Below are 56,901 nucleotides of genomic sequence, written 5' to 3' on the forward strand. Positions count from 1 at the left end.
CCTCAGTACCTCTACCCACAATCCGGCATCCCCTTCACAAACAAACTCATATTTCCCGGAGACACATACATAATATCCAAACCCATACCGCGGAGGATAAACAACGTTCCGATAAGGATTGTGGCAATCGGAATGACCTTCTGTAGTTTTGTCCTGAAGCTGGTGCTTAAAAAGCGGCCTGCATACGCCGCCACACTCAGCATAGGAATGGTTCCCAAGCCATACAAAGCCATATAGGCAATGCCCAAAGGAGCATGCTGCATGGCCAGCGCGCCGAACAAGGCCGCATAGACCAGTCCGCAGGGCAGGAACCCGTTAAGCAGGCCGATCAAAAACAAGGCGCTGCTGCTTTTTTTCTTGAACTGCCTTCCCAGTCCCGATTTTACTTTAGAAATGACGCTATAGACGGGCCGTGAAAAGTTATACCGCATAAAGACTTTTTCTGGAATGACAGCAATCAGTATCATAAAAACACCAACAATTACCGACAGCTGCTGCTGCATCCCAGCCAAGTAAAAGCCTTTTCCCAGCAGCCCAAAAACCAACCCGAGGCTGCTGTAGGCCGTGAGCCTTCCCAAATGATAGAGCAGGAGCTGGGCCGTCTTTCTAGCCTGGCTGCTGCGGTCAAGCGGCAGCATCATGGCAATAGGACCGCACATTCCCACGCAGTGGAGGCTGGAAATAAGCCCGAAGAAAAAAGCAGAGTATATCATTTGAGTCTAGTCTAGCGTAAGCTGTTCTTTGTTGAGGTAGCCGGTGCCCTCATACTTCCAGTCGATAATAATGTCCCAGCGGCCGCCAGCCAAATCACTTTTAGGTATGAGCAAATTAGAAGAAGACAGTGCGATCGGAATGGCAAAGTCTAATTTCTGGCTGGACGGCCTGTAGAGGGACACTTTTCCTGTAATATTCTTATAATCGAAGCCTTGAGGGAAACGTATGGTAATGCCGTTTTCTCCCGCTTCCAAGGCAACCTTGTGCTGTAATCTTGCGGCATTGTCTTCTTTGTCGAGCTGTGCCTGCAGTCCGGTTTCGTATTTGTAATAGTCTTCGATGACCAGCTCGTTGTCGTATTTGTGGTCTGATTGTACCAGAAAGACAAAGAACAGTATGAACGACATAAACAGTGCAAAAGCGATAAAGATTCCGGTTCCCCAGTTTAGTTTCTTCATGATTCCTATTTTTATGCATCCGCCTGCTTTAGGACAGGCGGCAGCGGTTGTATTAATTAAAGCTTCTTGGGCCTAGAAAATTAGTTCGTTCGGTCTCGATCAGCTGGTTTCCTTTATACACGCCGATCTCGATAGGCGTCTTGTCGCCTTCCAGAAAAGCCGGATTGATTTCCACAAACAGCGTTCCCTGAGCCATGCCTTCCTTGGCAATGCTAAACCGCGGCTTGCCTACGGTAGTGATGGTTCCTTTCGGACGCAGCAGCTCAAAATGAATGTCGTCAAAATCGTTTACGGTCTTGTTCACGACCTTGTAGGTATAGACATTGCTGATGTTTTCGCCCTTATGCTCGAACAACTGTCCAGGCAGCCGCAATATGGTGGCCTCGACATCGTTTCTCAAGAACAGCAGCCCGATAAAGATGCCTGTGAGGATGAACAGTACCGCCGTATAGCCTTTCATGCGCGCCGTAAACTCAAACGTTTTGTTTTTGGTAATCTCGTCTTCCGACGCATAGCGGATGAGTCCTTTCGGAAGGCTTACCTTTTCCATAATGGCATCGCATTCGTCGATACAGGCCGTACAGTTGATGCATTCCAGCTGCGTTCCGTTGCGGATGTCGATACCCGTAGGGCAGACGTTTACGCACTGCCTGCAATCGATACAGTCGCCTTTGCCGCTAAGCGTTCGATCTTCTCTTTTATCTATCTTGGCCCTGCCTTTTTCCTTTTCGCCTCGCACATGGTCATAGGCCACGATAATTGACTTGTTGTCCAACAGCACGCCCTGCAGCCTCCCGTAAGGACAGGCGATAATGCAGACCTGCTCGCGGAACCAGGCATAGACAAAATAAAAGACGCCTGTAAAAATCAATAAGGCGATAAAAGTACTGAGGTGGTTGGCCAAGGGCTCTTTTACCAGCCTGAACAGTTCGTCGCTGCCGATAAGGTAGGCGAGGAACACGTTGGCGATGCCGAAAGAAATGACGAAAAAGACCGTCCATTTCAAAACCCGCTTGCGGATTTTTTCGCTATCCCAGCGCTGCTTGTCCAATCGCAGCTGCGCCCCGCGGTCGCCATCAATCCAGAACTCGATCCTGCGGAAGACCATTTCCATAAAGATGGTCTGCGGGCAGATCCAGCCACAGAATATTCTTCCGAAGGCCACTGTAAACAGTGCCACGAATACGACGCCCACCAGCATCGAAATCACGAACAGGTAGAAATCCTGCGGCCAGAACGGAAACCCGAAGATGTTGAACTTGCGTTCTGTCACATTGAACAGCAAGAACTGATTGCCGTTTACCTTCACGAAAGGAGCCGCAAACAAGAACAGCAATAGAAAATAGCTGACGATCTTGCGCCTGTCGTACAGTTTTCCTGAAGGGATTTTTGGGAATACCCAGATTCTCTTTCCTTTATCATCTACGGTTCCTATCGCATCGCGAAAGGACTCATCCGGCATTTTTGGCATAACTCTTTATTTTTTCGGCACCCTAGTTTTGGGCTACCGTTTTAGCTTCTTCCGTTTTAGCGCCGGCTTCTTTAGGCGCGTTTTCGTCTACCCATACCTCGCCCTCGGCAGGCTTAGGGTCTTTGGGATTAGAGCCTTGCAACGACAATACATAGCTCGCTACCTGCTGTATTTCAGACGGTTTTAGCGTGCCTTTCCAAGCCACCATTCCTTTGCCGTCGCGTCCTCCTTCGGTAATCGTATGGAAGACGTTCTTGATGCCGCCGCCCAGAATCCAATGGTCGTCTGTCAGGTTAGGGCCTATGGCGCCTCCGGCATCCGGTCGGTGGCAGGCTATGCAGTTGGTTTGGAATACTGTCTTTCCTGCGGCAATATCGCCCGCATCCGTCAGCAGCGTTACCGTTTCGGCATCGATGAGGTCTTTGGCGGTCTTTTTATATTCTTCTACGGCCAGCTTGGCTTCGGCCATTTCGGTCTCGAATTCTTTGGTCTGGTCGTCGTGCCCGAAGATGTGGTACTTGGCCAGATAGATAAACGCAAAGACGATACAGGCATAGAACAATTTCGTCCACCACGGCGGCAGGTCGTTGTCAAGCTCCTTGATGCCGTCATAATCATGGCTGAGCAGCAGCTCGCCCTCTTCTTCAATCGGTCTGTCTTTTACCAGCCATTTTTTTATTTTTTTATACAGCTTGCTGTCCGTAATCTTTACTTCTTTAGCCTCTTCGAGCTGCCGGCGCTGTTCCTCGGTGAGCAGGTGATACGTCACGTTGTCTACCGCGGCCACGACCATTTCAATGGCAATCAGCAGGAACAGGAAGACGGCCAGAAATACAGAAATCATCGGATATTTCAAGAAAGCAGGCCGGTCGCCAGAGTCAATAAAATATTCCATTGCCAAGAATACGGCAAAGAAGATGATCGGTATCCTCAGGTATACCGGAAGTATTTTTTTCATGGCGTGTCGTTTTTGAGGTTATCGATTTCGTTCTCGCTCTCGAAAGGAATGTGGCTCAATTCTGCAATTTTTTCTTTCTTGTAGGTGTAGGTCCAGGCATATAGGACAACGAAGAACAAGAAGAAGATGAGCAGCGAAATGATCGGATAGATCTCGATGCCCGAGATGGTTTCCATATTGTGCTTGATAAACTTTAGCATGGCGTTAGTTTTTGGTTGTTGCTTCTTTGACTTTGATATCGGTTCCCATGCGCTGCAGGTAGGCAATCATCGGCACGATTTCTCTCTGGTACATCGGGATAAACGGATCGCCTTTGGCAGCAGCGGCCTTGCGGCTTTCCTCGTAGCTTTTCCTGAAATCAGGATCGGTATACAAGTTCTTTTCAATAGCCTGCGCCTGCTTGTTGATGGCGGCCTGCGCGTTGGCAATTTCCTCTTTGGTATACGGAACACCCAATTGCACCATCACTTCCATCTTTTTCTGGATGTCCGAATAGTCCATCGGCTTGTTGTCGAACAGCCATTTGTACGACGGCATGATCGATCCGGCCGAAGTGCTCCTCGGGTCCCACATATGGTTGAAGTGCCAGTTGTCGGAATATTTGCCTCCGATACGCATCAGGTCGGGTCCTGTTCTCTTAGAGCCCCACAGGAACGGATGGTCGTAGACGTATTCGCCCGACTTAGAATACTCGCCATAACGCTCGACTTCGGAACGGAACGGACGGATCATCTGCGAGTGGCAGCCCACGCAACCTTCGCGTATGTAGAGGTCGCGGCCTTCCAATTCCAAAGGCGTATACGGCTTGACCGCAGCAATGGTCGGGATGTTGGACTTGACCATGAGGGTCGGCACGATCTGTATGACACCGCCTATCAAGATGGCAATGGTGGCCAGGATGGTCAGCTGTATCGGTCTTCTTTCCAGCCATGGGTGGAACTTTTCGCCTTTCATCCTTTTGCTCGTGATTTTCTGCAAGGCTGGCGCTTCGGCCAATTCGTCTTCAATCGCCTTTCCTTGTTTTACGGTCTTCACGATGTTGTAGATCATCACAAAAAGCCCGATGATAAATAGCGTGCCGCCTATGGCTCTCATCCAGTACATCGGCATGATCTGTTTTACGGTTTCCAAGAAGTTGCCGTAGACCAAAGAACCGTCTGGATTGAACTGTTTCCACATCGAAGCCTGTGCAAATCCTGCCACATACATCGGCAGGGTATAGAGGATGATGCCCAGCGTACCGATCCAAAAGTGGACGTTGGCCAGTTTTTTAGAATATAAGGACGTTTTTGCCATGCGCGGAATCAGCCAGTAGATCATCCCGAAAGTCAGGAATCCGTTCCAAGCCAAGGCGCCAACGTGTACGTGGGCCACGATCCAGTCTGTAAAGTGAGCAATGGCGTTGACATTTTTAAGCGACAGCATCGGTCCTTCAAACGTGGCCATACCATAACCCGTAATCGCTACGACAAAGAATTTTAGTACCGGTTCCGTACGCACCTTGTCCCATACGCCTCTCAAGGTCAGCAGTCCGTTGATCATACCGCCCCAAGACGGAGCAATCAGCATGATAGAGAATACCACGCCCAAGTTCTGTGCCCAGTCGGGCAGGGCAGAATAGAGCAGGTGATGCGGACCCGCCCAGATATAGATAAAAATCAATGACCAGAAGTGGATGATAGAAAGCCTATACGAATAGACCGGGCGGTTGGCGGCCTTGGGCACAAAATAATACATGAGTCCCAAGAACGGCGTGGTCAGGAAGAAAGCCACGGCATTGTGGCCGTACCACCACTGTACGAGCGCATCCTGCACTCCGGCATAGACCGAATAGCTTTTTAGCGCGCCTACAGGCAGGGCAAGGCTGTTAAAGATGTGCAGCACGGCTACGGTCACAAAAGTGGCCAGATAGAACCAGATGGCTACATAGAGATGGCGTTCCCTTCTCTTGATAATTGTCCCGATCATGTTGATCCCGAACACCACCCATACTACGGCAATAGCAATATCTATCGGCCATTCCAGTTCGGCATATTCTTTAGAAGAGGTATAGCCTAATGGCAGGGTGATAGCGGCGGCCACAATGATAAACTGCCAGGCCCAAAAGTTGATGCTGCTCAGCAGGTCGCTGAACATCCTAGCCTTGAGCAGGCGCTGTAGCGAATAGTAGATACCCGCAAACGTAGCGTTCCCTACAAAAGCAAAGATAACGGCATTGGTATGCAGCGGTCGGAGCCTTCCGTAGCTCAGCCACGAAACGCCTTCTGTCAGGTTCGGGAAGAGGTACATGGAGGCAATCAAAAGCCCCACGAGCATCCCTACCGCACCCCAGATGATGGTCGCGTAAAGAAACTTCTTTACGATCTTGTTGTCATAATAAAACTGTTGTACTTCCATGCGTGATTTAAGATGTATTAGAGTATTAGAGGGTTAGTTATTTGTTGTGCTGCTATTTTGTATTGTAGGGTATAGGCGTATCGGGGAGGGGATTTTCCGTGTCCTTTTTCTTTTCTTTTTCTTCCTGTTTTTTCTTGACAATCTCATCGTCAAAAAGCATCCGGACCGACGGCGTATAGTCGTCGTCGTACTGCCCGTTGCGTACCGCTTTTACAAAGGCGATAAAGAAGCACACGGCTACGACGATGCTGATGGAGATTAATAAATAGATGACGCTCATACCTTGAGTTTATAGTGACAAAATTACTTTGGCGGGTGTTCTAAAAACATGATATTTATCATGCCCGTCCTTTTTTAGGGTTTAATTTTCGGGCGTAATAATTGCTCGCCAGCGTGACAAAGCTGATGATGGTCACGGTGCTCAGCGGCATGATGATGGCGGCTACCAGAGGCGACAGCCTGCCGCTCACCGCAAAGCCCAGTCCCACGACATTGTAGAGCAGCGACAGCGCAAAGCTCATCTTGATGGTTGCCAAGGCTTTTTTAGAGAGTTTCAGGAAATAGGCGAGCTGCGTGAACTCGGTCGCATCAAGTATGCCGTCGCAGGCCGGAGAGAACACATTGACGTTTTCGGAGATGGAAATTCCTACGCTGCTCTGCGCCAACGCGCCTGCATCATTAAGTCCGTCGCCCACCATCATTACGTTATGGCCCTGTTCCTGCCAGTTCTTGATGGCTTCCAGCTTCTGTTCGGGCTTCTGGTTAAAGAGCAGTTCCGTGCCCGGCAGCAGCATCTTTTCGAGCTGTGCCCGCTCGCCGTCGTTATCGCCCGATAGGATTTTTAGTTCGTAGCGCTGGCTCAGGCTGTCGAACAGCTGTTCAAGGCCCTTGCGGTATTGGTTGTCGAAAGTATAGCTTCCCTTGTAATCATTGTTGATGGCAATATGCACTTCCGTCTGTGCCGTGTTTGCAGCTTCGGTACATCCGACATACGAAGCCGCTCCCAGCTTGATGCAGTTTCCGTCAATAATGCCCTCGATGCCCTTTCCCGTACTTTCCTCAAAGCCGTGCACGGTACGCAATGTTGCGGCAGGCAACAACTCATACAGCCTGCGGCTTAGCGGATGGTTGGAGCCTCTGAGGAGATTTTTTATATACGACAGTTCAGTCGCCGATGGCAACACTCCCGTAAAGGCAATATCCGATGCCTTGCTGGTCGTTATCGTTCCCGTCTTGTCAAAGACAATCATGTCGGTCTTGGCAAGCTGCTCGATGACGCCCGCGTTCTTCAAATAAAGCTTCTGCCTTCCCATGATACGCAAGATATTGCCCATCGTAAAGGGAGCGGTCAGCGCCAAGGCACACGGACAGGCGACAATCAGCACCGCAGTGAATACATTAAAAGCCGTGTTGGCATCCCTAAAAATCCAGTAGCCGAATCCCGCAATGGCAATAAACAGCAGGGCAGGCGTGAAGTAGCGGCTGATGGCATCGGTGATGCTCCTGCGGTGCTGGGTGCTTTTCTTTTCAAAGACAGCGTTGCTCCACAGCTGGGTAAGGTAGCTATGGGAGACGGAGCTGAGCACTTGCATTTCTATAGGCTGCCCGAGCAGTCGGCCTCCGGCATAGATCTTGTCGCCTGATTCCTTGCGGATCGGGTCGGCCTCTCCGGTCACAAAACTATAGTCGATCTGGCAGCCCTTACTGATCACTATGCCATCTACGGGAATAAGCTCCTGATTGCGGATCAGCAGTCGGTCGCCTTTCTGGATGTCGTAGACAGGAACAGAAACTTCTTGCTGCTGCGTATTTACCTGCGTGACGGCTATCGGGAAATACGATTTAAAATCCCTTTCAAAAGAAAGGAAGCTATAGGTCTTCTGCTGGAACAGCCTGCCCACGAGCATAAAGAAGACCAAGGCGGTAAGGCTGTCGAAAAAGCCCTGCCCGTAGCCGAAGACGATGTCTACGGTACTCCTTACGAACATGACGATGATACCCAGCGCAATCGGAATGTCGATGTTGAACATGCCGTTGCGGATGCTCTTATAGGCCGAAACGTAATAGCCGCTGGCCGAATAGAGAAAGGAGGGCAGCGAGAGCGCGAAGATGAGCCAGCGGAAAAAGCCGCGGTACTGGTCGAGCCAGAACTCTTCGGTCTCAAAATACTCGGGAAACGAAAGCAGCATGATGTTGCCGAAGCAGAAAAAGGCGACGCCCAGCTTGTAGATAAGGCTGCGGTCGGTACCCTGCTTGCCGCTCTCGTAATTTTCGAGCGATATGTAAGGCTCGTAGCCGATGGAGCAGAGCATCAATACGATGTCCTTGAGGCCGGTTTCCTGCGGATTGAAAATAATGCGTACTTTTTTCTCGGAGAAATTGACCTGCGAAGTACCGATGCCCTTGTGGAGCCGGTGCAGGTTCTCGAGAATCCAGATGCAGGAACTGCAGTGGATGTGGGGGATATAGAGGGAGACGATGCTCGTTCCTTCTTCTTGAAATTCCAGCAGCCTTTCGGCTATCTTTTCATTGTCTAAAAAATCATACCTTCCGTTTACGGCCTGCGGCGTAGCGCCGGGCGTCCTTTCAAAGTCATAGTACGAAGAAAGCCCGTTGTTGGCGAAAATCTCATAGACCGTCTTGCAGCCCCTGCAGCAGAACGACTTGCCGTCAAAAACGATTTCTTCTTTTTGTATAACCTCCAGACCGCAGTGGAAACAACTTTGCGTGTCCATAATTTGCTCATTTACCTGATGCAAAGGTTGCAAATGCCTGAAGCGCAAACTATGATAATTATCATGCTTTTGCCTATCTTTGCAAAACTAATTCCCATTCCGCCATGAGCAAGTGTGAGCAATGCATCGTTCGAGAATTCAGTTCGCTAAAGGCCCTCAACAAGGAGGAGCTGCTAAAGATAGCGGACTGCAAATCGTCGTATACCATCAAAAAAGGAGAGCCTATTTTTGAGGAAGGCGAGAACGTCAACGGCATCTTCTGCGTCAAGGACGGAGTGTGCAAGCTGTCTAAGCTGAGCGCAAACGGCAAGGACCAGATCATCAAGCTGGTGTCTAAAGGAGAGCTGCTCGGGCAGCGCTCCATGATCAGCGACGAGCCGGCCAACCTGAGCGCCGTGGCGCTAGAAGACATGGAAGTCTGCTTTATACCCAAAAGCGATATCATGCCGCTCTTTAACCAGAACAATGCCTTTTCGATGAACGTGATGCGCGCTATCTGCGGCGACCTCAAGGAGGCCGACGATCATGTGGTAGACATGGCGCAGAAGACGGTACGCCAACGCCTGGCCGAAACGCTGCTGCACCTGCAAGATACGTTTGGCACGCAGGAAGACGGCAGCCTTAAGACCCAGCTGACGCGCGAAGAAATCGGCAGCCTTATCGGCACCGCTACCGAGAGCTGCATCCGCCTGCTGTCTGACTTTAACAAGAGCGGGCTTATCGAGCTCAAAGGCAAGAAGATCTTCTTAAGAGATATCAAAGGCTTGAAACGAGAAGCAGAATAATACCCGACGATACGCTACACCCCCTACGCTACTGTTCCGCAGCGATTGCATTTTTAGTTTGCGCATTTGGCCTTTGTAACAAAAACCAGAAAAGACCCACTAATAGCCCAATATCGTGCCCCGCCTGAAATGTATCGTATGGAAATTCAAGAAAAAACAAGCCTTATCAAAAAGAGCAGACTCAAGAGCCTGCTGCTGGTTGCTTTTACGTTTGTTGTTTCGTATGTGACCGTCTTTATCATCTTTCCCACTTCGTATTGGAATCGTTTGTTCGCCATGCCCACTTCCAAGCTGGTCGAAGACGTACTGGTCAACCTGCTGTTCTGCGTGGGTATCGTGGAGCTGAGCCTCTTTATAGACCGAAAGCTGAACAAAAGAATGTCGTGGATGGCGCATCCGTTTAGGCGCCTGCTGGTGCAGATGCTGTTCCAGATTCTTGGGGCCCTGTTCGCGATCGTCTGCCTGTCGTCCCTGTATCTGGTATTTGGCAACGTTGCCAATCCGCAGCCTTCGCCCGTCGGCTTGCGCGAAGGGCTCTATGTCGTTATCTCTATTATACTGTGGGCGCTGATGGTGAGCACCCTCAATACGGGCTACTTTTTATTGTACAATTGGAAGAGCGCTACCCTAAAGGCCGCAGAATATGAGATCAAGGCGGCACAGCACAAGCAGCTGGCGTCTGAAATCGAACTGCAGGCACTGAAGCTGCAGCTCGATCCGCACTTTGTCTTTAACAACCTGAGCGTACTTTCGGAACTGTTGCTGAAAGACCCGCAATTGGGCTATGAGTATACGGAGAACTTTACGAAAGTCTACCGCTACCTGCTTGTCAACTCCAAAAAGAAGCTGATTTCTTTGGCTGACGAACTGAAATTTCTGGATGCCTACCTGTTCCTGATCCGCCATAGGATGGGAGGTGGGTGCGTTTTTACGATTGCCATCGATGACTCCAAGCTCGGCATGATGCTGCCGCCCGTGACACTGCAGCTGTTTATCGAAAATGCCGTGAAATACAACCGTACGGAAGAAGAAAATCCGCTGGCCATCCATATCTATTCTACGGCCGACGATGCGCTGGTCGTGTCGAACACCCTGCTGCCGCTGGTCAAAAAGATGGAGTCTACAGGCATCGGCCTGCAGAACATCATCGACCGTTATGCCTTGCTGAGCGACCGAAAGCCTTCTGTAGTGCAGACGGATGACACCTTTACCGTAAAAGTACCTCTTATCTCATGAAGCTAGTACAAAAAATATTGATCTTAGAAGATGAAAAGCTCAATGCGGAGCGCATCAAAAGGCTGCTGCTCGAAATCAGGCCCGATGTCGAGATCGTCGGCATACTCGGCAGCGTGACCAAGGCGGCGGACTGGCTTTCTGCAAACGAATGTCCCGACCTGATCTTGATGGACGTGCAGTTGGCCGACGGCCTGAGCTTTGAAGTCTTTAACCGGGTGGATGTTCGATGTCCGGTGCTCTTTACGACAGCCTATGACGAATATGCCGTCAAGGCTTTCAAATACAACAGCGTGGACTACCTGCTCAAGCCGATAGACCAAGACGAACTCGAAGCGGCACTGGTCAAATTTGAAAACTCCCTACAGCCGCCATCGTCGTTATCTCCCTCTATTGAAGACCTGCTGGCCATGATGCAGCCGAAGGAGTACCGCACACGCTTTCTGCTGCCGTACCGCGATGCCTACCGCAAGATCAATGTAGAAGACATCGCCTTTTTTTATTCGCACCTCAATATCAGCTATGCCATCTTCTTTAATGGCGAAAAAGCCGTAGTGCCGCAGACGTTGGAAACGCTGGAACAAGAACTGGAGCCCAAGAACTTCTTTAGGATAAACCGCCAGTATATCGTGCAGGTCAATGCGGTGGAACAAGTGCATAATTTTTTTAACGGCAAGCTGAAACTCAAGATCAAGAACGCTGGCGAGGATGTGATCGTAAGCCGCACAAAGGCGCCTTTGTTTAAGCTCTGGATGGATTATTAAGCGCTTCTTTTAAAGACAGATATACAAGTAGGCCAATGCCTGCTTTTTTGTTTCGGTAAGCAGCGCAAGTTTATGCCAATCTTCTTGCAGGCCAAAAAAATGATCGTTGCAACCCAAGGGCAAAAAGAATTACTGCCTATTGGGATGCCTATTGTGTTCTTAATGAAAACCTTAGTATCTTTAGCATTAAATTCAACCCTATGCTAAACGAGACGCATTACATAAATCGGAGCGGCTGGCTCAGAGCAGCCGTACTGGGAGCCAATGACGGAATTCTTTCTACCACCAGCCTAGCCATCGGTATAGCCGCTGCATCCGATACGAGATCTCCTATAGTGCTGGCCGCCTTGGCCGGATTAGTTGCAGGGGCGCTTTCTATGGCCGCCGGAGAATATGTATCCGTAAGTTCCCAAAGCGATATTGAAAAATCAGATCTTCAGCGGGAAATAGAAGAATTAAAAGAAATGCCCGAATCGGAACTTGAAGAACTGACACAGATTTATATCCTAAGAGGGCTTTCTCCAGAACTCGCCAGAGAAGTGGCCTTGCAGCTAACAGCACACAATGCGCTCGAAAGCCATGCAAGGGATGAATTGGGAATCAATGAAATGACACAGGCCAAGCCTATGCAGGCCGCCCTTGCTTCTGCCTTGGCATTTCTCTGTGGAGGCATCCTGCCGCTACTGGTGGCTCTCTTCGGCGCCATGCGCTATATGGTACCGCTGCAGTATGGTTTTGCGATTCTCTTTCTTGCCATTTCTGGAACATTGGCCGCAAAGGCTGGCGGGTCAAATAAGATCAAATCCGTAGTCCGTATCTGCATTTGGGGCACCGTTGCCATGGCTGCCTCAGCCTTGGTAGGATATGTTTTCGGCGTGCAGGCTCCATGACCCTGTCAATCTTAAGCAAATCTTAAGAATGCGATAATACTTTTCTTCTTCGGCGCTGCGTTACTTAGCTATAACAATAAACGTACTGTGATGAAGCTCTTGACCTGCTGCCTGCTATTGGCACTTATCCCCCTGAAATGGGGCACTGATTTTGAATCTGCTAAAAAAGACGCTAAGGAAAAAAAACAGATGATCCTGCTCAACTTCTCAGGATCGGACTGGTGCGCTCCCTGCGTGGCGACTAAAAGAGATTTCTTTGAAAACGACTCCTTTATCGCCATGGCCAAAGACAACCTCGTGCTTGTTAATGCTGACTTTCCGAGAAAAAAGAAGAACCAGCTTTCTCCAGAGCAGACCCAGAAAAATGAGGCACTTGCCGAAAAATACAACAAGGAGGGCAATTTTCCGCTTACGCTGCTGCTGGACTCCAACGGGAAAGTCATAAAGTCATGGGCAGGAAGACCTGAAGTTCCTGTCGATAAATGGGTAAAAGAAATCAAGTCCCTCTGCGAATCTCATAAATAAGCAAATCCCAATGCTAGAATTTTCACAAACGCTCAGGCTGATGGGAAATAGTTTTACCATTACGGTGGCAAGCGACTCAAAGGCAGCGGCAGCAATCCATATCGATACCGCTATAGAAGAAATACGGCGTATCGAAAGGCTGCTTACCACCTTCGACGAGAGCAGCCAGACCTGCCTTATTAATAGCAATGCCGGCATAGCACCCGTAAAAGTCGATGCAGAAGTATTTGATCTGGTACAGCGAAGCTTAAGTATTTCACAGATTACCCAAGGCGCCTTTGACATAAGCTACGGGAGCATCGACAAGACGCTCTGGAATTTTGACAGGAGCATGACCCGGCTGCCTTCTCGGGAGCAGGCCCTAAAGATGGTACACCTCATAGATTACAGAAATATCATTCTCGATGCGGAGAACGGTACCGTATTTCTTAAGAACGAGGGCATGCGGATAGGGTTTGGGGGTATCGGGAAAGGGTATGCCGCAGAAATGGCAAAGAGGCTGCTCATGAGCAAAGGCGTGCTGAGCGGCATCATAAATGCCAGCGGAGATCTAACGGCGTGGGGGCAGCAGCCCTCGGGCAAGCCCTGGAGGATAGGAATATCAAATCCTGACCGCCCCGAAGACATCTTCTCTTATCTGGACATCAGCGGAAAAGCGGTTGCGACGTCTGGCAACTATGAAAAATACGTAATGATAGGCGGAAAGAAATACTCGCATACCATAGACCCAAAGACTGGGCTGCCCGTATCCGGCATCAAAAGCGTAACGGTAATCAGCGGCAATGCCGAATTTGCAGATGCCATGGCGACTCCGATAGCAGTGATGGGAATAAAGGCGGGCTTGTATCTTGTAGACCAGATACCCGACCTGCACTGCATCATAATCGATGATAATAACAAGCTGTACACTTCAAAAAACATAAATCTCACATCAACATGAAACATCTTCCCCTATGGATAGCGGCAGGCTTTATGGCCATGGCTTCTGGGTGCTCGCCTGTAAAGGAGTACCAAAAAAACAAGATCAACGATTCCGATATGGTATTGTCTAACAGGAAAGTAGAAAAGACAGAACTGAGTTTCCAGTCCTATAGAGAAGGTTCGTCGGGTGCCAATGCAGGAAAAAGCGGCGGCGGATGCGGATGCAATTAACCCCTAGCATAAAGACAAAATGAAAAGAATATTTATAACGGGCTTTGCCCTATTGGGGTTATTCAAGGCCTATGCCCAAAATGACCCTGCAGATTCAACTTCTTATAAGTCTAAAAAGCTTAAGATCGAGGAAATCAATCTTGTATCCAGCTATTATAGGCAGGACGGAAATAATTCGGCTGTGACAGGCGGAGAAGGGACAGAGAAGCTGACCGATATTTCTAACGCTATAGACCTGAGGGTGGTAAAATATGGCGAAAACAATATCAAGCATACCTTTGACTTCGAGGTGGGCGTAGACCATTATTCGTCTGCTTCTTCCGACAAGATAGACCTTAGTGCCAATTCTTCTGCATCGTCTTCTGATATGAGGGTCTATCCTTCTCTAAACTATATCAGGGAAAACGAAGAGAAAGGACGCGCTATGGGCATCGGCATTTCGTCTTCTTCGGAATACGACTACCAGTCTTTTGGAGGAAACATAAGCTTTTCACAAAAGACTAAAGATCGAAACGGGGAATTTGGGGCAAAATTCCAAGCTTATCTTGATCAGGTCAAGATGCTTGCCCCTATAGAGCTGAGAGGTCTGCCCAATGTTGATGATTCCGGCAATGCCTCCAGAAATACGTTTGTGGGATCCCTGACGTATTCGCAGATAGTAAGCAAAAACTTCCAAGTAATGTTCCAAGCCGATCTGGTATCGCAGCAGGGCTATCTTTCCCTGCCCTTCCATAGGGTCTATTTTACGGACGGATCCGTACACCAAGAGAAGCTTCCGGACAGCCGACTCAAGATACCTCTGGCAGCAAGGGCAAGCTACTTTTTAGGAGATAATATGGTCCTACGCGGCTATTACCGTTTCTATACCGATGACTGGGGCATCCAGTCGCATACGGCAGATATCGAGATTCCGGTAAAAATCTCGTCATTTGTCTCGGTATCTCCCTTCTATAGGTATTATACCCAGACGGCGGCAAAGTATTTCAAAGGCTATGAGATGCATGGTCCGCAAAGCGATTTTTACACCAGCAATTACGATCTTTCAAAATTTGACAGCAGTTTCTTCGGCCTTGGACTGCGGCTGACGCCTGTCAATGGAGTTTTTGGCATCAAACGCCTAAACATGCTCGAAATACGCTATGGACATTATGTCCGATCTAACAATCTCGATTCCGATATTATCAGCATCAATCTGAGGTTCAAGTAACAGGATTTACTTACAACAAAGGAGGCAGTATTGCCTCCTTTGTTGTTTTACGCAAAAAGTAGCCACTCCTGCCGAGGCGAAAGCACTACGCTATACGGAATAGCTTTGTCCTTTGCGGGTACTGCCTTTGCAGCGAAACCTTGCTGGAAAAAAACATCTGTATCGCTTCACTCTCCCTGATTGACAGTTCACTCGGCAGTTTAGCCGTTTCGCTCAATAAAGCGCCCAAAGGCCCGACTGCTGCCTGTAATTTTGCCCCATCGAAATACTAAACAATAGAAGAATTATGAAAAAAAGAAATGTCATGGCAGGGGGAGCTGCTGCTCAAGGAAAAGCAATAGTAAGAGTACAAGAGAATAGAATGAAGCTACTACTGGTGGTGCTTCTGCTGGCCCTATCTACGGTGACGGCGTTCGCCCAAAAATCGGCAGTGCTGGATGCTTTTTCCAGACATGGAATTGATGCTGCACTATTGAATCCCGAGAGCCTCCAGATGCCTAAAGATCATTCGTATGAGCTGACGCAGACTACGATAACAGCGGGCAGCGAAAAGGTTACCGTGGCACAGTTTGACCCGTCTAAGCCAAAAGAAGAGCAGTGGACGGTAGTTTCTATAGACGGCAAGTCGCCGTATAAATCGGATATCAATTCGTTCCGAAAAAACCAGAACAAGCAGGCGGGTACGGCCCAGACCGATGATGCTACCTATAAGATCGAAAAGGAAACGCCAGCCCAATTGATTATCAGCTATAAGCAGAATCCTGCTGCCGGCGACAAGGACGGGGCTTTTATGAAAGACTGCCGCCTATATATGACAATAAACCTCAAGACCAAAAGGCTAGAGCAGGTACAAGTGCTCAATGAAAAGCCGTTGAAGATCAAGATCGTCAATGCCGAAAAGTTTGACATGGTGATACGATACGCTTGGAACGAGCAGGCAAAACGCTACTTCACTGTACGCGAAAACCTGAACATGCTCGTGAAATTCCTAGGACAGGGAACTGAGGTGCAGACCATTTCGGAATACTCGAATTATAGCAGGAGATAACCGCCATTTAGGATCAGATCGTAAGTTTAATAGTTGATTTTTACCGCCCGCCGGGCTCCTGACTGGGAGCCTGGCGGGCCCTTTTTTGTTTGGGAGTGCTGTGATGGCCCTTATCTTCCAGTTTTGTTCGGGTTTCGTTCGGGTTTTGCTTGTTTTTTGAGGTATAGGGGCGATTAAAAGTGAAGGGTTTCCGCAAGGGGATTGGGAGGTGACTGGGAGATAACTGGGAGATAACTGGGAGAACATACGGTATGGATACGGTATGGATACGGTATGGGTGCCGTATAGGCCCAGTATGGCTTGCTGTAAAAAAGCTTGTTTTTTGGATTTTTCGTGTGCTTTTAGGACAAAAGCAGCGGTGTTGTATATTTGATGCTAATATACTAATTTTAGGGCACTTATCGTTTATATCGTAACTAAAATTCGACACCATGGCAAAAAATATAGGCCCTATCCAGTTTACGGGAAAATTGGGCGACATCTCTGGCCGCAGTACTTCATTTGGCAATATCCTCCAGACGCCCGGAGGTTTTAAGGGCGAACGCATCAAGACCGAAGACCGCTACATCAAGACGCGCCAGCTGAACAGCGAGTTCAGCCGCTGCGCGAAGATTTCGTCGGTGTTGTATAAGAGCCTGGGCTGGCATTTAAAGACGATTCCGGATACGTATGTGTATGGGCATATCCAAGGGCGTATCTGTGCCATCAAGGAATGCGACGAGCAGTCGCCTAAAGGCGAAAAGACGGTAGCCCGAGGGCTGGCGACGCAAAAAGGGCAGTTGCTGTTAAGGGATTTTTCGTTTAACCGTAAAAGGGATATGACTCCTGCCTTGATGATTTCTGCTCGGTTTTCTCTTGACGAAGGCAGGCTGTCTCTGCCACAGTTTGACGTGTCGCGGGCGGTTTCGCCAAGAGGGGCAAAACATCTTGGATTGCAATTAGTGCTCTTGCGCTTGGATACGGAAACGCCTGCCGTGGCGGTAGCGTTGAGTGAGATGGTTTTTATGCCGTTGGATTCGGAACGTAAGGATATTGTATTGCAGTCGGCTTTGCCGGAAGGTGAAGGTATGTTGATTGGGTTATTGTATGCTGGGTTTTGTGGTGAAGACCATGGAGAGTTGTTTTGGAGAAGGGATTGGAGGAATAGTTTGGGGGTTGTAGGGATGGAAGTTTGAATAGGAACAACTATGTTAAAATTTGAAAGGCATAGATGTTAAAATATATTGCTGATTACAACCATAATGATGGCTTTTGCCGATAGATAGTATTATTACAAATTAGAAAATAAAAACTATCGTATAACGACTTTTTGGCAAGATTGGTGTTTTTGGTAAGACTATCGTTTTAAATCGTATTTTCGTTTCAGTAGGAGGTACTTTGTTTTTTAGCCTTACATTATCAACTATTTTTGAAATCTCTAGTTATTAGTAAAATAATATATGAAAGAAATTGACATTCTAAATCAAGTAAACGAGTTTTACAATTCTGCTTGGGAAAAACTTTTAGTCGTGGGAACAATTGCTCTGACAATAGTTGGTATTATAGCTCCTATAATGATGCAATGGTATCAAAAACGCACGTTAAAACTAAGTGAAGAACATTTACGTGAAGTTCTTAGAAAAGAAATTGAAAGTTCTAAAATTCAACTAAAAGAAGAAATAGAAGCATTAGTCAATGAAAAGTTTAAAAAATCTAAGAATTCTTTAAAGCGTAAATCTAAAATACTTTATAACAATTCTGAAGGAGGGCTTTATTTCATTCAAGCAAACAATCAAATGGATGATAAAAAATACTACCAAGCTACTTTGAGTTATGGTACAGCAATTGACTATTATCGAAAAGCTAAAAATTTTGTGTCAATTCAAGACATTTTACCTTATTTAGTAGATTGTCTTAAAAAGATAAAGAAAACAGATATTAATGAGTTGAAAAAAGTAGATAATGTAGATTTGGATAAGATCTTAACTAAAGTTCTAAATACGGATAAGTATGGCGTAGTAAGAAATGCTATTCTTGAAGATATTTATCAACAATATAACTACTTTAAATAAGATTTAATATTAGTAAGATATATGTTTAGAATAATAATTTTAGACAAAAATGAACTACAATAAAAAACGACACGAATTGCTCGAAATTATTTATTCCAATGGTGATTATCCTGATGTTGGAGATAATACCACATTTGCTAGTTTCAATCTTGATGAATTAAAAGGGATACTACGAATTTCAAAAGTTCATACTGTCTTACTTTTAAGAACTCTTATAGATACCGGAGAAATTGTAAAATTAAAAGAAGATCTATTTACAATTTCTACTCTAGGTATGCATGCTTGTACAACAAATAAATATTTAAAAGCTTATCGAAAATCTATAATTGATAATATCAAAGACGTAGCCAGCATTGTGGTGCCAATTTTATCATTAATTGTAGCAATTATGGCTATTGCATTGAAATCTGATAGTGTCTCGAAAAAAGATTTTCAAAAACTTCATGAGAGATTAGAGGAATTAGAGAAGAAAAGCAATTAAATTGAACAGAATATTTAGTTGAGAGTCTATCAACACAAATTGAGAATAGTTCACAGTAATTAAGATCTATCGCAGAGGTAAAGGTGTTTAGGGCTTGCAAATTCGTACATTCCTATGAAGCTTCTTTTGAGTAGAAATAACAATCTGCAGAGCGGTCTTAAAGAAGAACATATTTTGAAATAACAAAGTATAATAGGTGTCTTAAATTTTCATACTTTGAGGAAACCCGTAAGGAAACACGATTCATTATCAATAAGTTTGGCTTTTCAGACTAACCAGTCCTAAAAAGATTAGCCTCTAACGGCACCTAACCAACCAATCAACCAAAGAAAAGCGGGGAACTCCCTGCTTTTTTTATTTGGAAAAAGTCCTTCTTTAAAGACATTCTTATTTTTAATAAAAAGCATCGTATAAAACATGTAACAAAAAATAAGTGTGCATGACAAATGTATAATTGCAATAGTCTCGTAAGTAGGCTGTTGCTGATCTAGTAAGCTTAAAACTAAAACCAAATGACAAACAAATTATTTAAAATCATTGCCGCTGTCGGGTTCTATGGAGCGGTCTGCCTGATGGCTTCGGAAAACGCGACGGCGCAGAACCTAAGCGAGAAGCTGACTACCGATCCGAAAACGACTACAGGCGTATTAAAGAACGGAATGAAGTATTATATCCGTCCGAACAGCAAGCCAGAGAATAAAGTAGAACTTCGCTTGGTCATCAATACCGGGTCGCTTATGGAGGACGACGATCAGCAGGGACTTGCCCACTTTACGGAGCATATGCTGTTTAACGGGACGAAGAATTTCCCGAAGAATAAACTGGTCGACAACCTGCAGTCTATGGGCGTGCAGTTTGGGGCCGACCTGAATGCGCAGACTGGCTTTGACGAGACGGTCTATATGCTGCCTATTCCTACCGATAACCCTAAAAATCTAGAGACCGGTTTCCAGATCTTGCAAGACTGGGCGCAAGGCGCTTTGATGACCGATAAGGACATTAACGAGGAACGAAACGTAGTGTTGGAAGAGGCAAGAGCCGATTTGGGTGCTAGCGACAGGCTCCAAAAAAAGTTTCTGCCTCGACTGTTGAATTCGAGATATAGCGAAAGGCTTCCGATAGGGAAAGATGACCTGCTGCGAAGCTTTAAGCCTGATGTGTTACGACGATTCTATAAAGACTGGTACCGTCCGGATCTGATGGCTGTGGTGGTGGTAGGCGATATTACGGCTGAAAAGGGAGAGGCCTTGGTGAAAAAGTATTTCAGCACGCTTGTGAATCCGACTCAATCGAGAGCACGCATTGCGTATGGCGCGAATCCATATACAAAACAAGAAGTGATGTTCCTGACGGATCCTGAGCAGCCGTCGACACGATTATCGATCAACTTCTCGCCGCGAAAAACAGAAGCCGACAAAACGGTTGGCGATTACAGGAATACCTTGGTGGAGCAGTTAGCCTTTAGCGCTATCAACCGCCGTTATCGCGACCTTGCGTCTGCGGCTGTACCGCCATTTACAGCGGCACAGACCAGCAATTCGAGCTACATCAGGAACTACCAAGCGCTTAGCGTAACGGTACTGCCGGTAAGCGACCTGACTACGGCTTTGAATGCTGCCGTTGGAGAATTGGTCAGCATCCAAGAGTATGGATTTGGCAAAGAAGAACTGGAATTGGTGAAAAAGAACGTCCTTAGCTATATAGAAAAACAGTATAACGAACGTACTACCACCAATTCAGCGGCGTATCTCGAAGAATACGAGCAAAACTTTTTAGTCGGAGAGGCTTTTCCTGGTATCGAGAAAGAAGTGGAATTATACAGAACATTGCTGCCAGGCATTACGGCCGAAGAAGTGACGGCGGCTTTCAACAAGCTGTTTTCAAAAGAAGACAAGGAGAAATTCTTTGCTTTTGTGCTAAGTCCAGAAACAAAAGACGCTGCCATACATAATGAGGCTACCTTGCTGGCTGCGATACAAAAATCATTCGCGCAAAAAGTAGAGAAAAAAGCAGAAGTTGTGGTAAGCACGACGCTTTTAGACAAGATGCCTGCAAAAGGGACAATTGCTAAAGTAGAAAAGAATGCCAAGCTGCAGACCACTACGTATACGTTGGGCAACGGTATCAAAGTCACTGTAAAGCCAACGACATTCAAGAGCGATGAAATCCTTTTCAAAGGAGTCAAAAAAGGAGGAACAAATAGCTATGGCGTGGCAGACAAAATCACGGCATCGATGCTGGGCAGCCTAATCGAAACGATGGGGTATGGCAAATTTACGCCTACCGACCTTAGTAAAGCCTTGGCCGGAAAGAATATCGCCCTGCAGCATGCTATGGACGAGACTACGAATGAAGTGGAAGGCCGTTCTGACATCAAAAATATCGAGAGCCTTTTACAGCTGAACTATCTGGAACTGACAGCGCCTCGTCTTGACCAGAACTTATTCAACGGTTTTGTCAGCAAGATGCAGATGCAGCTTAAGTTTATCAAATCGAATCCTCAGGCGGCTTTTGTAGATAGCTTGGTAACCGTAATGTACAACAACAGTCCGCTGCGCCCTGTAGTAATCCCTTCGGAAGCAGAGATGAAATCGTTAAACGCACAGCGTGCTATCGACATTTACAAAAAAGAGTTTACATCGGCAGACGGCTATCATTTCTTTTTGGTCGGCAATGTAGACGAAGCTACGCTGAAACCGCTATTGGAGCAGTATCTGGCTTCGCTGCCTGCCGCTGGCACAGCACCTAAGTTTGTAGACAACGGACTGCGACTAAAATCAGGAAACAACAAGTTTGTATTCAAAAAAGGAACAGAGCCTCAAAGTCTTGTCGTAGCGCAATACTTTGGAGAAGTGCCTTATAGCGAAGACATGGCATTAAAAGCCAATATGATAGGTGATATTCTTACGATACGCGTTATTGAAAAACTACGCGAGGAGATGGGATCGATCTACAGCGGCGGCTTTAGCGGCTCGTTAGAAAAAGAGCCGTATTCGCATTACAGTATCGAGACACAGCTTCCGACAGGTCCGGAGAATGTGGATCCGATCCTGAAGCAGACCGAAGCTGAAATCGCCAAGCTTAAAAAAGAGGGTCCAGAGCAGAAAGACCTTGACAAAGTACGAATTGCCATTATCGAAAAAAGAAAAGAAGAGATAAAGACAAACCAATATTGGCTTTCTAAACTACAGCAATTGGAATTTTCGGGATATAGCACCGACAGGTTCCTGGCTTTTGAAAACGAAATTAACAAGATTTCGGTTCAAGACATTAAGAAAGCAGCCAATACGTTTTTTGACGGAAAAAATAGCTTTATCGGAGTTCTTAATCCAGAAAAATAAGCCTATCACTTTGATAGTTAGAAAGGCCGCACATTGTGCGGCCTTTTTTCTTTTAAGCAAGCTTGTGCCTAAACAAAAAAGCGCAGGATTTAATCCTGCGCTCTCCAATATAAACAAAAATCTAACTTTCTATTGTTCTAGCTTTTTGGATAGGGTAAAGCCGATATACAAGCTTAATCCGGCCATGATAAAGATAATAGCCGTATTTGCCGCATCGCTGTCAAGCGCGGTATACGCCTGCAATATCGAGATAATCAGCAGGCCGATGCCGATGCCCATCAGCAGGAGCGACAGGTTGAGCAGCAGCAACTTCCAGACAGGAATATTGCTGGGCGCGCTTTTAAACAGGCTGGCGTCGACACCTTTTTCGATCAGGGCGAGGCGCTCGCGGTTGCGGGTGGATAAGTGCAGGTAGACGATTCCGAAGATCATTGCAAACAAGCTTACCGGGATTATGATTTTTTCCATGATTGATGATTTTAAAGTTTTACTAATTTGTATCTGCACCTTATGACGACAACTTTTGGTGGCAGGTTACACCTTTTGCAAAAAAAATATTTTTTACTTTAGCTGTAACCCATCGTCCACTAACATCGTCTTATGTTGATATGGCACAACCCGACGACCGACATTTTATTGACCGAGCTCTTGCAGGCGACACCCAGGCTTTTGCCTTGCTGGTGGACCGCTACAAGAACCTTGTCTATACGCTGGCCTTGCGACTGATCAAAAATACAGAAGAAGCAGAAGAAGCCGCGCAAGATACTTTTATAAAGGTATTCCGGTCATTGGACAAGTTTAAGGGCGAGTCTAAGTTTTCGACTTGGATGTATAAGATTACGTATAATACCTGCCTGGACCGGCTGAAAAAACAAAAGGCAGCGCCCTATGCAGTACCTATAGACGATTATGGTACGCGACAACTGGCGGTGACCGAAAATATACTGGATAGGCTCGACGAACAGCAGCGGCACCGTGCCATACAGGAATGTCTGAAACTGCTGCCCGGCGACGAGGCTTTTTTGCTGACCTTGTATTATTTTGAAGAACAGTCGCTGGAAGAAATCGCTCAAGTGCTTGGCATCAAGGCGAACAACGTAAAAGTAAAACTCTTCCGCTGCCGCAAAAGGCTGGGAGACATAATAAGAATGAAGCTCGAACCCGAAATGATTAGCGTTTATGAAAGAGAACGAAAATAACGAATTGGAAAGGCTGGCGGACAAGGCCATGCAAGGCCTGCCGCTGGAAACGCCTTCTTTTGATTTTACGGCCCGCGTAATGGCCCAGACTGCCGCGATTCCGAAAAAGGCGGCGCCTGTGTATGTTCCGCTGCTGCCGGGCTATTTTTGGCTGCTGCTGGCCGTGGCGTTAGCAGGACTGCTAGGGTATGCTTATTTTACAGAAGGCGCCGCAACACCCGTATCCGAAGGTACCGGCTTGAAAGCGCTGTATGGCTCTGCCTTGGATGATATGGCTTCGACCTTGCAATTCTCCAAAACGACCATGTATGCAGCCGTGGCCTTATTGCTGTCTGTATTGGCACAAATTCCTATCGTGAGGAGCCGTTTCAACGCTGCTGCACGCTAGGGGAGAATACGAATACGGCAGGCGATAAACACTATTGTTTATGCCTGCCGTATACTGCTGCCCTTGCTGATCGTGCGATGAGCAGAAAGGAAATACTTATTCTATAATCTTGATGAGGAGTTTGTTGTTGGGGTCTAGCTGCGCCTGCTTGGCACCTCCGAACTTGGCACCCGACAGCTTGAAACGGTGCTGCTTGTCTTTGATTGGGAAGGAACCGAGCGTCTTGGTACCGTCACCCAACGTAAATTCTACTTCGAGCAGGAACGGCAATACGTCGCCTTCTTGACTGATGATCAGCGCTCCGTCTTTTAGGGCATATTTTACATGAGGTACCTGCTTGCTCTTGAGCCAAGGCTCTAGGAACGGCTGTACTTTTTTGCCAGTCGTCTTCGTCAGCTTGTCCATAAAATGCTGTATGGTCATGGGCTCGTCGGACTGCATGAAAGATTTCAATCCTTTTTCAAAATCTTCTTTACCAATCAGCTGCTCGAGCATATAGAATACCCAAGTGCCCTTGTAATAAGAGACGCCGCTGTTGGCGGTATCTTCCCAAAGCGAGGCTTTGGTATCATAGTCACCAGAAAAATATTGGTTTTTATAGCTTGCTAAGTAGGCAGCAAAGATGGCATCGCCGTATTGTTTTTCAAGGAAATAGCGTTCGGCATAGGATGCCCAGCCTTCGGAAAGGAAATTAGTGGCGGGGCCTATGGGCGTCGTCCAGGCATGGGCTACTTCATGGGCAAACGGAGCGCGGGGAGAAGGCTTGTCTTTGATAAGGTCGCTGCCTTGCTTGGCGGCCACGATCATGTCGTTGCTTCGGTTGAGCCAGCCATTGGAAGCGTTGGAACGGTCTTGTACTATAGATAGGTAGCGGCCTCTCGGACTTCCGAATTTTTCAGACAGCAGGTCGTAGACTTCTAGGAAATTCTTGTGCAGATTGTCCGGCAACGGCTTGAAATCGGCATCGCAGAAGATTTCCATCTGGTAGTCGTTCTTTTTGTAGCGGTACGCTTTCCATTTCTTGTCGTAATAGAGCGAAAGGGCAAATGTAGGGCTGGCCGTCTTGGCCGTAATGATTTTGTTGTCGCCTGTTATGGTTTCCTGCTGCGGCAGGCTAGAGGCCAGCTGATAGGCCGATGGAATCTGCAGGCGTATTGAGAAACTGGCTTGGTCGTTCGGGCTCGAGAAGCTAAAGAAAGGATGCCAGTAGAATTGGTTCCTCACATGGCCATAAGTGTCGTCGAAATAGCCAGATTCCTTGTCTTTTTCAAGCTTGTCTACGGTAAGAGAATAAGTGAGCGTAAGCCGCTGTTCGGCACTGCTTTTAGTGTTGATCCACAGAATACCGCCGCCAAACAGATAGTCGGCGTCTTTGCCGTCAAGCTGTAGTGCCGTTATCTTGGCTTTATGGTTTAGAGCCACCAGAAAACCGAAGGATTCTTGGGTAAGGATACGCAGCGTATCGCTTACGGTAAGGCTGCTGGATGCTGGATCGATGGAAGCGCCCAGTACATGAGAATATAACCGGTTCTTGCGGTCTATCGGCAGCTTTTCGGCTATGGTCCATTTGCCTTCGCTGTATTTGAAACGGTAGATGCCGGAGTAGAGTCCGGAGTAATAGGTATCGTCTCCAGAATTGCCCATGATCAGGGTACCGGTCATCAATACGAGCGCACTTTTTTTGTCGCTTTCGAGAATCTTTGTGGGGCCTGACTTGCGGATTACCTTTGTCTTGCTCTTGCTTATATCTAAAAGGAGTTCTTGCTGTTCGGACAGCGGGAAACAGGCCTTGATTTCGTCTTCGGTTCCGGCTTCAAAAGCCTTGGTACAGCGGAGTATGGCAAAATCGAGATCGGTTACGGGAACTTGTGCGAGCACGCGGCTGCTGGAAATAACCAATAATAAAAGGGCCAATCGGAATGCTTTCATGGATCGTATCTGTTATGTGTTTTGACGTGCCATCGGCAACGCCTTGGTTTCTATCGGGCAAGGGGGGACAGCGCTTCTGCGCCGCATGCATAAGACAAAAATGCAAATTTTATCTCAAATCTCTTACAGAAAGAGGTTAAAAATTAGCAGTTTTTTTGATGCTCCTAGGATTATTTTGTTTTGTCGGTAATTTGTATATTCGGCAAATAATAAATTCATTCATGGATGCAGATTCAATCCTAACTCTTTTTTCCCTATTTTTTGGTTTTTCATATGTGTTCTTTATGCTTTATGGGAGAAATCGAAATCCGCTGACATACAGGTATAACGAATTGCTTACGAAAGACAAAAGGAATAAGCATTTTATTATCGCTTTACTATTTTCAGTTTTAGGAGCTTTTCGTTTAGATAGCTTAACTTTGGAAACCTATTATTTTTCGCCGATTCTTTTTATACTATCATTCTATTTTTTCAATACTATTATTTTTAGTCTTTATAAGCGCCCTATTCTGATTGAAGTTGGGGGCACTTCTCCATTAGTAAATAAAAAAGCAAGATTCTTGGATAGGTTTTTCGGACTTTTGATTTTATGCATTTCCCTTGTCACTCCATTAGCAATGAAATACACTAAATTTGACGAAATAAACAGCCATAGAAAAAGAATAAAAATGACAGCTATAATTCTCGAAAAACAAGAGAAGATGTGTTTTTGTTGAATATTATCAAAAATCATTTGTCCTGATATCTAAAATAAAAAGAGCGGCTATAACCAATAGCCGCTCTTTCCGTCATGAACCTAAACAAAAAGCAAATTTACTTTTTCACGAGTCTTTCGATAGTGATTTCATTGTTAGAGGTCTCGATTTCCACAAAATACAGTCCAGACTGCAATGAGGAAATGTCAAGCATTTCTTTGCGGTTTGCGAAACGTGCCGCTAGTTTTCCAGTGGCATCATAAATCACGACCGACTTGATGTCGTCTTCTGTTCGGATGGAGAACTGGCTTGAGGAAGGATTCGGATAGATTGCTATTTTTTTAGCAGCTTCTACTTCACCGACACCCAAAGCAGGGCTCAACGGCACATCCGTCTGGTAACCTCTGTTGCCTGCGCCATGGTAGGCCAGCGAAAAGCTAGCAGTTCCCATTTTGGCAAAGGCAAAGTCGATAGACGAATTGGCATATACAAAAGCATAGTCGCTAGAACTTGCCGTGTCGAAAGCTCTTGTAGCTACGATCGTGCGTGTTCCTGTAGCAACTGTGTTAGACGTTACCGTCCAGTTGTTTGTGTCTGCTGATGGAGCAGTACCCACACCGTTATGGACAGCATCTACAAGCGTTGTTCCGTTGTAATACACTACATCCTGTCCGGATTCCATTCCTTGTCCTTCAGCAAAAGAACCAAACTGCAATGCAAACCAGCGATCCGATGGGCCAGTTAGCGTTAAGGTTGCTGTAGAGTTCGTGCTGTTCAGGTCGAGCTTGGCCGTCATTCCCGAAAGCAGGTTGACCGTTCCCGTTGTTTTTGTCTGGGCTTGTGCGGCGAAGGCGAAAAGTCCCAGCGATAATAAGAGTAATCTTTTTTTCATAGTTTCTTAGTTTTTGAAAAGGTTAATAATGTCTTGGTTCCTTGTGTCTACGGCATATTCGAAGGGTGCCTTTCCCTGTTTGTCTTTCTGTGTTTTGTCGGCCTTATGGCGCAGCAGCAGCTCGATGAGTTCCTTGTTTTTGAATTGTATCGCATAGAGCAGGGGCGTCATTCCGCCTGCATCGGCAATGTTGGGGTCGGCATTCTTTTTCAATAGCGCTTCGGCCAGCTTGATGTTTCCTTTTACGACTACTGCCGCTAAGGCCGTGCCGCTGGAGCTGCTGTAATTGATGTTCTTGGCATTTTCGACCAAATATTCGGCTACGGGCAAGTTGCCTCTGTAGCAGGCCAATATCAGCGGCGTAAAGCCCATAGTATTGTTTTTGTTGATGGTGTCTGGGTTTTTGGATACCAGGGCTTTCATTTCTTCAACGGTGCCGTAACGGGCCGTATCAAAAACGTCTTTCGGGCCTTTGTTCTGTGCGATAGCTGTTGTGGCTACGAACAGCAAGAGTAGGAGTGTCTTTTTCATGTCTTATTGCTTGTTGAGTACGAAATTATAGTCTACGGCAATGTCATTTGCCACTTTCTTGCTGACGATTTTGGGTATCTCGATCGCAAAATCTTCGGGTTTTACCATAAAGCTGCCTGTAATCTTATAGCTGGCTCCGGATTTCGAAATCTTGGCCGTGCTCGATACTTTTTTGGTCTTGCCATGTAATGTGAGTTCTCCCGTGATGGTGAAAGCTTTTTCTGCTGTCGTAACTTTGGAAGCGTCAAAGCCTTCTATTTTTCCTTTAAACGAAGCTTTCGGGTATTTATCGGACTCGACATAGTTTTCATTAAAATGTTCTTCCATCAAGGCCAGCTTGAAGCGGAAGCCTTTCATGAGCGTAAGCGCGGCAAAGTCTCCTGTGGCAGTTTCTAAAACGGCCGAGGTACTTTTGTTTTCTGCGGCTACTTCTTCAAATGAAGGAACTGAAGCTTCGAATTTTACGCTTCCCGTCTTCGTAATGTATTTCTGCGCGTTTGCAGACAGGGCTCCCAAAAGGAGCGGTATCCATAACAGCAGTCTTGTTTTTTGCAGTATCATAATTTTCTTTTTTATCGATTAGTTTTCTAACAGTCCGTCGGCTCTCCATTGCAGGAGCAGGTTGATCTTGTCTTGCGGCATCCTTCCGGTCTGCGGCATCTGGCCAGGTTCTCCATTCTGCCGCTGTATCCTGTCGAGCAGGTTGGTGTTCTGTACGGCATCCTTGACTTCCAAATAGGTCGTAAGCGGTCGGAAAGAAGCCGCTCCTCCAGCGGAATGACAGCGGATGCAGTTGGCGTCGACGATGGCTTTTGCAGTGTTGGCATAGGTGACAGGCCCGTCGATTACGGTCGGTTCTTCCAGTTCTTCATAGGTACCGGAGTCACAGCTGCTGCATATCAGGGCAAAAAGGAATAGTGCTAGTATTTTTTTCATGAGTGGCATATTAAAAAACACGGTATAAGTTAAATCCGAAGAAAAAGTCGCCCTTTCCCCAATCGCCAGCGGCACCTGTTAGATAGCCGCTTTCGGTCATCGACTGCGAGTTCGTGAACAGCAGCTGGAAGATATGGCCGCCTGTTTCTACATCGAGTCCTACCGACAGCGGATTGTTGTAAAAGCTCGGCTTGTCGAAATTATAGGCATATTCGAGGTTAACGGAAAGCCTTTTGGTGAGCTTCATCCTGCCGCCGTAGCCCATGGCAAACTGGTTGTCGTTTTCTATGGCAGGATTGTAGAGGTTCTTGTGGATGAAAGAAGGCACGAGTTCCAGCGAAAGCCTTTCAGACAGCTTTCGGGAAACAATCAGCTGGGAAACATAGGTCAGCCTGTCTGAAAATTCGATCTTAGGATAGTCGTCTTTTTTGAGCTGGCTGTTGATATCGAGCGTATTGTAGCCTACAATTTCAAACGGAAAGGCATCGCTCTGCCTTGCCAACCTGTATTTTACCGAAGCTTCGTATACTTTGGAAAGCGTATGTCTTGAGCCGCTGACGGAAAGCCAGTCGGTCAAGCCGTAAATACCGCCGATTTTGGTAGTAGCATCGTCAAATCCGAAAAACTCGGAAATACCGCCTTTTACGGTTCCGAATCGGTGCGACACGACAAAGTAGAATTCTTTCTTGGCGGGCATCTTGGTAGACTGCATTGTGATAACCTGTAATCCTTTGAAGGCGGCCGTTGCATAGGTATCTTGCACTTGTGTGGAATCGAGTTGAGACAGCAGGTCTTCTTGCGCGCTTGCAGAAGCGGCAAATAGAAAGAAACAGGCCAACTGCAATAGGATCTTTTTCATGGGTGGTATTATTGTATTAGAGTGCATTGGTCTAGTTTTACTTCTTCCATCAGCTCGTCAAAGCCGATGCATCTTCCTTTAAGTGTCACTTTTGCGCCTACGATATTTTCGCTCAGCATCTTGCCGAAAGTGCAGGTTATGCCGGAGTCGAGGGTGAGGAGCGAGTCGGAAACCTGCGTGACTTTGCCGCTGACCTCGATGGTCTTGTTCAGATAGCTTTGGTCAGAAGCCGAAAGGTCACGTTTGTAGGCATCAAGAAGCTGTGAGGCGGCAAGGCGGTGCGCCGCTTCTTCTTTTTCGATGTTTCGGGCTTCCTTATATAGGACGCCGTTGTAGAGATAGGCAGCTCCGCAAAAAAGCAATAAGGCTATTGCGGCTGTCCATTGTACTTTTTTTCTGTTCATGATTTTGTGTGCGCTTTTGGGTAATTCCGGAGTTTATCTGGAAGTCCAAAATTTCATACTCAAAATTAGCAGATACGAGCATAAGCCCCGAAAAAAGCAGGTAGACAAAAGGTAGACAAGCAGTGATAATGCAGTAGATAGATGGTAGACAAGGGCCTTGTTTTATACTGAAAGTATAAAGCTGGTCAGGTTTTCGTCGGCTGCAAGCTGTAATTTTTTACGCAGTCGGTAGCGGGCGGTCTTGACACTGTCGGGTGAAATGTTGAGTATGGAAGCCATCTCTTTGATGGACAGATTGAGCTTGATAAGCGCACATACTTTTAGGTCGTTGGCACTGATTTCTGGATACAGCTGTTTGAGCCTCGTATAGAAATTTTTGTTGATGCTTTCGAAATACAGATTGAAGTCATCCCAGCTGTTGTTCTGTTCAAAATGGCGGTTAACCATCTTGACAAGCTGCTGTTCCGACAGCGGCTGCTGTTTTTCTATGGCAGTCTTGATGTCGCTGAGGAGCTCGTTTTTCTGCAGCATCTGCAGGGTGACGGCACTGAGCTGGCTTTCTTTATGATCGAGGTCGTTCTGAAAGCGTATTTCTTCGAGTTCTCTTTGTTTTTCAAGGGCTTCCAGCAGGGCTTCTTTGGTCTTGAGCAGGTTCCTGTCGCGCTTGTTTCTGTTCTTGAGGTAGAAGTATCCGGTCACGAGTGCCGTGAGGAGCACGATGATGCACACGGCCAGCAGGTAGTTGGTGAGTCGGGCGACTTCCTTTTCTTTGGAGACAAGGGCCAGCTTTCTGTTTTTCTCGGCTACTTCAAATTGTACTTCGAGGCTTTTGACAATCTTTTCTCTTTCGAGCGAATGCAATTGGTCTTTGAGGAAAATCAGTCGGGTCTGCAGGCGCGACGTCTCAAAGTAGTTTTTTTCTTTTTCATAATAGCTGATAAGCGTCTCGACGGTCATGATTTCAAACAGCTTGTCCGACAGCGCGGCGGCTATCTGGTTGGCCTTTTGGAACTGCTGTAAGGCTTCATTCTTGCTTTTATGGGCCAAGTGCCATTTTCCTATAGCGAGCAGGGCAGAAACCTGAGCTTGCTTGTTTTCGGTAGTGTTGGCAATGGCGAGTGCCTTCTGGAAATAATCGAGTCCGTTTTGGTCGTTGTGTCTTTCGAGCTCGCTTCTACCGATGTTGATATAGGCGTTGGGCAAATAGGCTTGGTTGCCTGATTTCTCAAAGTCTTTTAGCGCCAGCGCATAAAAATAGGTAGCCGAATCCTGCAACTGCTGCTGTTCGTATAAAGAGCCGAGGCTGGAATAGGCAAGGCCGAGGGTGCCGCTCTTGTCTTCGTGGCTTTCTAGTATACTGATTACCTCGCGGCTGATGGGCTTGGCCTGTGCGTATTTTTTCTGTCGACTGTAAATGGTACTGATGAGCTGCAGGCATTTGCTGCGTCCGATCTGGCCCAAGTCGGGATTGCTTTTTTCTAAGCGGGTATAAATCTTGAGCGACTGAAAAGCATAGTCGAGTCCTTTTTCATAGCTGGAACCGAAAGAGCAGATGCCGAGGTAAAGCAGGGATTCGGCCGTATCGATCTCGTTCTTGTCTTTTTTTGCTTTTTCGTAGGAAAGGAAGAAATACCGAAAAGCTTCGTCGTCATGGTCTTTTACGAGCGCTTCCCAGCCCTTCTGCATCAGAGTATTCTGAGAAGAGGGCTGTGCCCTGCTGCCTATCGAAAGGAGCAGTAAAAGCAGGACCAAGAGCTGCCGACTGTACTTCATGGTTGTTTTTTAGGTATTGAAATGGAATCCAAAGATATAAATATTTTGATGCGGTAAAAAGGGCAGGACGAATAAGGGCTTATGCCGCACACTTTAAAGCTAGTTGCCGCTGTTTCTCCTGCGGTAATCTGAAGGAGAAAGTCCCGTATTTTTCTTAAAGGACTTCCCAAATGCGGATTGGTCGCTGAACTGCAATTCTTCGGCAATCTGGGCAATCGTCAGGGCAGGGTCGGCGAGCAGCACACGGGCCTCTATCATGACGGATTCTTCGATAAGCTCGCCTGCGGTCTTGCCGGATACTTCTTTTAGTATCTTGGTCAGGTGGCCGCTGGTTACGCAGAGCGACTCGGCATAAAACTGTACGCTGCGCTGCTGCTTGAAATGGGCATCGAGCAGTTTCAGGAAGTTGAGCGTGAGTTCTTGCTGTCTTGAGATATCGGGATTCAATCCTGTGTTTTCTTTTTTATAGCGCACGGCCACGAGGTACATGAGCAGGCTGAAGGTATGCTGTATGATTTCGCTGCTGAACGGCTCTCGTCCTCTTTCCTTGTTTTTTTGCTGCAGCAGTCGGGACAGAAAGACAAAATTGTCGCGCTCTTCGGCGTCCAGCGAAAGCTTGGGAATGGCTTTGGAAGCAAAAAACTCAAAGGCTTCGATCTCGTTCTTGCTTCGGTTGGACTGGAGTGCGAAGTCTAGTGTAAAGCTTATGGCGATTAGCTCGACGTTGCCGTCGATTTCGAGAGTATGGTTGATGGTTCTGGGCGAGATAATAAGCAGGTCACCAGGAACTGCTACATATGGAATCAGGTCGAGCTGCATTTTCACCGTTCCCGAAAGGATGAGCAGTATCGAATAGTTGTCGGACCGATAAGGGTAGGGAAAGGGAATTTCGGTTATCGCGCTGCCCATATAGACATGCAGTCCTTCGGATTGGGGCACGTCGCCCAATATTTCAAGGATATCGCTGATCGAGAGCTTTCTGATGCCTGCCTTTTCCAACTGGATTGTTTTTAGATTCGTAAAGTTAGCTATTTTCTGCCAATCGACGATAGGGCAGGCAAATCAAAAAGGCGGGTTTCAGACCAATTTTGGACGGAATGGCACGAAGGGCTATCGTTGTTTAAGGCGTACATTTAATACAGCTTAAAACTCAAGTATCATGAAATATATACCCTTAATCGGCAGGTTCCTTTTTAGCATCATCTTTATGTATTCTTCTATTGCCAAATTCTCTGACACCTTTGTCTATGAGGCTGCAGCCAAGGGCATTCCGCTGTCTTATATACTGATTCCGCTGGTCGGCATCTTTGAAATGGCGGCAGGACTCAGCATCTTGTTTGGCTTTATGGCGAAATGGGGCGCTTGGCTTATTATCATCTTCCTGCTTCCGGTCACGTTTATCATGCATGATTTTTGGACTGTGGAAGACCCGATGCTCCACGAGCTGGTACTGCTCACGTTTATGAAAAATATCTCTATTATAGGTGCTGCGCTGATGCTGGCGTATTTTGGAGCAGGTCCTTACAGTGTTGATGCCATGCGGGATGAGAGTAAAAAGGGGGCATGAATACGCTAGCGTAGTACTATTTATCAGGACTTTCTTATATTAGCTTCCTAAAAAAAAATCATTAGGAATGAAAAAATATGCCCTTATTCTTTTAGTGCTTTCGTATGCTACTATGAACAGCCAAACCATACAGCAAGTAGATTCTTTGGCTTCAAAAATGTGCGAGTCATTTAAAGAACTAAAGGAGGTCAAAGATGAAACCAAGATCATGATGGTGTTCGAGAAACATCTGCCCGCTTTTTATGAAAAGGCAAAAGTAACCTCTCAGGCGCAAGCGGATTCTTTAGTAAATCGGGTTTATTTCAGGCTTCAGCGGAATTGCCAAGCTTTCCTTGATATCTTGGCTGGCATGGAGGAGAATAAAAGTGACTGGGGCAAGCTGGCGGAAAAACCGAAGTCTAAACTTTCAAAAAAAGAAAGTGATGTTTTCTTTTCGGGGAAAAGCTTTTACTATAAAGAATACGATGGAAGCATCGTGAACGTAGCACTGTCTTCTAGCCATTGGATTGAAACTTTTGAGGATGGTACAACTTCAAACTTACTGATTCGTCCCAAAGGTAACGGTGAATTCGAATTGGAATTTCTTGAGAGCAATAATAACAAGCGGAAAAACTTTAGCGTTAAGGGCGATGTATATCGTTATGGCATCTATTCTGTAGCAGAAGGAATTTATAGCGCGTGGGTGGCTACAAAAGACAACGAGTATCATTCTTTCCGTATTTATACTCGAAAATAACTAAACTGTCAGCAACGTAATTAATTCGGATGCCCGTTCGAGGTCTGTTGTGCCGTCTTCCTTAATTTCCAAGAAATAAAACACTTGCCATTGCTGTGTCTTTTCGGCCTGTTTGCTCGTGGGTTTGTCCCATGGCGGATAGACACGGATGCCGCGTTTTCCTTCTTTAGTGCCGGAAGAGACAATCCCTTTTTCTAAGAGTATTGATTTTGGAAAGATAAACTGTCCGAAATTACCGCCGCTTCTCGCTGATATGATAATGAAATCAAAAGGGTCTGAACTGCTAAAGGGCTCGGTTATTTCTTTTGAGTTTCTTTTCCATAATGTAACAAACTGCCCGATTTTCTTGGGCGTAATCTTGGAGCTTCTGTACAGGACAGGCTTTCCGCCTAACGTAAATGTACAGGCTGCGTATTCGGCACTTTCAGCATCGGCTTTTAGGGCAGAAAGGACTAATCCGATGTTGTCATACACGAGCTCTCTAGCTACAGCCAGGTCTTTAAAAGTGCTTTCTAAAGAGGGTGAAGGGGCTTTCGCCATAGCGTTCTGTCTTATTGTTTTTGCACCGCCAATTTTTCGATAAGCTTTTCCGTCGGCGTGTTTATCTGATTGATAATAAAGAGCTGTGTCTTGTCTTCTAGCTGGATGTTATAGGTAAACTCTTTGTCTTTTTTGTACTTCCAGTTTTTGAGTTCCGGAAATTTGCGCTTTATGAGTTCCAGCTTGGCGGCGTGGTCTTTTGAGACGATGATTATTTTGGTCATCGGCACGGCTTTCATCTTTTCGATGCTGTTTTCTGTCACCTGATCTTCTTCTTCGGTCATAGAACGGCGCTTGTATTGCTGCCTGATGGTCCTAAAGTCTTCTTTGTTATCGGAAATCATATACCTAAAGCACATGATGTTGTCCATCTCATTGCTCCAATTTGGGAAATTATCGTCATAGAGTTGGATATAGGCATCTACAAACTCCTTGTCCATTGCCTTTTTCTCGGTTATATACTTTAAGACCAGTGGATAGCTCTTTTTGGCCATCTCGTTGATATATTTCCAGTTGTACCATTTTCCTTCGTCCAGCGTACCGTTTAGTTTTTCCATTACATAACCATTGCCTAAAGCTGTTGCCAGTACCTCATTCAACAGCATATAAGCATAGGCGCTGTTTTTGGAAGGGTTCTGTTTGAAAGAAGCATACAGTTGTTTTTTAAGCGCTAGCGGCTGCTCGTCATAAACGATATGGTAGATTTCGTGCAGCATCACGCTGAATAGCGACACATGGTCGGTGAGATCGGTCTGCACGGCACTGACAAAATTGTTATAAAAAGCCTGTGCGGTAAAGCCTTCTGAATTTGGCAGCGGATAAAAAGCCACCTCAAAAGGAATAGAACTGTCCCAGCTCGAACCGTAAAAGGCAAGTCCCGTCTCAAAATAACTGCTGATGTTGTGGGCACGGCTGTATTCTTGTATGTCGGCCAGCTGTTTCTCGAATTCCTTCTTATTGGGTTCGTAGATCAGCTCTCGATAGATAGGCGTAAATTCTGAAATGATGTCTGCCAGCCGAATCAACGGCTTGTTGGTGACGAGTCCGGCAGAGCGATTTTTGAATTCTTTTAGGTTGTCTGTCGCAATCAGGTTCTTTTTCAGGAATTCCGTTGTCATGCCTGGTATTTTTGAACCGTATGGATATTCCGAAAAATGGTAGGTATAATCGATGGCTAACGTGTCCATCTCAGCAATCAGCTTTTGGTATTTTTCGGTATTGTACTTGGATTTTGAGAACTCGGTCTTAAACGGGTTGTCGCGACGGTCGGGATGAATCTCCTGTACAAACACAAAAACAGCCAATTGTTCTGAGAATCGGATGTTGAACACAGGCTTTTGAGCAAATGCTGCGGCTGTAAAAAAACAAAGCCATAAAAAGAGGAATCGATATGCCATATTTTGTAGTTTATTTCTATCATAAAACGATGCCAAGATACGTATTTCGTAATAGAAAATGTAGCGAAAAGAGGTTGTTTTGTGTTTATGGAACTTTTCAAGAATCACTTATTTCAGCAAATTAGGTTTAAAAAGAATTTTATTGCTGAAAGAATCTACTTCTTAATTAAATTTGGAGTAGTTAAAGATAAAGAATGAAAAAAATAGGGTTTATTGTGACGGTTTTATTTTGCCTGTTTATGATTAGCTGCATGGATTATACAGACAAAGAAGGATTAATTGTTTATAATGGTACTGATAGCGAAATTTATAGCATCCTATCTAATTCTGATAAGATATCAGATTCTGATTATTTTGCTAGTTATAGATATGATAAAACAGTTTCGGCTTTTAATATAATGGAAATAGCACCAGATAAAGAGCAAAAAAATAAAGACAGGCCTGTGTATTGGGACAGTTTCTTTGCTTCTTCCAAGGATAAAAAGGCAAGGTTATTTATTATTTCAAAAGATAGCGTAGATAAGTATGGGTGGGCAACAATAGTAAAACTAAAGAATAGGGTTTATGATAAAAAATATCTTTTGACTAAACAAGATTTGGAAAAAGCTGAGTGGAAGATTGTATACAAAAAATGATATTCTAAGATGACAATAAAGAAACTACTACGATTTTATCCTGTGATAGTAATATTTGGGATATTTATTTACTTCCATTTGGTTGGTAAAAAGAATAATGAGAAATTTTATAAGTCAAAAGTCAATTCCTTAATAGTAGAACGAAATAATTGGCAAGTGAGGGCTACAGCATTTTATTTGTCAAATGGTTTAAAAATTGATTCTAGCAGTTTAGCAGAATTTGATTTGAAACTAGGCGATTCTATTGTAAAACAAAAAAACACGCATTTATTTAAGGTATATAGAAGAGAAAACTCTAGAGAAGGATATTATTTTTTATCGGAATATGATAATAATAGATATTGATTTAAAAAAGATTGATTCATAACTTACTATTGCTGCTTAAAGTTTCCTTGAAACACTCACAAATGACGTTCTATCACCCGCCGATGGCGTTCCGAACCCCGCGCGTGACGTTCGCAACGCCATGAACGGGGTTCCGAACGCCAAATTTGGCGTTCCAAACGTGAAAAATGGCGTCTACCAACGTCAAAATTGGCGCTTCGAACGCCAATTTTGACGTCCAGAACGCCATCGGCGGGTGATAGAACGTCACGCGCGCCTGTTGGACATCCGTTAACTGGTGGAATTAGCCTCGCCAATGGTGTCTTGATAGGAAATAATTGGGGCTATGCTCGCAATGCCGCAGTCTAATGCGCCGATGTCTTAGAAAAAACATTGATGACCACCACACCGGCTATGATCAGCAGCAGTCCGATTATAGCAGGTAGGTCCGGAACCTGCTTGAACATAACAATACCCACCAACGTTACGAGAACAATCCCAATGCCCGACCAGATCGCATAAGCAATGCCTACCGGAATCGACCTCAGCGTAAGGCTCAAGAGATAAAATGCGGCAATATAGCCGATAATCGTGATAAGGCTCGGAACCAGCTTCGTGAATTGTTCCGAAGCTTTGAGAGAAGAAGTGGCTATCGTTTCAAAGACAATAGCGAGCAGCAAAAAAAGATAGTTTTTCATGTGATAAGTAAGTAATAAGGCTGTTCTGCTAAAATACGACTTCAAATAGCAGGTTTGTTTTTTGAGAAGTTAAATCTGGCCAAATAAATAGCAACTTTTTTGATTCTTCATTTGCTCTTCATTTTCAGATTGTAACTTCGTTCTGTATTTATTAAAAAGCAAAACCATGAAAAAAATAATTCTATCAGCGCTATTGCTTGCCTCAATCAGCTTTTATGGGCAAGCCGATACCAAAAGCCAAAAATATGTTCCTCCAATCGAGGCTAGAATTGCTTTTGAAAAAGAATTTCCGAAGTCGGTTCCAGAATGGAGAAACGAATATGGAGACGGAGACGATGATGAAGAACTTTTTGTAGCCGAGTTTACGATGCAGGGCGCTAAAGTATCGGCCTATTATAACTTAAGAGGAGAAATGCAGGTGCTTAAGCATGGTATAGCGCCCAACCAATTGCCGCTTGCCACTATAAGCTACCTGAAAAAAAACTATCCAGCTTATAAGATTGCTGAAGCCGTTAAAGTGCGAAACGATAAAAACGAATATACTTATGAAGTGGGACTTGAAAACAGTTCCCGATTTTATGATGCTGTTTTTGATGGTGCTGGCGACTTCCTGCAGCTGGTGGAAAAAGATCGTTGATTGGCTATGTTTTTTTGATTGCAGCTTCTCCTAAACACAAAACACTATAGTTTAGGAGAAGTTTTTCTTTTTTGATAGCCTCAGAAACACTATTTTTAAACTGTCAAACACTTTCCTATGAATATCCTGATTGTTGAAGATACGAAAGAACTAGCCGTTGAGCTGATCGATTATCTTTCCAAGAGCGGCTATATCTGTAAATGGGCCGCTACCTGCGAAAGCGCTCTGGAAGAAGCAGAAGTCAACCAATACGATGCCATGCTGCTGGACTTGGGCTTGCCCGACGGAAGCGGATTCGACGTATTGAAAAGCGTGCGGAAAGCAAAATCTAAGATGGCCGTGATTGTCATTACGGCACGGGGCGAACTCGACGATAAAATCAACGGGTTGGAACTGGGTGCCGACGACTATCTTACCAAGCCTTTTGCGTTGACCGAGCTGGGCGCGCGTTTGTATGCCGTTATCCGCCGCATTCATGGGTTTGCCGTGAATGAGTTGGACGTGCACGGATTCAAGATTCAATTGCAGGATTATAAGGTAAGCTTTAAGGAAAATCCGATTGCATTGACCAAAAAAGAATTTGATATCTTTCAATACTTAGTTCTCAACAAAAACAGGGTCATTACACGCTTGCAGCTCACGGAACATGTCTGGGGCGATGTGCTGGAAGTCAGTTCCGATTCTAATTTTATAGACGTGCATGTGCGCAACCTCCGCAAGAAGCTCGACAAGCATGCTTCGATAGAGTGGTTTGAAACGGTGCGGAATGTGGGCTATCGAATTATAAGCTAACGCATGAAGCTAAAACATAAAATATCGATCTTTAGCGCTGTCATCCGCCTGCTTCTGCTGGCGATCATGTGGTTCACCTTGTCTTTTGTGATCAAGAAAGTAGCCTACAAGAACATCGAAAGCTCGATGATCGAAAAACGGGACAAGTTTGTCAAGAACCTGAATACTTCCGAAATCAATGCTTTTATAGAACGCAACGACAGTACGGAGCTGTATGTAAGCTTTTCGAACCTCCACAGCGAGTTTCTGCAATTGTACCGTTCTAAAGCTAAAGCCGAAAAACAAAAAGACTATTTTGTAGATGAGCCTCGAGTCGTAGAAAAAGAACAGAACGAGTATCGCGTACTGTACCATCATTTTACGTATAAGAATACCGATTATGTCCTTGAAATAGGAGAGCGGCTGAGCGAGGTAAACGAACTGTTAGAAAAGTTTCATCTGGTAATCTTGCTGCTGCTTACGGTAACGCTTATCCTTTCGCATTTTGCCCAATCGTTCTTTATCGATTATCTGTTGCGACCTTTCCAGAAGATTATCGACAAGAAGATCAATCTGATCAATGAGCCTGAATTGTTCGACCATTCTAAAGTGCATACGACTACTTCGGATTTTATATTGCTGGACAATGGACTGAATGAAATGATGAACCGCATCCAGGAACAGTTTAAAAAAGAAAAACAGTTTATTGCAAACGTTTCCCACGAACTGCTCACGCCAATCTCGATCCTCCAGAACCGATTGGAAAACCTGCTGAATAACGAATCGATCAATGACGAAGGGATTGACAAGATTGCTGTCTCGCTCCGAAACCTAGATACCTTAAAACGCATCATCAATAACCTATTGCTTATTTCGCGTATAGAAAACAACCAGTACTCTAATTTTGAAGCGATAGATTTCCCTATACTGATTTCAGACCTGCTTAGGGATCTAGAAGATCGGATTGAAATAAAACAGCTTCAGGTGTCTAGCACTATCCAGCATCATTTTCTGTTTGAAGGTAACAAGACCTTGCTGCACATCTTGTTTTATAACATCCTATTCAATGCCATCAAGTTTACGCCAGACGGCGGAAGCGTATCCATTTCAGATTCTTTCCAGAATGACCGCTATGCCATAGCTATTTCGGATACCGGAAAAGGAATGACCGAAGCACAGCTGTCTCAGATTTTTAACCGATTCATGAAAATTAATCTGGAAGATGAGGGACAAGGATTGGGCCTCGCCATCGTGTCAAGCATTGCCAGCCTCCACAAGATAGAAATTCAGGTAGTCTCCGAGGTTGGTATCGGAACGACCTTTACGCTTTATTTCCCGAAAAGTTAATTAAAAGTTAAACAAATTAACAGCAGCCTATCTTCATTTGTTCTTCATCTAGCGGTCCTAACTTTGACCTATAATTAAGAAACAAACAATCTTGTTTAATTTAAAAAAATAGAAATCATGAAAAAATTAATGATGTTAGCCGTTTTTGTTTTAGGAACTAGTGCTATGATGAATGCACAACAAAAAGAATCAAAAGCAGAAGTCAAAAAAGAAGTAAAACATGCTAAAAAAGCAGAAAACAAGGAAATGAAAAAAACCGAAGCAAAGGCTAAAAAAGAAGAAGCGGCTAAAACGAAAGCTTAATCGAGGACTGTCCGTCCATTCATTGCAACTGATTTCATAAGTAGAAAGCTCCTAAATCGAGGAGCTTTTTTTATGCGTTTTAGTTTGGGTCTGAAGTCTCTTAACGATGTAACTATCTGGTTAACAAAATCGTAATTTTTATTTGTTCATTTTGAAATCTTAGGGTAATACAAGAGGTATATGTTTGTTGCCGTTTGAAACAAGCGTAGACAAGAATAAACAAACCTTAAAATAACAATGTATTTATGAACAAAAAATTACAAGAAAAAGCAAGGCATTTTGCCGTGCTTTTGGTACTGCTAGTTGCAGCAGACTCAATGTGGGCGCAAGCCGTTCCAGATGCCAATGGTATACTCTATGTTAAAAAAGGAGCGACAGGAAACGGCAGCAGCTGGACCAATGCCTTGGGCGAAGCCGCCGATGCCGTTAAGGCCGCAAGAGAACTGACAGCAGGAACCATAACCCAGATTTGGGTAGCGGGCGGGACGTACTATCCATTATACCGTGTTGATAACCTTAGCGGGACCAATCCGACCGATAGAAACAATGCTTTTGTTTTGGTCAATAATGTCAAGATGTATGGCGGCTTTGCGGGCACCGAAACACAATTGACACAAAGAGACTTGGCTTTGACAGCAAATGCTTCTGTTTTGAGCGGAGATTACAGCAATAATGATGTAATATCGGGTATTGGAAGTACGCTTACCATAACAAACAATGACGAAAATGCCTATCACGTAGTTATGGGTGTTGGAGTAAGTGCAGCCAACGCAATAACAAATACGACTGTCTTAGACGGGTTTACGATCCGTGGAGGAAACGCTAATATGGCAGGAACAATAAAAATTATTGGATCGAACAAATTTGTACCCAATAATGTTGCTGGAGGAATGTATAATTACTTTTCGTCGCCTACCATTTCAAATATTATCATTATTGGAAATGTAGCCGGCATAAGAGGCGGTGGAATGTATAACGACACATCTTCCCCAACGATTACCAATTTTACTATAAGCAAGAATATCTCAGAACAAGGAGCTGGAATGCAAAATGATAAGAGCCAATCCAAGCCCTATCTGTCTAACGGAATCGTCAATGGGAACTCGGCTAGAGGAGGAACATCTGAAGGCGGCGGAGGAATTAATAATTTTGCGGCAACGCCAACGCTTATCGATGTAGAAATCAGCGAAAACCATACGACGAAATTAGGAGGCGGGATAAAGAACAATACCGGCACGACCATACTGACTAACGTGGTTATCAAAGGCAATTCTGCTAAAGATGGCGGCGGGTTTTATAGCACCGATACCGATGATGTTGTTACCAACTGCGTTATCAGCGATAATACGGCAGAAGGCCTAGGCGGCGGATTTTATATAGAACGTTATGGCATTGCTAAGTCACCCATATTGACAAATGTTACTGTCGCAAGAAATAGTGCCGTTGTGAATGGAGGTGCTATATACAACACAAGCTCCTCTCTAAAAATTCGAAACAGTATTGTTTATGATAACCTTACTGGAGTTTATTATACAAATGCGCAAGCATTACCACAATATACGCATAGCCTTGTCCAAGGTGCTACCACAAATGATGCCAATGGGAATATAGACGGTACTACCGATCCGTTGTTTACTGATGCTGCCAATGGCAATTATAAACTTCAACAAGGGAGTCCTGCCGTAGATGCAGGAAGCAACAACTATTATGCACCAGGAAGTACGCCTAATATAGCCGCTATTGTTACTGATATCCTCGGAAACGATCGATTTTATGATGGTACTCCAGACATGGGAGCATATGAGCTGAACTGTGCCGTACCGAATCCTCCAACAGCCTTGCCGCAGACTTTTTGTGCCTCGGCTACCGTTGCAGAACTAACGGCTACTATAATTGCCGAAGCTACTGCCCATTGGTACGCTACTGCCGATGCTACTGAAGCTTTGGTGGATACCGCTGCACTGCAAACACAGACCTATTATGTGTCACAAGCTATTGGCAGTTGCGAAAGTACAAGGATACCTGTAGTTATAACCATTACCGAATTGCCAGCGGCTCCTACAGCGGCGGCACAGACGTTTTGCGGTACTACGACTGCAGCTTCTCTAGTTCCAGCACCGTCGGCATCGATGATATGGTATGCAAGCGCCACGGCGACAGAAGCATTAGAAAGCACTACAAACTTAGCAACCCAGTCTTACTTTGTATCTCAGAAAAATGGTGACTGTGAAGGGCCAAGAACTGAAGTTGCCGTAGTCATCAATACGCCAGATCCGGTTGTTACTCCGCAGACTTTTTGCGAAGGAGCTACAGTAGAAGATTTACGCGCCACGACAATCCAAGATGCTTTGGTACAATGGTATGCCGGAGGTACTTTTGGAGAAGTTTTAGCCAATACCTATCCGCTGACAACAGGCTCTTATTATGTATCGCAAACCGTTGACGGTTGCGAGAGCAGGAGAGTACAAGTTTTAGTAACGATAACGCCGCAAGCGATTCCAAATTTTGAAACCCTGGCACCAATCTGCAAAGATGCTGCTGCTCCGACTTTAGCACTGGTAGCTCCAAACGGAATCGCAGGAACCTGGAGTCCGGCTGAAATTTCGACAGCACAGACAGGTACGTTTGACTACGTATTTACGCCAACAGAAGTAACGGGAGTACTTTGCTTGGTACCGCAGACACTATCGGTTGTCGTAATTCCAAAAGCGACGCCTGATTTTGCACCTGTTGCTGACGTATGCCAAGGAACTGTGGCTCCTGCTTTGGCCTTGGTTTCTCCAAATGGCGTTGCAGGAACCTGGTCGCCAGCAACAATCGATACGGCACAGCCGGGTACAGCGGATTATGTATTTACTCCAGAAGAAGGAGCTTGTGCGATAGCACAGACTTTATCGATAACCGTAAAAAACCAGACTCCGGCTCCAACGGGGCAAGAAACGCAAGATTTTGTTACAGGCGAAACGCTGGCTGATTTCGAAGTAACGGGCGAAAATATACTATGGTATGATGCACCGACGGGAGGAAATTTGCTGTCCCCGACAGACCCAATTGTTGCCGGAAGCGTCTATTATGCTTCGCAGACCGTAGCTTCTAGCTGTGGAGAGAGCATCGTACGATTGAAGGTCATTGCCGGAACGGAGTTAGGGACTCCTGCTTTTGAAAGTGATAATTTTAAGCATTATCCAAATCCGGTTCAAGATGTGCTGACTATCGATTATACAGAAACCATCGATACTGCTACAGTGTTTAACATGCTAGGACAGCAGGTAATGGCAAAAAAAGCCAATGGAACTAGCTGCCAATTGAATTTTTCTGACCTGCCTTCCGGAACGTATATCGTGAAGGTTGTTGCTGGAGAATTCTCTAAAGTGTTTAGGGCTGTTAAGAAATAAGCACACATTATATCAATTGCTAAAATCGCCTGAAGTAATCTTCAGGCGATTTTTTATGAAGTCTTGACAGAAGTATGATTTGGAAGCGAATACCTTACGGTTTCTTAGAATAGGCCTTGACCATTTCTTCCAGCGGTATTTTCTCGTATTCGCCATCTTCGCCAGGATAGCGCAGCGTTGAAGCAATAGCTTCTATTCTTTTGGCGCACTGCCAGATAATGCTTTCGCCGCAAGGCACAATTTGAGGCGCTTCCTCAAAAACAGAATCTTTGAAAGCAGTTTTGGCGTCAATCAATTTCCAGCCGTTTTTCTTTAAGGCAATCAGCAGATCGTCGAGGAACAAGGCATTCAATAGAGAATGATGTATCAGCAGCGTATGCTTGACGGGCCTGTGGAATACCGAAACAGCCAGCGAATCATAATAGGAAGCTCGGTCTAAGATATGCTGGATGTAATAGTTTTTATAGGGCGTAAGGTCGGCATTGATATCCTGCTTTATGGCCTTTGCTATTTCAGCATCAATATACCAGTCGGAAGCATCTATCGTAACCGCGCCATTTTTATAGCCGTTCTGGGATAAAAATACGCGCATCGAATCTCTTTTTTCGGCGGTGTTGCCTTCTTTCAGATACGGGAATCTAAAATACTTTGTATAATGCTTGTAAGTAGTGATGATGCTGTCGCCTTTAAAAAAGTCATTGCTGAATTTTTTAAAGGTGGTCGATTTACCATTAAAATACAGATGCGAGTACGAATGATTGCAGATCAGATGGCCTTGGTCGTCCCATTGTTCCAAGAGTGTCTTTCCGTTTGAATCGGCTACTCTCATGCCGCAGACAAACAATGCTGCCTTGATGCGGTGTTTTTTGAGTGTTTTTAAGAGGGCGTCGTTTCTTTCCTGCCATTCGAGTTTTGGAGTCAGAGCTGTATTGGGATCGTCAATCGTAATCGAGATTTCTTTTTGGGCGTAGGCGCTTGCATTTAGAAACAGCAAGAGTAGAAGGAAGGCGTATTTTTTAGAACTTGTCATTGTTTAGTTTTGAAGATAGGAGCAGTGCCCATAACTGTTTTATGTTCTTTATAGAGGATGTGAAAATTTATACTTTATCACCAGATTATTTAAATACTGCTTGAAAGAGTTACTCATACCATCTAAGAGATAATAGGCTTCATCACCATTGCCAGTTTTTCCTTGTTTTTGCGCGGGAATAGTAATACTAGACCTTAGTCTGTTGCATTGAAGACAAACCGAAACATGAGCAACGACTTTCCCTTTCAGGTAATATACGAATCCTAAATGTGGGTCAAAGCAAGATGCCGTTCCTGCACCATAAGATAGCTTGCTTCCTAATTTTAGGCTCAATTGCTTGCTTGTCTTTTCATCAAGGATAATCTGTTTGGTTACAGTTTCGGATAGTTTGCCTTTATCCGTAATAATACTGATGTCAGATTCTTTACCACCCGAAAAATCATACATCACGATCGTATCATATTTAAGTCCAAGAAAAGGATTCTTTTGGCTATATACTGCTGTTGATAGCAGGAATAATAAAATTATTTGAAGCTTTTTCATGCAAGGATAAACTAATTTTCTCTTTATAATTAATCAAATATATAACAAATCTTCCTGTTTCAAGACTGCATAGTTACTGTATTTACACTTAAATTAATAGATACCTCAATCGTTCCAGTAATGATATCTCCTTATAGTTCTTAGTTTGCAAAGATGAATTTACGCTATACGATTCCGATAAAATTTTCAAGCTTACGAATGTCCGTTTCACTCTTCACTTCGTCCGTTTAGGCTATTTCTTCATTGTGTAGCGCTTGCTATCGAAATACTTTTGACCAAGAAATTAAAACAATAATCACATAATTTAATAATCAAAAGCAAAATGAAAACAATCAAAACAAACAAGCGTAGTCTTGCCGGCAGATTTTTGGCTGGGACTCTTATCTTGATCGGGACAGCTGGTTTCGCACAGAAAAATCCAGCAAAAAGCACAAAAGATTCAGAAGCGGTTCGTCCGTATCACATCAGCGTTTCGCAAGAAGCACTGACCGAGCTTCGCCAACGCATCAATGCGACCAGATGGCCAGACAAAGAAACCGTAGGCGACCAATCACAAGGCGTAAAATTGGAGCAGATCCAAAAACTTGCTGCCTATTGGGGAACTGATTACGACTGGCGCAAAGCAGAATCAAAACTAAATTCGCTGCCTCAGTTTGTTACCAACATCGACGGGTTGGATATCCAATTCATACACATCCGTTCAAAGCATAAAAATGCCATGCCGCTAATTATCACTCACGGCTGGCCGGGATCTGTCTTTGAGCTTTTGAAAGTAGTTGGCCCGCTTACCGATCCGACAGCTTATGGAGGTCGTGCTGAAGATGCTTTCGATCTTGTATTGCCTTCTATGCCGGGTTATGGGTTTTCTGAAAAACCTAAAGGTACAGGCTGGGGACCAGACCGTATCGGAAAGGCTTGGGATGTGCTGATGAAACGTTTGGGCTACAAAAAATATGTATCGCAAGGTGGCGATTGGGGTTCGGTAATTGCAGATGCAATGGCAAGACAAGCTCCAGAAGGATTGTTGGGTATCCACGTAAATATGCCAGCGACAGTTCCGGCAGAAATTGCACAAGCATTAAAAAATGGAGCACCAGCGCCAGCAGGATTAACAGCCAAAGAGAAAGCGGCGTATGCATCACTTAATAAATTATATACAAAAGGCGGCGGTTATGCCGGAATGATGGTTACCCGTCCGCAGACTCTAGGCTATGGACTTACAGATTCGCCTGTAGCGCTTGCTTCTTTTTTCTTAGACAAGTTTAATGAATGGACCTATAGCGGGGGTAATGCAGAAAAGTCGCTTACAAAAGACGAGATGCTTGACGATATTTCATTGTACTGGCTGACCAATACGGCGGCTTCATCGGCACAATTGTACTGGGAGAACAATACAAACAATTTCAATGCAGGAGAACAAAGGACAGCAGAAATCAAGATTCCAGTGGCCGTGACCGTATTTCCTGGAGAAATCTACCAAGCGCCTAAAAGCTGGACAGAACGCAGCTATAAAAACCTGATTTATTTCAACGAAGTAAAAAAAGGCGGACACTTTGCTTCTTGGGAAGAGCCACAGCTTTTTGCTGAAGAACTTCGCGCGGCATTCAAATCGCTTCGCTAATTAGTAAAAAAAAACATAAACCTTAACAACTGAAATCATGTTTAAGATAGCAAAATATAAGTTTAGCAATACGATAGCAATATTCGCGCTGGTCATTTTTAGCTACGTATCGGCTACTGCCCAAACAAAAAAGACAAATGCCCAAAATGTCAATCCTGTCAAAACAGCAAATTCGCTAGGGACTTTAAAACAAATCAATGCGGGCGTATTGAATGTCGGTTACACAGAAGCAGGTCCTGCAAACGGCACTCCAGTAATTCTATTGCATGGCTGGCCTTATGACATCCACAGTTTTGAAGAGGTGGTTCCGATGCTGGTTTCTAAAGGCTACAGAGTTATTGCTCCTTATCTAAGAGGCTCTGGGACTACTTATTTTCTTTCAGAAGCTACTCCTAGAAACGGACAGCAATCGGCCATCGCATCAGACATCATTGCTTTTATGGATGCGCTAAAAATAGACAAAGCTATTGTTGGAGGTTTCGATTGGGGTGCAAGAACAGCCGTTATCATGGCGGCACTTTGGCCGGAACGCGTAAAAGGACTTGTTTCTGTGAGCGGCTACCTGATTGTGAATCTCGAAACAAACAAACAGCCTCTGCCGCCTGCAGCTGAATTGGGATGGTGGTACCAATATTATTTTTCGACAGAACGCGGTGAGCTGGGCTATGCTAAAAATACCTATGATTTCAACAAACAGATTTGGAAGCTGGCTTCTCCGAAATGGGACTTTGATACGGCTACTTTCGACAGGACAGCGCAGTCTTTCAACAATCCAGACCATGTTGCGATCGTCATCCACAATTACCGCTGGAGATTGTCTCTTGCCAAAGGCGAATCGAAATATGATGATTTAGAAAAACGCTTAGCAGCACGTCCGTCAATTACAGTACCGGCCATAACTATCGGCAGTGATTTTGACGGGACAGCGGCAGACGGGAAATCCTATGCGAACAAATTCACAGAAAAGTATTCGCACAAGATGTTAAACGGGATCGGACATAACGTACCGCAGGAAGATCCACGAGCTTTTGCCGATGCTATCATTGAAGTTGATGGCTATACAAAATAATCAGGCTCAGCAATGTCCGATTCACAATCTACTTTGTCCATTTGAGCCATTTAGCCATTGGATGAGGTACTAGACCGGCCTACTTTTGGCCTATAATTCAAACAAAATAAAAACAACATTTTAAAAATTTACGACAATGAAAAACAACATCCTTCAACCAGAAAAAGTATTGTATACAGGAAAAACGCACACGACCGGAGGCCGCGAAGGTGCATCACAAAGTTCTGACAACCGTCTTGATATCAAGCTTTCGTCTCCAGGTTCTGCTGGCAGCGGAACGAATCCAGAGCAACTTTTCGCGGCAGGCTGGTCGGCTTGCTTTATCGGAGCCATGGGAATTGCGGCAGCGCAGATGAAAATCAAGCTTCCGGCAGAAACAGCTGTCGATGCAGAAGTAGATTTAGGCATGACCGACGGAGCTTATTTTTTACAAGCCCGCCTGAATGTAAGCCTTCCTGGCTTGGATACGGAAACAGCCCGTGCGATTACCGATGCCGCACACCAGACTTGTCCGTATTCTAAAGCGACGAGAGGCAATATCGGAGTGACGATTAATCTAATATAAGCAAAGCCTAAAATAGAATAGCCCGCAAATAGGGCTTTTCTATTTAAGTCAGAAACCCCAGATCAAAAATCCTAAATCAAAAATCCTAATTACTATCAAACTATGAAAAAAATAAAACTATTGCCTGTTTTGATTCTTGCACTTGTAGCAGGAACGAATGTTTTTGGACAGAACAAGGCCACTAAAAAAGGTTTTGCTGTATTGGAATTGTTTACTTCCGAAGGCTGTTCCAGCTGTCCGCCTGCAGATGAGCTTATGGGCAAAATCCAAAAAGAATATATGGACAGCGAAGTCTATGTACTTTCCTACCATGTGGATTATTGGGACAAACAGGGCTGGAAGGACGTCTTTAGCGATGCAGACTATACCAAAAGGCAGTATGAGTATTCAAAATGGCTTGGCAGTTCGGTTTATACACCGCAGCTTATCATCAATGGAAAGGTCGGGCTTATAGGTTCTGAGGAAACCGCAGTGAGAAATGCTACTAAGAAAGCCCTGTCGATGGCCGCTACCGCTGACGTGACTTTGAAAGCAGTACAGTCTGGCAACAAGATTACGGTAAGTCATTCTGTAAATGGCGCTTCAAAAAACAGCCGACTGCTTTTGGCCATCGTGCAAAAGACGGCGCAGAGTAACGTAAAGCGAGGCGAGAATGCAAACCGAATCCTGTCGCATTTCCAGATTGTGCATCATTTGCATAGTACAGCTTTGGCTGGAAACGAAAAAGGAACTACAACCTTGACGCTGCCTAAAGGTTTTACTACAAAGGGTTTTGAAATCATCGGTTTTGTGCAAGACAGCAGCAGCGGTGCCATTCTAGGAGCCACAAAAGCGACTTTTTAAAATAGCAATACTCACTTATATAATGATTCAAGCTGGAAGTTTCTTCCGGCTTTTTAAATATTTAAAAATCCTATCTTTGACAGGCAGGGATTCAATTACTACTACAGCATATGGAAAAAGAGAAAAAACGGTTTCAGGTTTCCCGAAAGGTGATATGGGGAAGTTCCATAGCACTGGCCATTCTTGCATCAATCCCTAAATTATTTGACCACGATTCGATGCTGGGCGATATCATTATCAACTCATCGATTACGTTTTTGTTTTCGCTTTTTATCTGGTATTATAATATCTACAGCCTTCCAAAATTTACGTCACGTCGCACTGCCAATAGTCTGATAAATGGAAAACTGCTATTAAGTGTTGTTATGGGTATCGTGATGATGGTGGTTTTGGTTATCGCACATCAGGAGCTTTTTCAGGTCACGAAGATGGATGCGCCCATCATGTTTGAGCTACGAGGCGTCTTGATCAACCTGATTGTTTATATGTTCCTGCACTTGCTTTTCCAGAATTACCAGACGCAGCAGATAGGGCTGGAACTGGAAAAGACGAAGTCGGGACATCTTGGTGCCCAATATGAATTGTTAAAGCAGCAGGTGAATCCACACTTTTTGTTCAACAGCTTGAATACGCTCAAATCTATGGTGGACATGCAGGATCCGCAAAGTTCTGATTTTATCCTGAAGCTTTCAGACTTCTATCGTTTTACGCTCGAAAGCAGGAAGCTTGATTTGATTCCGCTACGGGAAGAACTCCAGATCCTAGAGGCGTATACGTATTTGTTGAAAGCTCGTTTTGAAGATGGATTTGTCTTGGTAGACGAGATCGATGCCAGGCATTATGATTCGTCAATCCCACCATTTACCTTGCAGCTGCTGATTGAGAATTGTATCAAGCACAATGTGGTATCGCTAGACAGGCCTCTGCAAATTCGATTATATGTTGAAAGTGATTTTCTGGTAATCGAAAATCCGATACAGCTAAAAAAAGGCGCCTTGTCAACAGGTGTAGGGCTCGACAATATCAACCAGCGCTTTATGCATCTTATCCACAAAGAGATTGTAATTGACAAAGATGAAACTACGTTTAAAGTAAAAATACCCCTGATTTATGACCATCATAATAATTGAAGACGAAGTTAAAACAGCCAAAGCTCTAGGACAGCTTATCATGAGCATCAGGCCTGATGTACAGATACTCTCGTATATCCAAAGTGTAGATGGTGCGGTGAGCTACCTTACAGAAAATGACCAGCCGGATCTTATTTTTATGGACATACAGCTGGCAGACGGACTGTGCTTTGAAATTTTCAAGAGCGTTGAAGTAGTGTCTCCCGTGATTTTCTGTACTGCTTTTGACAATTATGCCATTGAGGCTTTCAAGGCAAATGGTATCGATTATGTATTGAAGCCTTTTTCAAGGGAAAGTATTGCTGCCGCTATCAAAAAGGCCGCTGAGCTTAAAAACTTTTTCCAGAGAAATAAAAAGAACCTACCTGATTTTGAGTATTTGCTGACTAGAAGCGGAGAGAATGCAGGGAAGAGCAGTTTTTTGGTGTTTAAAAATAATAAGTACCTGACGGTTCAGACAGAAAACATCGCTTATTTTTTTATAAAGAATGAAACGCCTACGATTATGACGTTTGACAAAGGAGAGTATCTGATAACGCAGTCTCTGGATGAGGTGCATAAATTGTTGTCGCCGAGTCAGTTTTTTAGGATCAACAGGCAATACCTGGTGAATTTTTCTGCAATCAGAGAAGCAGAGCACTATTTTTCGCGCAAGCTGCTCCTCAAGCTGACGGTTCCTACAGAAGAAAAGCTGTTGGTCGGAAAGGAAAAAGCGACCGCCTTTTTGGGCTGGCTGGAAAACAGATAATAAAAAAGCCTTGCTAACTATAGCAAGGCTTTTTTATTACGGCAAGATTTCAAAACTAGGGTCGGCAGGCCAGAAATCCGGCCTAGCTTGAGATCGTACTTTGGAAGTGTCTTGCTTGTTAGCAGTGCTATTAACATTAAGTCTGGGCCTTGTTTTTTCTAAAGTACAGGTAACGACTATCACCGCTGCCATGAATGTAAGGAGCATGTTTTTCATAAAAAAAGTTTTAGATTAATTAAAAGTTGCTTTTGTGGCCGCATTGATGGCACCAGTGGTGTCGTCTTGCAGGAACCCGATGATTTCCCAGTCTGTAGTGTTGAAGTTTTTAGGCATGGGCAGCACCAGTCCGCCTTGTTTTTCTTCAAGAGATAGTGTATGGGCTTGTCTTACGATCTGTACGTGATGCAAGAGACGGCCTTCATTTTCGCCGCGTTTCACCTCGGTAGTTGCTTGCTTTTGCACTAAGGCAACAAATAGGCTGGTATTTTTCTCAATCCCATTAGTCTCATAATTCAGTTCGAGCTGTTCTTTATTGGCATGCGCTTCGAGGATTAGGGCTGCGGCAGGTTTTGTTTCTAAAGCATCAGCCACCATGCTGTATAATTTTCGCGCATCGTCGCCACCGAATTCGGAAATGCCATTCACGATAAATTGCGGGGTATAGATGAGAGTTCGGTTCATCCAACTAGAATACTGCTGCTGTCTGCTGGTTGATTGTTCAGAACTGAAGCTGTCTTTCCAGTTAAGATGATCCCAGTAATCAACATGGAAAGCGAGAAAATAGATTTTCTTTCCATTCGATTCTTTCTGGATTTTTTCCAAAAGCTTGTCAGCAGGAGGACAGCTAGAGCATCCTTCGGAAGTAAAAAGCTCTACTACGGCAAATCCGTCATTTTGTGCGGTTTCCAGATAAGGTTTTCCGAGCCAATTTCTGTTCGGGATAAGGAAGTAATATAAAATTAGGGTAATCAGAAAACTGACTACTACAGCGGCTATTTTATCATTTCTTGTCATAATAGTTATATTTATCACGGTTAATTTCTTTCAAAAGTAGCGTGATAAACAGGGCATCGGAAGTGAAAAAATAGTCAAGCGGACACAATGGCTGCTGAAGGAGGCATTTTAAGTGATTAAAAGAAAAGCTTGCTTATTCTAATAGCGACAGGATTTCTTTAATAGAAAAATGAGCGCCGCAGACAAACTCATCGGCAGCGCCGTAATAGATGGTAAGCTGGTCGCCATCAACAACATGTCCATTCGTAAAAACGACACCGCCAAAGAAACCGCTGGTTTCATAAGATTCTGTGGGTATCATAATGGGTTTTACGGTACGCGAAATTACTTTAGTAGGATGATCCAAGTCCATCAAAAAAGCGCCGAGGCAATAGAAGTTTTCGGCATTCGCACCGTGATAGATTTCAAGCCATCCCAGTTCTGTTTTGATAGGAGCGGCTCCGGCACCGACTCTGGCGCTGTCCCAATGATGCTCTCTGGTCTTGACGATGCATTGGTGATTTCCCCAATGCAGGCCGTCGGGCGATTCGGCAATCCAGATATAATTGCCGCCTATCTCTTTGCTGCTGGGACGGTGCAAGGCATAGTACTTGCCGTTTATGCGTTCTTCAAAAATGGCACAATCTTTATTGTGTGGCGGAAAAATCATTCCTTTCTGTTCAAAGGTTTTCCAGTCTGTAGTGGTTCTCAAGCCGACGCCCACGCCGCTGTTGGAAACGGCCGTGTAGGTCAGATGATAGATGTTGTCAATTTTGCTGACGCGACAGTCTTCAATGCCGAATTGTTCCAGATACCCGATTCCTGACAATAACGGATAATCATTCGGTTCATAAAAACGAACGCCGTCGTCACTGCACAACAGGCGAAGGTGCGAAAGCGTGGTCAGGTAATCCTGTCCTTTATAAGTAATGACACGGGCATCATCGGCAATAAGGTCAGGGTCGTCCAGATGGATTTCGATAATCTCTATTTGGCCCAACGCATTGGCGATGGGGAAGAAGATAACGCCCTCTTTCTGAGGAATGTTTTCAGCGACTCTTACCAACAGCCAAGTTTTATCTTCAAATACAAAGACACCCGGATTGAGCAGGCAGATGACTTGCAGTCCTATACTACTGGGCAGCAGGTCGCTAGGCTTGAGCAACGGATTTTCGGGAAAACGGCGGGCAATGTCTTTCATGGTCGCTTTTTCATAAGTTAGTTGAATGTACAAAAAAGTTTTTTTGGATACACCTAAGAAAATCTTAAAAGAGGCGAGTGCCTTAAAAATAAAAAAGCCTCCCATTACAGGAGGCTTTCTAGCTATTAGATGCGGTCTACTTAATTTACGACTACCTTGACAGTGTAAACTTTATTAGAGTGGATTTTAAGAATATAAGTGCCGGTTGGCAAGCTTTGGTTGATAATCGAAAAGTTGTAATCGTCGATGTTTTTTGAAGAGTAGAATAAGTTTCCAGTCATGTCAAACATATCGATCTGGTCGATAGGGTATTTGGACTTGATATACGTCCTTTCGCCTGCTTTTATCGGGTTCGGATATACTTTTACGCCGTTTTGAGACGAAAACTCGCCCGTTCCTAAAGCTTCTTCTACCACAAAAGAGATTCGGTTGGATACTTCGTTATAGGAATCGTTTGTAAACATCACGATAAAATAATCACCTGCTTCGGTCGGAAGCTTGTCGTCTTGGATCACTTTCGTGCCTTCCGGAAGTCCGTCAAAATACGTAAAGCTTACTAATTCGTCTACGTTCGGATCGTCGCCAGCATGGTAGATTCCAAGCCAGTCTTTCACGATGCCCGGAGCGTTAGTCCAAGTAGCGATGATGTTTTCGTTCAGGTTATAAATCGTCTTGTTGATATTCAACTGCGTAATTTGGTTTCCAACTTGGAAAAATACTTTATTCCCGATGCTGTTGTAGCCGTCTTGAAGAAAATACTCTGCAAAATAGTAGCCGTCGGCTAGGTTATTGAACGTAAAGCTTCCCGAAGCCGTAGTCACGTAGCGCCATTGTGTTGAAGCAGGTCCGCCTGGAGTCTGTCCGACTTTGTAAATTCCAATCCAGTCGTTTGCCAATTGCGGTCCGTTGGCAAAAGTCAAGGTAACAGGGCTTCCCGAAGTATACGTCTGTGCGTTAGCCGCAAGAGTAACCAATGGTCCTACATAAAATTCTTTTCGGTCGGCTAATTCCGTATAGCCGTCGTTTTCCATAAATGTAGCATAATACCTTCCTGGCTGGGTCAATCCGCTAAACGTTGCCGTTCCGCTTCTTTGTCCGTTTACATACGCCCAAGCTTGCGATGGACTGCTGGCACCCGGAGTCTGGCTAATTTTATACAAGGCAATCCAGTCTCTTTGGTTCCCCGGTCCGTCTGTATACGAAACGTTTATCGGTGTGTTTGGTCGGTAAGCAATAGTATCCAATTGAATCTGCGTATTAGCAAAGCCGCTATTCGTCACGTTAAACGATTTCACGGCGCTCCATGGCGACCAGTTTAAGTTTCTATCCCTGTGGCGCACTTTTACAAAGTATTCGCCATTTGGGATTTCGTTAGCAGCGATGGTTACCTTCGTGATATCCACTCCGGCGTTCACGTCTCTGGATACATCGACCTGTCCGTTTAAGGCTCCGTATAAATCTTCGTAGTCTCTGTAGATGTCTTTTTCAATGATTTCGAAATCAGCTGTTTTTCCGATCAAGAATTCTGTAGAATTCAGCAATTGGTTGGAAGTAGTAGCATAGTTCGAGCTTGAAATAAGAAGAGGAAGCTCAACGTCTCCGTCATTTGCTGTAAAGTCATTAAGAATCGTAGGCTGTGTCGGGGCATCTAATCCTTTATAATGGTGGAAGGTATCCATCAGTTCGTTGTCTTTCCAAGTATAGGCGCTTCCGATAGAATACGACTCTACTTCAAAAGTATCGTTGTTGACGTCTACATCAATAATCTGGTACATCCAGTTAGAGATGGTCTTTTGCACGTCGTCAAAATCTTGTTCGGCCGCCATTCCCCAATACTGGTCCCAAGCTACGCCTCCAGAAATAATCTGGTACGTTGGCGTATTCTTTAATTGTCCCCTGTGGTATAAATGATGGTGGGCACCGATGTGCAAGATGTGTTTTTGAGAAGTTACCAAAATCGGCATGGCCGAGTTGCGAATCCAGGTAGAAATATCACCTACATATTGCTCCGCTTGATACGGCCTGTGGCCTAAAGAAACGATCCAGTCTACCGTAGGATCAGCATCAGCAGCTTGCACTACTTGTGTCAGCCAGTTCAACTGCGGTATGCCCGTATGTTCTGTATCCATGGCAATAAAAAGCACGTTTCCGACTTGGTTGGCATAATAGTTTTCGGTTCCGGAAGAGATGCCTCTGTACGACATTTCATCAAGCACATAATGGTCATAATACGCCTGCATGGCTAATGTTCCGTAAGTTTCGTGGTTACCGACCAACGTCTGTATCGGCAGGTAGCCAGAAAGCGCTTTGTTCTTTTTGAAATGCACGTTTTCGTAATGGTCTAAGGTTCCGACATCTACTTGGTCGCCGACCATTACGGTCAGCGCAATATTGTCTGCCGGATCAGCAGCGATGCCCCATTTTTGAGCAATCTTTCTTTTGGCTTGGGCAACTAAGGTGTCGAAACGCGGCACATTACGCATCTGGTTGTCTCCTAAAACCAAAAAGCGAAGATGCCCGTCGGCCGTTGCAGCCTGGCCTGGCAATGGAAGCGTCTTGAAAGACATTACCTGCGACGTGTTTGTTCCGGTCTTAACACGGTAGTAGTACTTGGTGTTTGGAGTCAGTCCCGTGAGTTTCACGTTGTGGTAAAAATAGTTGCTAGGATACCCGGTATCGGTAAAAATCCTATTGGTACCCGTAGTCGAGTTGGTCAGCGCATCAGGAGTACTGCCGTATTCCACGATAGATTCAGGGTTGCTTTCTGTTTTCCAGTTGACATAGATAGAACTGGTAGTAGGCGCCTGCAAGTAGGGCGATAGAGTCTGGCTTTTCGCCATCCAGCCCGCGAGCAGGAATAATACGATGTAAAACTTTTTCATAATTGTGTTGGTATTTGTTTTTAGACACCGCAAAATTAGGACGGCCGTGCTTTTAAAGAATTAGATAAAGATTAAGTTAGGGTTAAAGAATGATGGCTTTTTGCCGGCAA

Annotated in this window: 59 protein-coding genes; 31 read left to right on the forward strand and 28 right to left on the reverse strand. The window is 45.0% G+C overall.

Translation table 11 applies throughout. The features are described 5' to 3' along the window. Positions 1-11: 11 nt before the first annotated feature. From OLM56_RS09345 to OLM56_RS09380, 8 genes are read right to left on the reverse strand one after another with little or no spacing between them, the layout of a single operon-like run. Complete coding sequence (locus OLM56_RS09345; RefSeq protein WP_264526759.1) at positions 12-713, reverse strand: sulfite exporter TauE/SafE family protein; 702 nt, start codon at positions 711-713, stop codon at positions 12-14. Between the two features lie 6 nt (positions 714-719). After that, the gene (locus OLM56_RS09350) at positions 720-1,172 is read right to left on the reverse strand and encodes a FixH family protein (RefSeq protein WP_182493918.1); all 453 of its coding nucleotides are present in this window, start codon (positions 1,170-1,172) and stop codon (positions 720-722) included. Positions 1,173-1,224: 52 nt separating this feature from the next. Further along, positions 1,225-2,643: a cytochrome c oxidase accessory protein CcoG gene (gene ccoG, locus OLM56_RS09355; RefSeq protein ID WP_264526760.1), complete on the reverse strand. Its 1,419-nt coding sequence runs from the start codon at positions 2,641-2,643 to the stop codon at positions 1,225-1,227. Positions 2,644-2,665: 22 nt separating this feature from the next. After that, the gene (locus OLM56_RS09360; RefSeq protein ID WP_264526761.1) at positions 2,666-3,601 is read right to left on the reverse strand and encodes a cbb3-type cytochrome c oxidase N-terminal domain-containing protein; all 936 of its coding nucleotides are present in this window, start codon (positions 3,599-3,601) and stop codon (positions 2,666-2,668) included. Next, positions 3,598-3,801 carry a CcoQ/FixQ family Cbb3-type cytochrome c oxidase assembly chaperone gene (locus OLM56_RS09365; protein WP_182493915.1) on the reverse strand — a complete coding sequence of 68 codons (204 nt, stop codon included), beginning with the start codon at positions 3,799-3,801 and terminating at the stop codon, positions 3,598-3,600. Before OLM56_RS09365 ends, OLM56_RS09360 begins: the two co-directional genes overlap by 4 nt. A gap of 4 nt (positions 3,802-3,805) precedes the next feature. Next, positions 3,806-5,998, reverse strand: coding sequence for a cytochrome-c oxidase, cbb3-type subunit I (ccoN, locus tag OLM56_RS09370; RefSeq protein ID WP_264526762.1), 2,193 nt, complete (start codon positions 5,996-5,998; stop codon positions 3,806-3,808). A gap of 52 nt (positions 5,999-6,050) precedes the next feature. Beyond that, positions 6,051-6,278 (reverse strand): cbb3-type cytochrome oxidase assembly protein CcoS, encoded by a 228-nt coding sequence (gene ccoS, locus OLM56_RS09375; protein WP_264526763.1) that lies wholly within the window; start codon positions 6,276-6,278, stop codon positions 6,051-6,053. 58 nt (positions 6,279-6,336) lie between these two features. Then, positions 6,337-8,733 carry a heavy metal translocating P-type ATPase gene (locus OLM56_RS09380; protein WP_264526764.1) on the reverse strand — a complete coding sequence of 799 codons (2,397 nt, stop codon included), beginning with the start codon at positions 8,731-8,733 and terminating at the stop codon, positions 6,337-6,339. A 104-nt stretch (positions 8,734-8,837) separates the two neighbouring features. Here OLM56_RS09380 and OLM56_RS09385 point away from each other — a divergent pair, with 104 nt between their 5' ends. Beyond that, positions 8,838-9,518 carry a Crp/Fnr family transcriptional regulator gene (locus OLM56_RS09385; RefSeq protein WP_121377345.1) on the forward strand — a complete coding sequence of 227 codons (681 nt, stop codon included), beginning with the start codon at positions 8,838-8,840 and terminating at the stop codon, positions 9,516-9,518. A gap of 99 nt (positions 9,519-9,617) precedes the next feature. Here the strand turns inward: OLM56_RS09385 and OLM56_RS09390 are convergent, their stop codons facing one another. After that, complete coding sequence (locus OLM56_RS09390; protein WP_264526765.1) at positions 9,618-9,914, reverse strand: hypothetical protein; 297 nt, start codon at positions 9,912-9,914, stop codon at positions 9,618-9,620. 174 nt (positions 9,915-10,088) lie between these two features. Between OLM56_RS09390 and OLM56_RS09395 the strand changes: the two genes are divergently transcribed. The 12 genes from OLM56_RS09395 to OLM56_RS09450 all read left to right on the forward strand — a co-directional run bounded on the left by OLM56_RS09395 (position 10,089) and on the right by OLM56_RS09450 (position 22,210). Further along, complete coding sequence (locus tag OLM56_RS09395) at positions 10,089-10,754, forward strand: sensor histidine kinase (RefSeq protein WP_264526766.1); 666 nt, start codon at positions 10,089-10,091, stop codon at positions 10,752-10,754. Then, on the forward strand, positions 10,751-11,515 hold the full coding sequence (locus tag OLM56_RS09400; protein ID WP_264526767.1) for a LytR/AlgR family response regulator transcription factor: 765 nt from the start codon (positions 10,751-10,753) through the stop codon (positions 11,513-11,515). Before OLM56_RS09395 ends, OLM56_RS09400 begins: the two co-directional genes overlap by 4 nt. 200 nt (positions 11,516-11,715) lie before the next feature. Beyond that, on the forward strand, positions 11,716-12,405 hold the full coding sequence (locus tag OLM56_RS09405) for a VIT family protein (RefSeq protein WP_121377342.1): 690 nt from the start codon (positions 11,716-11,718) through the stop codon (positions 12,403-12,405). A 90-nt stretch (positions 12,406-12,495) separates the two neighbouring features. After that, positions 12,496-12,930 carry a thioredoxin family protein gene (locus OLM56_RS09410; protein WP_182493908.1) on the forward strand — a complete coding sequence of 145 codons (435 nt, stop codon included), beginning with the start codon at positions 12,496-12,498 and terminating at the stop codon, positions 12,928-12,930. A 10-nt stretch (positions 12,931-12,940) separates the two neighbouring features. Then, on the forward strand, positions 12,941-13,870 hold the full coding sequence (locus OLM56_RS09415) for an FAD:protein FMN transferase (protein ID WP_121377340.1): 930 nt from the start codon (positions 12,941-12,943) through the stop codon (positions 13,868-13,870). Continuing rightward, positions 13,867-14,082, forward strand: a complete 216-nt coding sequence (locus OLM56_RS09420) for a DUF4266 domain-containing protein (protein ID WP_121377339.1) — start codon at positions 13,867-13,869, stop codon at positions 14,080-14,082. Before OLM56_RS09415 ends, OLM56_RS09420 begins: the two co-directional genes overlap by 4 nt. A 19-nt stretch (positions 14,083-14,101) precedes the next feature. Next, the gene (locus OLM56_RS09425) at positions 14,102-15,289 is read left to right on the forward strand and encodes a DUF3570 domain-containing protein (RefSeq protein WP_264526768.1); all 1,188 of its coding nucleotides are present in this window, start codon (positions 14,102-14,104) and stop codon (positions 15,287-15,289) included. A gap of 286 nt (positions 15,290-15,575) precedes the next feature. Further along, positions 15,576-16,337, forward strand: coding sequence for a hypothetical protein (locus tag OLM56_RS09430; RefSeq protein WP_264526769.1), 762 nt, complete (start codon positions 15,576-15,578; stop codon positions 16,335-16,337). A 620-nt stretch (positions 16,338-16,957) separates the two neighbouring features. Further along, entirely contained in the window at positions 16,958-17,512 is a 555-nt protein-coding gene (locus OLM56_RS09435; RefSeq protein WP_264526770.1) for a hypothetical protein, read from the forward strand. Between the two features lie 264 nt (positions 17,513-17,776). After that, on the forward strand, positions 17,777-18,388 hold the full coding sequence (locus tag OLM56_RS09440) for a hypothetical protein (RefSeq protein ID WP_264526771.1): 612 nt from the start codon (positions 17,777-17,779) through the stop codon (positions 18,386-18,388). 49 nt (positions 18,389-18,437) lie between these two features. Beyond that, the gene (locus tag OLM56_RS09445; RefSeq protein ID WP_264526772.1) at positions 18,438-18,869 is read left to right on the forward strand and encodes a hypothetical protein; all 432 of its coding nucleotides are present in this window, start codon (positions 18,438-18,440) and stop codon (positions 18,867-18,869) included. Positions 18,870-19,381: 512 nt separating this feature from the next. Beyond that, positions 19,382-22,210 carry a M16 family metallopeptidase gene (locus OLM56_RS09450; RefSeq protein WP_264526773.1) on the forward strand — a complete coding sequence of 943 codons (2,829 nt, stop codon included), beginning with the start codon at positions 19,382-19,384 and terminating at the stop codon, positions 22,208-22,210. A gap of 129 nt (positions 22,211-22,339) precedes the next feature. Here the strand turns inward: OLM56_RS09450 and OLM56_RS09455 are convergent, their stop codons facing one another. Then, complete coding sequence (locus OLM56_RS09455; protein WP_319800558.1) at positions 22,340-22,717, reverse strand: DUF6249 domain-containing protein; 378 nt, start codon at positions 22,715-22,717, stop codon at positions 22,340-22,342. 101 nt (positions 22,718-22,818) lie between these two features. Here OLM56_RS09455 and OLM56_RS09460 point away from each other — a divergent pair, with 101 nt between their 5' ends. After that, positions 22,819-23,409 (forward strand): RNA polymerase sigma factor, encoded by a 591-nt coding sequence (locus OLM56_RS09460; RefSeq protein WP_182493900.1) that lies wholly within the window; start codon positions 22,819-22,821, stop codon positions 23,407-23,409. Beyond that, the gene (locus OLM56_RS09465) at positions 23,390-23,797 is read left to right on the forward strand and encodes a hypothetical protein (RefSeq protein ID WP_264526774.1); all 408 of its coding nucleotides are present in this window, start codon (positions 23,390-23,392) and stop codon (positions 23,795-23,797) included. Before OLM56_RS09460 ends, OLM56_RS09465 begins: the two co-directional genes overlap by 20 nt. A gap of 96 nt (positions 23,798-23,893) precedes the next feature. Here OLM56_RS09465 and OLM56_RS09470 read toward each other — a convergent pair whose 3' ends face one another. Next, on the reverse strand, positions 23,894-25,726 hold the full coding sequence (locus OLM56_RS09470; protein WP_264526775.1) for a M1 family aminopeptidase: 1,833 nt from the start codon (positions 25,724-25,726) through the stop codon (positions 23,894-23,896). 221 nt (positions 25,727-25,947) lie between these two features. On the opposite strand from OLM56_RS09470, the gene OLM56_RS09475 reads away from it, so the two are divergent. Beyond that, positions 25,948-26,442: a hypothetical protein gene (locus tag OLM56_RS09475; protein WP_264526776.1), complete on the forward strand. Its 495-nt coding sequence runs from the start codon at positions 25,948-25,950 to the stop codon at positions 26,440-26,442. A 97-nt stretch (positions 26,443-26,539) separates the two neighbouring features. On the opposite strand, the gene OLM56_RS09480 is transcribed toward OLM56_RS09475, so the two are convergent. The 8 genes from OLM56_RS09480 to OLM56_RS09515 all read right to left on the reverse strand — a co-directional run bounded on the left by OLM56_RS09480 (position 26,540) and on the right by OLM56_RS09515 (position 32,815). Beyond that, complete coding sequence (locus OLM56_RS09480; protein WP_121377326.1) at positions 26,540-27,313, reverse strand: T9SS type A sorting domain-containing protein; 774 nt, start codon at positions 27,311-27,313, stop codon at positions 26,540-26,542. A gap of 6 nt (positions 27,314-27,319) precedes the next feature. Continuing rightward, a complete protein-coding gene (locus OLM56_RS09485; protein WP_264526777.1) occupies positions 27,320-27,844 on the reverse strand; it encodes an ankyrin repeat domain-containing protein in 525 nt (174 codons plus the stop codon). 3 nt (positions 27,845-27,847) lie between these two features. Beyond that, a complete protein-coding gene (locus OLM56_RS09490; protein WP_319800559.1) occupies positions 27,848-28,405 on the reverse strand; it encodes a YceI family protein in 558 nt (185 codons plus the stop codon). 18 nt (positions 28,406-28,423) lie between these two features. Beyond that, complete coding sequence (locus tag OLM56_RS09495; protein ID WP_264526778.1) at positions 28,424-28,780, reverse strand: cytochrome c; 357 nt, start codon at positions 28,778-28,780, stop codon at positions 28,424-28,426. 10 nt (positions 28,781-28,790) lie between these two features. Continuing rightward, positions 28,791-29,639 (reverse strand): DUF5777 family beta-barrel protein, encoded by an 849-nt coding sequence (locus OLM56_RS09500; protein WP_264526779.1) that lies wholly within the window; start codon positions 29,637-29,639, stop codon positions 28,791-28,793. A gap of 8 nt (positions 29,640-29,647) precedes the next feature. Beyond that, positions 29,648-30,043 carry an OB-fold protein gene (locus OLM56_RS09505; RefSeq protein WP_121377323.1) on the reverse strand — a complete coding sequence of 132 codons (396 nt, stop codon included), beginning with the start codon at positions 30,041-30,043 and terminating at the stop codon, positions 29,648-29,650. Positions 30,044-30,205: 162 nt separating this feature from the next. After that, positions 30,206-31,816 carry a tetratricopeptide repeat protein gene (locus OLM56_RS09510; RefSeq protein ID WP_264526780.1) on the reverse strand — a complete coding sequence of 537 codons (1,611 nt, stop codon included), beginning with the start codon at positions 31,814-31,816 and terminating at the stop codon, positions 30,206-30,208. A 99-nt stretch (positions 31,817-31,915) separates the two neighbouring features. Next, complete coding sequence (locus OLM56_RS09515; RefSeq protein ID WP_264526781.1) at positions 31,916-32,815, reverse strand: helix-turn-helix transcriptional regulator; 900 nt, start codon at positions 32,813-32,815, stop codon at positions 31,916-31,918. A gap of 160 nt (positions 32,816-32,975) precedes the next feature. Here OLM56_RS09515 and OLM56_RS09520 point away from each other — a divergent pair, with 160 nt between their 5' ends. Together OLM56_RS09520 and OLM56_RS09525 are read left to right on the forward strand one after the other, a co-directional pair. Beyond that, entirely contained in the window at positions 32,976-33,383 is a 408-nt protein-coding gene (locus tag OLM56_RS09520; RefSeq protein ID WP_264526782.1) for a DoxX family protein, read from the forward strand. Between the two features lie 67 nt (positions 33,384-33,450). Beyond that, positions 33,451-34,119, forward strand: a complete 669-nt coding sequence (locus OLM56_RS09525) for a hypothetical protein (RefSeq protein ID WP_264526783.1) — start codon at positions 33,451-33,453, stop codon at positions 34,117-34,119. On the opposite strand, the gene OLM56_RS09530 is transcribed toward OLM56_RS09525, so the two are convergent. Together OLM56_RS09530 and OLM56_RS09535 are read right to left on the reverse strand one after the other, a co-directional pair. Beyond that, positions 34,120-34,659, reverse strand: coding sequence for a MepB family protein (locus tag OLM56_RS09530; protein ID WP_264526784.1), 540 nt, complete (start codon positions 34,657-34,659; stop codon positions 34,120-34,122). Positions 34,660-34,670: 11 nt separating this feature from the next. Next, on the reverse strand, positions 34,671-36,056 hold the full coding sequence (locus OLM56_RS09535) for a hypothetical protein (protein WP_264526785.1): 1,386 nt from the start codon (positions 36,054-36,056) through the stop codon (positions 34,671-34,673). 194 nt (positions 36,057-36,250) lie between these two features. On the opposite strand from OLM56_RS09535, the gene OLM56_RS09540 reads away from it, so the two are divergent. Next, a complete protein-coding gene (locus OLM56_RS09540; RefSeq protein ID WP_264526786.1) occupies positions 36,251-36,691 on the forward strand; it encodes a hypothetical protein in 441 nt (146 codons plus the stop codon). Positions 36,692-36,700: 9 nt separating this feature from the next. Further along, complete coding sequence (locus OLM56_RS09545) at positions 36,701-37,036, forward strand: hypothetical protein (protein ID WP_121377315.1); 336 nt, start codon at positions 36,701-36,703, stop codon at positions 37,034-37,036. Between the two features lie 344 nt (positions 37,037-37,380). On the opposite strand, the gene OLM56_RS09550 is transcribed toward OLM56_RS09545, so the two are convergent. Beyond that, positions 37,381-37,713, reverse strand: coding sequence for a DMT family transporter (locus tag OLM56_RS09550; protein ID WP_121377314.1), 333 nt, complete (start codon positions 37,711-37,713; stop codon positions 37,381-37,383). 166 nt (positions 37,714-37,879) lie between these two features. Here OLM56_RS09550 and OLM56_RS09555 point away from each other — a divergent pair, with 166 nt between their 5' ends. From OLM56_RS09555 to OLM56_RS09575, 5 genes are all read left to right on the forward strand, one after another. Beyond that, entirely contained in the window at positions 37,880-38,350 is a 471-nt protein-coding gene (locus OLM56_RS09555; protein ID WP_264526787.1) for a hypothetical protein, read from the forward strand. A 117-nt stretch (positions 38,351-38,467) separates the two neighbouring features. Continuing rightward, positions 38,468-39,142 carry a response regulator transcription factor gene (locus OLM56_RS09560; protein WP_121377312.1) on the forward strand — a complete coding sequence of 225 codons (675 nt, stop codon included), beginning with the start codon at positions 38,468-38,470 and terminating at the stop codon, positions 39,140-39,142. A 3-nt stretch (positions 39,143-39,145) separates the two neighbouring features. After that, on the forward strand, positions 39,146-40,468 hold the full coding sequence (locus OLM56_RS09565; protein ID WP_264526788.1) for a sensor histidine kinase: 1,323 nt from the start codon (positions 39,146-39,148) through the stop codon (positions 40,466-40,468). 117 nt (positions 40,469-40,585) lie between these two features. Further along, positions 40,586-40,771: a hypothetical protein gene (locus OLM56_RS09570; protein ID WP_121377311.1), complete on the forward strand. Its 186-nt coding sequence runs from the start codon at positions 40,586-40,588 to the stop codon at positions 40,769-40,771. Positions 40,772-41,016: 245 nt separating this feature from the next. Next, on the forward strand, positions 41,017-44,166 hold the full coding sequence (locus tag OLM56_RS09575) for a T9SS type A sorting domain-containing protein (protein ID WP_264526789.1): 3,150 nt from the start codon (positions 41,017-41,019) through the stop codon (positions 44,164-44,166). A gap of 94 nt (positions 44,167-44,260) precedes the next feature. Here the strand turns inward: OLM56_RS09575 and OLM56_RS09580 are convergent, their stop codons facing one another. Next, positions 44,261-45,196, reverse strand: a complete 936-nt coding sequence (locus OLM56_RS09580) for a polysaccharide deacetylase family protein (RefSeq protein ID WP_264526790.1) — start codon at positions 45,194-45,196, stop codon at positions 44,261-44,263. 48 nt (positions 45,197-45,244) lie between these two features. Continuing rightward, complete coding sequence (locus OLM56_RS09585; RefSeq protein WP_264526791.1) at positions 45,245-45,739, reverse strand: hypothetical protein; 495 nt, start codon at positions 45,737-45,739, stop codon at positions 45,245-45,247. 322 nt (positions 45,740-46,061) lie between these two features. Here OLM56_RS09585 and OLM56_RS09590 point away from each other — a divergent pair, with 322 nt between their 5' ends. The 6 genes from OLM56_RS09590 to OLM56_RS09615 all read left to right on the forward strand — a co-directional run bounded on the left by OLM56_RS09590 (position 46,062) and on the right by OLM56_RS09615 (position 51,715). Next, positions 46,062-47,360: an epoxide hydrolase family protein gene (locus OLM56_RS09590; protein ID WP_264526792.1), complete on the forward strand. Its 1,299-nt coding sequence runs from the start codon at positions 46,062-46,064 to the stop codon at positions 47,358-47,360. A 37-nt stretch (positions 47,361-47,397) separates the two neighbouring features. Further along, positions 47,398-48,429, forward strand: coding sequence for an alpha/beta fold hydrolase (locus OLM56_RS09595; protein WP_264526793.1), 1,032 nt, complete (start codon positions 47,398-47,400; stop codon positions 48,427-48,429). Positions 48,430-48,565: 136 nt separating this feature from the next. Then, the gene (locus OLM56_RS09600) at positions 48,566-48,994 is read left to right on the forward strand and encodes an organic hydroperoxide resistance protein (protein WP_264526794.1); all 429 of its coding nucleotides are present in this window, start codon (positions 48,566-48,568) and stop codon (positions 48,992-48,994) included. A gap of 102 nt (positions 48,995-49,096) precedes the next feature. Beyond that, positions 49,097-49,837, forward strand: coding sequence for a DUF1223 domain-containing protein (locus OLM56_RS09605; RefSeq protein ID WP_264526795.1), 741 nt, complete (start codon positions 49,097-49,099; stop codon positions 49,835-49,837). A 110-nt stretch (positions 49,838-49,947) separates the two neighbouring features. After that, complete coding sequence (locus OLM56_RS09610; RefSeq protein ID WP_264526796.1) at positions 49,948-50,967, forward strand: sensor histidine kinase; 1,020 nt, start codon at positions 49,948-49,950, stop codon at positions 50,965-50,967. Further along, positions 50,948-51,715: a LytR/AlgR family response regulator transcription factor gene (locus OLM56_RS09615; protein ID WP_264526797.1), complete on the forward strand. Its 768-nt coding sequence runs from the start codon at positions 50,948-50,950 to the stop codon at positions 51,713-51,715. The genes OLM56_RS09610 and OLM56_RS09615 overlap by 20 nt, the downstream gene beginning before the upstream one ends. 36 nt (positions 51,716-51,751) lie before the next feature. Here the strand turns inward: OLM56_RS09615 and OLM56_RS09620 are convergent, their stop codons facing one another. The 4 genes from OLM56_RS09620 to OLM56_RS09635 all read right to left on the reverse strand — a co-directional run bounded on the left by OLM56_RS09620 (position 51,752) and on the right by OLM56_RS09635 (position 56,791). After that, the gene (locus OLM56_RS09620) at positions 51,752-51,931 is read right to left on the reverse strand and encodes a hypothetical protein (RefSeq protein WP_264526798.1); all 180 of its coding nucleotides are present in this window, start codon (positions 51,929-51,931) and stop codon (positions 51,752-51,754) included. A gap of 15 nt (positions 51,932-51,946) precedes the next feature. Further along, on the reverse strand, positions 51,947-52,729 hold the full coding sequence (locus OLM56_RS09625) for a DUF1223 domain-containing protein (RefSeq protein ID WP_264526799.1): 783 nt from the start codon (positions 52,727-52,729) through the stop codon (positions 51,947-51,949). A gap of 133 nt (positions 52,730-52,862) precedes the next feature. After that, positions 52,863-53,942, reverse strand: coding sequence for a glycoside hydrolase family 130 protein (locus OLM56_RS09630; protein ID WP_264526800.1), 1,080 nt, complete (start codon positions 53,940-53,942; stop codon positions 52,863-52,865). A gap of 107 nt (positions 53,943-54,049) precedes the next feature. Further along, a complete protein-coding gene (locus OLM56_RS09635; protein WP_264526801.1) occupies positions 54,050-56,791 on the reverse strand; it encodes a fibronectin type III domain-containing protein in 2,742 nt (913 codons plus the stop codon). Positions 56,792-56,901: the final 110 nt, after the last annotated feature.

Origin of the sequence: Flavobacterium sp. N2550 (assembly GCF_025947265.1) — a bacterium.
Classification (GTDB): Bacteria; Bacteroidota; Bacteroidia; order Flavobacteriales; family Flavobacteriaceae; genus Flavobacterium; species Flavobacterium endophyticum.

Bases quoted from the DNA above. Each gene is read 5' to 3' on its own strand.
- OLM56_RS09345 (WP_264526759.1), bottom strand. From the start codon at position 713: ATGATATACTCTGCTTTTTTCTTCGGGCTTATTTCCAGCCTCCACTGC.
- OLM56_RS09350 (WP_182493918.1), bottom strand. From the start codon at position 1,172: ATGAAGAAACTAAACTGGGGAACCGGAATCTTTATCGCTTTTGCACTG.
- ccoG (WP_264526760.1), bottom strand. From the start codon at position 2,643: ATGCCAAAAATGCCGGATGAGTCCTTTCGCGATGCGATAGGAACCGTA.
- OLM56_RS09360 (WP_264526761.1), bottom strand. From the start codon at position 3,601: ATGAAAAAAATACTTCCGGTATACCTGAGGATACCGATCATCTTCTTT.
- OLM56_RS09365 (WP_182493915.1), bottom strand. From the start codon at position 3,801: ATGCTAAAGTTTATCAAGCACAATATGGAAACCATCTCGGGCATCGAG.
- ccoN (WP_264526762.1), bottom strand. From the start codon at position 5,998: ATGGAAGTACAACAGTTTTATTATGACAACAAGATCGTAAAGAAGTTT.
- ccoS (WP_264526763.1), bottom strand. From the start codon at position 6,278: ATGAGCGTCATCTATTTATTAATCTCCATCAGCATCGTCGTAGCCGTG.
- OLM56_RS09380 (WP_264526764.1), bottom strand. From the start codon at position 8,733: ATGGACACGCAAAGTTGTTTCCACTGCGGTCTGGAGGTTATACAAAAA.
- OLM56_RS09385 (WP_121377345.1), top strand. From the start codon at position 8,838: ATGAGCAAGTGTGAGCAATGCATCGTTCGAGAATTCAGTTCGCTAAAG.
- OLM56_RS09390 (WP_264526765.1), bottom strand. From the start codon at position 9,914: ATGCGCCATCCACGACATTCTTTTGTTCAGCTTTCGGTCTATAAAGAG.
- OLM56_RS09395 (WP_264526766.1), top strand. From the start codon at position 10,089: ATGGTGAGCACCCTCAATACGGGCTACTTTTTATTGTACAATTGGAAG.
- OLM56_RS09400 (WP_264526767.1), top strand. From the start codon at position 10,751: ATGAAGCTAGTACAAAAAATATTGATCTTAGAAGATGAAAAGCTCAAT.
- OLM56_RS09405 (WP_121377342.1), top strand. From the start codon at position 11,716: ATGCTAAACGAGACGCATTACATAAATCGGAGCGGCTGGCTCAGAGCA.
- OLM56_RS09410 (WP_182493908.1), top strand. From the start codon at position 12,496: ATGAAGCTCTTGACCTGCTGCCTGCTATTGGCACTTATCCCCCTGAAA.
- OLM56_RS09415 (WP_121377340.1), top strand. From the start codon at position 12,941: ATGCTAGAATTTTCACAAACGCTCAGGCTGATGGGAAATAGTTTTACC.
- OLM56_RS09420 (WP_121377339.1), top strand. From the start codon at position 13,867: ATGAAACATCTTCCCCTATGGATAGCGGCAGGCTTTATGGCCATGGCT.
- OLM56_RS09425 (WP_264526768.1), top strand. From the start codon at position 14,102: ATGAAAAGAATATTTATAACGGGCTTTGCCCTATTGGGGTTATTCAAG.
- OLM56_RS09430 (WP_264526769.1), top strand. From the start codon at position 15,576: ATGAAAAAAAGAAATGTCATGGCAGGGGGAGCTGCTGCTCAAGGAAAA.
- OLM56_RS09440 (WP_264526771.1), top strand. From the start codon at position 17,777: ATGAAAGAAATTGACATTCTAAATCAAGTAAACGAGTTTTACAATTCT.
- OLM56_RS09445 (WP_264526772.1), top strand. From the start codon at position 18,438: ATGAACTACAATAAAAAACGACACGAATTGCTCGAAATTATTTATTCC.
- OLM56_RS09450 (WP_264526773.1), top strand. From the start codon at position 19,382: ATGACAAACAAATTATTTAAAATCATTGCCGCTGTCGGGTTCTATGGA.
- OLM56_RS09460 (WP_182493900.1), top strand. From the start codon at position 22,819: ATGGCACAACCCGACGACCGACATTTTATTGACCGAGCTCTTGCAGGC.
- OLM56_RS09465 (WP_264526774.1), top strand. From the start codon at position 23,390: ATGAAAGAGAACGAAAATAACGAATTGGAAAGGCTGGCGGACAAGGCC.
- OLM56_RS09470 (WP_264526775.1), bottom strand. From the start codon at position 25,726: ATGAAAGCATTCCGATTGGCCCTTTTATTATTGGTTATTTCCAGCAGC.
- OLM56_RS09475 (WP_264526776.1), top strand. From the start codon at position 25,948: ATGGATGCAGATTCAATCCTAACTCTTTTTTCCCTATTTTTTGGTTTT.
- OLM56_RS09480 (WP_121377326.1), bottom strand. From the start codon at position 27,313: ATGAAAAAAAGATTACTCTTATTATCGCTGGGACTTTTCGCCTTCGCC.
- OLM56_RS09485 (WP_264526777.1), bottom strand. From the start codon at position 27,844: ATGAAAAAGACACTCCTACTCTTGCTGTTCGTAGCCACAACAGCTATC.
- OLM56_RS09490 (WP_319800559.1), bottom strand. From the start codon at position 28,405: ATGATACTGCAAAAAACAAGACTGCTGTTATGGATACCGCTCCTTTTG.
- OLM56_RS09495 (WP_264526778.1), bottom strand. From the start codon at position 28,780: ATGAAAAAAATACTAGCACTATTCCTTTTTGCCCTGATATGCAGCAGC.
- OLM56_RS09500 (WP_264526779.1), bottom strand. From the start codon at position 29,639: ATGAAAAAGATCCTATTGCAGTTGGCCTGTTTCTTTCTATTTGCCGCT.
- OLM56_RS09505 (WP_121377323.1), bottom strand. From the start codon at position 30,043: ATGAACAGAAAAAAAGTACAATGGACAGCCGCAATAGCCTTATTGCTT.
- OLM56_RS09510 (WP_264526780.1), bottom strand. From the start codon at position 31,816: ATGAAGTACAGTCGGCAGCTCTTGGTCCTGCTTTTACTGCTCCTTTCG.
- OLM56_RS09520 (WP_264526782.1), top strand. From the start codon at position 32,976: ATGAAATATATACCCTTAATCGGCAGGTTCCTTTTTAGCATCATCTTT.
- OLM56_RS09525 (WP_264526783.1), top strand. From the start codon at position 33,451: ATGAAAAAATATGCCCTTATTCTTTTAGTGCTTTCGTATGCTACTATG.
- OLM56_RS09530 (WP_264526784.1), bottom strand. From the start codon at position 34,659: ATGGCGAAAGCCCCTTCACCCTCTTTAGAAAGCACTTTTAAAGACCTG.
- OLM56_RS09535 (WP_264526785.1), bottom strand. From the start codon at position 36,056: ATGGCATATCGATTCCTCTTTTTATGGCTTTGTTTTTTTACAGCCGCA.
- OLM56_RS09540 (WP_264526786.1), top strand. From the start codon at position 36,251: ATGAAAAAAATAGGGTTTATTGTGACGGTTTTATTTTGCCTGTTTATG.
- OLM56_RS09545 (WP_121377315.1), top strand. From the start codon at position 36,701: ATGACAATAAAGAAACTACTACGATTTTATCCTGTGATAGTAATATTT.
- OLM56_RS09550 (WP_121377314.1), bottom strand. From the start codon at position 37,713: ATGAAAAACTATCTTTTTTTGCTGCTCGCTATTGTCTTTGAAACGATA.
- OLM56_RS09555 (WP_264526787.1), top strand. From the start codon at position 37,880: ATGAAAAAAATAATTCTATCAGCGCTATTGCTTGCCTCAATCAGCTTT.
- OLM56_RS09560 (WP_121377312.1), top strand. From the start codon at position 38,468: ATGAATATCCTGATTGTTGAAGATACGAAAGAACTAGCCGTTGAGCTG.
- OLM56_RS09565 (WP_264526788.1), top strand. From the start codon at position 39,146: ATGAAGCTAAAACATAAAATATCGATCTTTAGCGCTGTCATCCGCCTG.
- OLM56_RS09570 (WP_121377311.1), top strand. From the start codon at position 40,586: ATGAAAAAATTAATGATGTTAGCCGTTTTTGTTTTAGGAACTAGTGCT.
- OLM56_RS09575 (WP_264526789.1), top strand. From the start codon at position 41,017: ATGAACAAAAAATTACAAGAAAAAGCAAGGCATTTTGCCGTGCTTTTG.
- OLM56_RS09580 (WP_264526790.1), bottom strand. From the start codon at position 45,196: ATGACAAGTTCTAAAAAATACGCCTTCCTTCTACTCTTGCTGTTTCTA.
- OLM56_RS09585 (WP_264526791.1), bottom strand. From the start codon at position 45,739: ATGAAAAAGCTTCAAATAATTTTATTATTCCTGCTATCAACAGCAGTA.
- OLM56_RS09590 (WP_264526792.1), top strand. From the start codon at position 46,062: ATGAAAACAATCAAAACAAACAAGCGTAGTCTTGCCGGCAGATTTTTG.
- OLM56_RS09595 (WP_264526793.1), top strand. From the start codon at position 47,398: ATGTTTAAGATAGCAAAATATAAGTTTAGCAATACGATAGCAATATTC.
- OLM56_RS09600 (WP_264526794.1), top strand. From the start codon at position 48,566: ATGAAAAACAACATCCTTCAACCAGAAAAAGTATTGTATACAGGAAAA.
- OLM56_RS09605 (WP_264526795.1), top strand. From the start codon at position 49,097: ATGAAAAAAATAAAACTATTGCCTGTTTTGATTCTTGCACTTGTAGCA.
- OLM56_RS09610 (WP_264526796.1), top strand. From the start codon at position 49,948: ATGGAAAAAGAGAAAAAACGGTTTCAGGTTTCCCGAAAGGTGATATGG.
- OLM56_RS09615 (WP_264526797.1), top strand. From the start codon at position 50,948: ATGACCATCATAATAATTGAAGACGAAGTTAAAACAGCCAAAGCTCTA.
- OLM56_RS09620 (WP_264526798.1), bottom strand. From the start codon at position 51,931: ATGAAAAACATGCTCCTTACATTCATGGCAGCGGTGATAGTCGTTACC.
- OLM56_RS09625 (WP_264526799.1), bottom strand. From the start codon at position 52,729: ATGACAAGAAATGATAAAATAGCCGCTGTAGTAGTCAGTTTTCTGATT.
- OLM56_RS09635 (WP_264526801.1), bottom strand. From the start codon at position 56,791: ATGAAAAAGTTTTACATCGTATTATTCCTGCTCGCGGGCTGGATGGCG.